The organism is Aquamicrobium soli (genome assembly GCF_042646345.1).
Lineage (GTDB): Bacteria > Pseudomonadota > Alphaproteobacteria > Rhizobiales > Rhizobiaceae > Mesorhizobium > Mesorhizobium soli_A.
Genome location: NZ_JBHRTK010000004.1, coordinates 115,344 through 168,980 on the forward strand (window position 1 = coordinate 115,344; position 53,637 = coordinate 168,980).

The window sequence follows — 53,637 nt, forward strand, 5'->3', positions numbered from 1 at the left end:
TCGTAGCTGCGCACGGCCGGCGGCGGCCTGTGCCCCTCATAGCTTCGCAGGTCGAGTTTCAGCAGGTCGGTGCAGCCAAAAATCTCGACTCCCGAAAGCGGCGCCAGCCGCGCGATCATCCGGCTGCCGATCGTGTTGAGGAAGCTGCCGTCCGCGCGCAGCGTCTCGACACCGAACAGCGCGGCATCGCAGGCTTCCAGCGCCTGGTCGATGGCGGCGTCCGGCACGAAGCGCACCTTCAGCCCGGCCGGCAGGAACTCTTCCAGGTAGCGTGCCCCGCCGGCAATGGCGCGGCTCTCCGGCACAACGATCGCCAGGTTGGGCTTGGCCTTGGCCAGCCCGATGACGATCGCGGACACCGTGCTCGAATAGTCGAACGCCATGACGCCGCGAACGGCGCCGAGATGGCGCACCGCCCTGGCGACCAGCCGCTCCTTCCTTTCGGCGGCGGCGATATCCCATTCGTGTAGCCGGTCGCGCAGCGCCTGCGCCTGTTCGCCTGGTGCAATATCGTCGAGGCCGGCCAGCAACAGCTTGAGGCTGTTGCCGATGACCGGCGTGTCGTGGCCGCGGGTGCGAGCGATGAAGTCGGCGGCCATGCGGGCGCGCTTCAACCCTTCCGCGGAACCGGACGTCGCCTCGATCAGGTGCAGGATCAGTTGATTGCCGAGCGCGACATGGCGGCTGGCGCCGAGCACGCCTTCATCGACGATCTGCCACAGATAATGCAGGGTGGCTTCGTCAGGCCCCGACAGGCCGGCGGCTTCCAGTTCAGCGACATGGTCGAACCTGCGTTCAGGCATAGGTCACTCCAGTAGGATCGTCATATCCGTGGGCAGCCGGCTGCCCGCGTCGTTCCAGAAACTCTTCCACCCGCGAGCGGACGGGCATGGCGGCCTGCGCGCCATAGTCGAGGGTGGCAAGGGCTGCCGCCGCATTGGCGAATTCGAGGCATCGGGAAGGCGCGCCACCGCTGAGCTTGCAGGCGATGTAGGAGCCGGCAAAGCAATCGCCGGCGCCGGTGGTATCGACGGAAGCGACCGCAAAGCCCGGCACGTCGGCACTGCCGTCGGCGGTGATGCGCCGGCAGCCCCTGGCGCCGAGGGTGACGATCATCTCCCCGCCCTTGCGCAGCCTGGTGACGTCGAGCGGCCCGCCCAGCACGCGGGACGCCACGTCCAGCGCCTCGCCGTTGAGGAACAGCGTATCGACCAGCGAAAGCACCTCGGCGAGGCGGGTCGGGTCGCGCACGATATCCGGCGGCTCGAGGTCGAGCGACGTGGAAAGGCCGGAGGCGGCGGCGCGCCGCAGCGCCTGCATCGACAGTTCGGACGAACCGTAGGTCAGGTGGACGTGGCGCACGCCGGCGAAGGCCCCTTCGTGCAGGTCGGCGACGGAGGGGAGGTAGGCGTCGGTCTCCAGCTTGATCAGCGACTTCTCGCCGGAGGGCGAGATCAGCACCACGCACATGAAGGTTTCCATGCCGGCCCGCCGCGACAGGAAGCCGAGGTCGACGCCCTCGCGCCCGATCTCGGCCACCGCGAACGTGCCGGCGGAATCATCGCCCACCGCCGAGATCAACCGGCTCTTCAGGCCGAAGCGCGCGATGGCGACAGCTGCATTCGCGGCCATCCCGCCCGGTTTCTGCCCATGGTTGCGGCCCGCCACCTTCTGGTCGAAGCCGGGGATGGAGGGAACCGAAATGAACATGTCGACATCGAGGTCGCCGATGCAAAGAACGTCGATGTCACTCATCAGGAGCCGGTTCTCCAGCGAAGCTTCATGCCGCCGAGGCTGGAGACGGAGCCGATCAGCAGAACGCCGATCACGCCCAGTTGCCAGGCGGCGGAGATGTTGGCGAGTTGCAGGCCGATCTGCAGCGTCGTGACGATCAATATGGCCACGATGGCGCCGGGAACGCCGCCGGTACCGCCGAAGATGTGGGTGCCGCCAAGCACCGCGATCGTCACCGCCAGCAGTTCCATGCCCTTGCCGGCATCCGGCCGCGCGGCCATGAACCACGACATGGCGATGATGGCGCCGATCGCGGAAAGCACCCCTGAAAGCACGTAGAGCCCGGTGCGGATGCGCGCGACATCGAGCCCCGACAGATGGGCGGCGCGGTCGTCATTGCCGCAGGCGATGATGTGGCGGCCGATCACGGTGCGCGTCAGCATGACGTGCAGGATGACAGCGACCGGCAGGAGCACGAAGAGGAAGGAATTGGGGATGCCGAAGGTCTGCCCGAGGCCGAGCCAGGCGAAGCCCGCCGGGAAGTTGGAGAACGGGCGGCCTTCCGTGGTCGCAAGCGCCAGCCCGCCATAGGCGAACATCGTCGCCAGCGTCGCCATCAGCGAGGGAATGCGCAGATAGTTCACCAGGATCCCGTTGACGAGCCCGAACAGCGCGCCCGCGACCAGCCCGGCCGCGCAGGCCAGCCAGATGTTCAGGCCCACCGCCAGCAGAGCGCCGACGATGACGCTGACCAGCGAGACGATCGCGCCGACCGACAGGTCGATGCCCGGCCCGCCCGCCAGCACCACCAGCGTCTGGCCGAGCCCGAGCAGGCCCAGCACCGGCACATATTGCAGCAGGTAGGGCACGGTGCTCGCCTGCAGGAAATAGGGCGACAGCAGGCTCATCGCTACGATGGAGACGATCCACAGCCCGATGAGGACGAGAAGGCGAGCCCTCAGCGGATCGGAAGTCGAAAAGCGGCTGTTGCGAGCGATCATAGCGACCTCGGATTGTTGCGGCTGGCCAGCGCATCGGCCGTGAGCACGATGACGAGCAGGCCGCCGATGATAACGGTCTCCCACAGCGAGGAGATGCCCACGAGCACCAGCCCGTTCTGCATGATGCGGATGAAGACGACGCCGAGCAGCGTGCCGAGCAGGCTCCCCACACCGCCGCGGATGCTGGTGCCGCCGAGGATCGTCGCGGCGATCGCCTCGAAGGCGATGCTGGTGCCGATGTTAATTTCCACGTTGCGCATCCGCGCCACGTAGAGCAGAGCGGCCAGCCCCGCCAGGAAACCGAGGATGGCGTAGGTCGCGATCTTGGTGCGGTCGACATTGATGCCGACCAGGCGCGCGGACTGCTCGTTGCAGCCAATGGCATAGATGTGGCGGCCGAAGGGAAGCCGGCGCAGCACCACCCAGCAGGCGAGATAGACCGCGAGGATGACGAGTGCCGACGCCGGCACGAAGCCGACCGTGCCGTTGACCAGCGGCGAAAGCGTGCCCGGCAGGCCGGCGATCCAGGCTCCGCCGATGACCAGGAACATGATGGCGGAAAACACATACATCGAGCCCAGCGTGGCGACGATGGGCGGCACCTTGAGCTTGGCCGTCAGCACGCCGTTGAAGGCGCCGAGCACGGTGCCGGCGAAAAGGCCGATAGGCGCGACCGCGAAGGCCGGCAGGCCAGCCTGGTAGGCCTTGCCGATGATGATGGCCGACACCGCGAGGATGCCGCCGACGCTGACGTCGATGCCGCCCATGATGATGACGAGCGTCATGCCGCCCGACACGATCGCCAGTTCCAGCCCTGCCCGCAGGGTTTGGACCAGGTTGGAAACCGTCAGGAAATAAGGCGAGGCCAGCGAAAACGCCGCCCCCACCACGACGATGGTGGCAAGCAGCGCGATCTCGCGCGAGGCGGTCGGCGATACAAGTCTGAACGCTGGACGCGGATCGGTCACGGCTGTCATTTTCCCTGGCTCTCGATTCAAGAGGGCTTTTCGGCAAGCCCTGGCGGCAGGACCGGCTTGCCGGTCATTGCCTTGGGTACCCCGCGCCCGGACGGGCGCAGGGTACTGCGAGTTTTCGACTTAGAAGTCGAACTGCTCGATGTTTTCCTTGGTGAAGATCATCGGATTGCCGAGAAGCAGGATTTTCTGGTCGGCAAGCCACTGCACGTTGGCATCGAGGCCTTCGACCTTGGGCGAAGCGTCGAACGCCTTGCCGTCGGCCAGTTGCTTGCCCGCCCAGACCGTCAGGTAGCCGAGGTCGGACGGGTTCCAGAGCACCGAATAGGTGAGCGCGCCGGAAAGCATGTAGTCCTTGATGGTGTTGGGTGAGCAGAAGCCGGTGGTGACGATCTGGCCTTGCTTGCCGGCGGCTTCCACCGCCTGGCCGATACCGGGGCAGGTCGTGGAGGCGATGCCGATGATGCCGCCGAGGTCGGGGTTGCGCGTCATGGCGTCGGTCGCGAACTGGAAGGCGCGCGAGGCCGTGCCGTCGGTGTGGTCGACCGAGCCGATCTTGAGATCGGGATATTCGCTCGCCGCACGTTCCTTGATCGCCGCGATCCAGGCGTTGAGGCTGGCGATGGTCGGCGCATCGGAGATGATGGCCACCTTGCCGTCCTTGCCGATGCGCTTCACCATCTCGTCGAGGATCGTGTAGCCGAGGTCCTTGTCCATGGCCTGCGCCACATAGAACTCGCGCTCGCTGCCGGCGGCGTCGGCGTCCGAGGTGATGACGTGGATGCCCTGCGCCCGCGCCTTGGCGATGGCCGGCTTCAGCGTTTCCACGTCGTCCGGCGACACGGCAACGACGTTGACGCCCTGATTGACGAAGCTCTCGAAGATGCGGAGCTGGTCGGCGGCGTTGGTGGTGGTCGGCCCCTGCTGGATATAGTCGACGCCAAAGGCCTCGGCCGCCTTCTTGCCGCCGTTCTCCATGGCCACGTAGTAAGGGATGCCCTGGATCTGCGGAACGAAGGCGACGCGCACCTTGTCCTGCGCGATGGCGGCGCTCGAAATCGCGACGGCCGCCAGAAGGCCAGCCGTCAAGGTCTTCATAAGTCTGGTCATTTACTCCTCCGTCTACTCTACTGTTTGCGTTGAACGGGCGCCCATCGCCCACTCGTCCACGCCTTCCAAGGGCCGTCCGGTTCGATTTCCGGCATTGCTCCCTAGGCAGCGGCGGGTACTTCATGGGCCCCGGTGATGAGGCCGATGATCTCCTGTGGGGTCGTCTTCTTTGTCTCGCGCACCGCGATGCAGCGGCCGTGGCGCATGACCGAGATGCGGTCGGAAACCTCGAAGACGTCCTGAATATTGTGCGAGATGAGCACGACCGACTTGCCGCTCGCCCGCAGCCGGACGATGAAGTCGAGCACTTTTCGGACCTCCGCCACGGCAAGGGCCGCGGTCGGCTCGTCCATGATGATCAGCCGCGCATCCATGTTGAGGGCGCGGGCGATGGCCACGCCCTGGCGCTGGCCACCGGACATGGATTCCACCCAGGAATCGATGTTCGGGATATGCACATCGAGCTGGCGCAGCAACTCATGCGTGCGCTTGCGCATGGCCGACGTATCGAGGAAGGGAATGCCGAGCAGCGGCTTCCTGATTTCCCGGCCGAGGAAGACGTTGTCGACGACATTCATCTTCCCGGCCAATGCCAGTTCCTGGTAGATGGTGGCGATGCCGTTGCTCCAGGCATCCTGGGGCGAGCGGAAATTGACCTTCCGGCCCTCCATCTCGATCGTGCCTTCATCGGGAAGATGCGCGCCCGACATCGTCTTGATCAGCGTCGACTTGCCGGCGCCGTTATCGCCGACCAGCGCCATGACCTCGCCCGCCGCGACCTCGAAATCGACATGGTCGAGGGCCGTCAGCCCGCCGAAGCGCTTCACGATCCCCTTCATCTTGAAAACCATTGGCTGGCCTTTCTTTTCCGGTGTCTGTTGCGAAGTTCACGCGAACGAAACGGGCCTCATGCCGCCTGCGTCCCCAGCTCGGCGAGCGCGGCGGTAAGGTCGTCATGCGAGGCGATCAGGGCCTGTGCGCCCTCCACCGTGGTGGTAAGGCTGCCCGAGGCGGCGGCGTGGCGCGCGGCGTATTCCAGTGTGGCGCCGTTCATCCAGTAGGCGAGGAAGGTGCCGGCGAAACTGTCGCCCGCCCCCGTCGCATCGACCTGCTTGACCGGCAGCGCCGGAACCTCGATCGGCGCCGAGCCGTCGGCGGGGAAGACCACCGCCCCGTAGGCGCCGAACGTGATGACGAGGTGACCGCGGCGGACAAGGCCCGAAAGTTGCGTCCTGATTTCGGCGACCAGCGCCTGCATCGGCAGGCGGATATCGAAGATGTCGCGGATCAGCCGATCGCCGGCAAAGGTGAGGTCGATGCGGCCGACAAGGTCGAGAAAGGCATCCGGCGTGTGCGAGGACGCCGGCAGGCCCGCCGAATGGAGGCTGACCTTCCAGCCCGCCTCATGGAACCGGTCGATGGAGCCGCGCATCCGGTCGTAATGGTAGCCCTCGATATGCATGCAGCAGGGCCGCCCTTCCCGCTTCACGTCGAGCTGGCCGGTCAGGTCGACCTCCGACAATTCGAAGGGCTCGTTGACGATAGTGCGGCTGCCGTTCTCCTCAATAAAGACGATGCAGCGTGACAGGCGGTTGTTGTAGGGGCGGCGGATGGGCAGGGCGTGCACGCTCTTTTGCGAAAGCTCGGCCAGCGCCCAGTCGCTGTCCGGATCGTCGCCAAGGGCCGTGGCGAGCTCTACGTCGAGCGCGAACTGGCCCGAGGTGCCGACGCCCGCTGCGGCGACGGCGACGTTCGCGGCCGGGCCGCCGAGCGCCTTTTCGATGTGATGGGCCGTGATGCGGTCGTCGCGGTGCGGAAGCACCTCGACCCGGCACAGATAGTCGACGCTGATATAGCCGGCGACCACGAGGCGCGCACAATGCGACCGGTCCTCGGGCTGCGCTCCATTGGCATGGGAAAGCGCGCGCGCGACAACGCTCGGGCGGTAGGCCAGCCGCCGCACCGCGGCGTCGATGCGATCCGCCGTCTCCTTGCGGACGTTTGCGGTGCCGTTCAGGTAATTGGACACGGTCCCGACCGAAACGGCGGCGGCGGCGGCCACATCCGCGATCGTTGGTCGTTTCCTCGCCATCAACTCCATTCCCTTATTGAAGCGGTTCAATGCTATGGGCTAAAATTGCCGATATCAAGTCGATATCTGGCACGCTGGAAAGAAATTTGCGGGCATGATACGGATTTAATTGAAGAAATTTCAATTTCATGCCGAAAGAAGGGGGTCGGCATCGGAAAATCACATGCGGATCAAACGTTTCGGTCGGTATCCAGCCGGTGGGCCTGTGTGGCCCGATCCGGCGACGGCGATCCCATTCGTTTCCGGCCCCAAGCCGTGATCCAGCAGCGAGGCGCAGGTGGCCCTTGACCTGCCGCCTGCTCCGGCCGATGTCGTCTTCAACCGCCCCCGCCAAAATCGCTGAGGCGGCAACCCATATGAAATACAGGCTGAAGAAAAATCTGGGCTACTCGACGATCCATCGGATCGGCGACTACCTGCGTGCCCACGGCACCGGCAAGCACTGGGTCGAGAAGGACCGCGGAGATATCTTCATCCACGCATCGGAGGAACGCGACGAGGCGATCCTCCAAAACGAGTTCGCGGACGTTCTCGAGGCCATCCACGATACAACGGCGGACAAGCACGGCTGACGCCCTTGGACGCCAGCCGGCATTATCAGCTCAGCGCACGACCAGCACGGGCGTATGGCTGTGCGCCAATACCTCGGCGGTCTGGCTTCCCATCAGCATGCGGCTTATTCCGCGCCGCCCATGGGAGGCCATCACGATCAGGTCGCAGTCATGGCTGGCGGCAGCCTCGAGGATCGCCGTCGCGGGGTGGGCGTTCGCTACGTGAACCGTATTCGCGTCGATCCCCAGCTTGCCCGCCTCGGCCTTGACCGCCGACAGGATTTCACCGGCGAACCGCTTCTGGCCCTCGTCATATCGCTCGTAGTCGACCGGACTTCCGACCCATCCGGAGCTTGTCGTCGCACCCTGTATGGGAAACCGCTCGGTGGCGACGACGACCGTCACCTTGCTGCCGAGGGCCTTTGCCAGCGACAGGCCCTGGTCGACGCCCCGCTGGGCAAGGTCAGATCCGTCGGTGGTGATCAGGATATGGTTGTACAAGGCGCGTCTCCTTCTATGGGTTTCCCTATGGGATGAGGTAGGCACCCGCAGCCCGACCGGCAAGCAGGCCGGGCAAGTTGGAAGGATATCGCGACACTTCGGTGCGTTGGAAGCCGTCGCTATACGGGGCGCGAAGTGGCGGCAGGCTTCTCTGGGTTCGGCCGCGGGTATTCCACCAAACCGGACGGCAGGATTCGAGCGCCTTCGGTCAGGCGGGCCGCCTCGATCCGGTCCTGCCCCATCAGATGAAAGACGTCCTCGCCGCGCGCGATAAGATAGTCGGCGACGATACGCCGGTGGCAGCGCCACCAGACGGCCTCCGAGCACATCATCGCGCATGGCCGCTCGCGGCCCAGGGCGACCAGCCGGCCGAGGCCGAGACGAAAGCTGTCCGACATCGCATAGTCGGCATAATTGTGAAAACTCTGGTTGTCCCAGAACCCGTTCGTGTCGGTCGGCACGGACCGGGACTTGCCGCGCAGCCCGCCCAGTTCGGGAATGCGTTCATAGCCGAGTTGGAAGACGGCCAGGCTGCCGGGAAGCGTATCCTCGTTATATTGCGGATTGGTCCGCGACTTCGGCACCGTCCTTATGTCTACCACCAGCCCGACATCCGCGACCCGCAGCAGGCCGATGAATTCCTCCAGCGAGCGGGTCGAGTGGCCGATCGTGTAGAAGGGCAGCCTCATCAGGACAACGTCAGGGCTCCGCCCTTATGGGCCGCGATATGGTCGGTCTTGTCGCTCTTGATCTCGTATTGCGGATCGGCCTCCGAAGCGTGCCGCCTGTGGCCCTTGTAGTCGAAATCGCTGGTATGGATCGCCTTGATCGTCCCGCTTACCCGGCCGGCCTCCGAATTCCAACTGACATGATCGCCTATCTTGAACTTCTTCGCCATCTCGATCTCCTTGAACCTCCCCGCCCCTCCGGCAACCCGTGCGGGCGGAACAGGTTCCATATAGGGCGCGCCGCGCCGATTGGAGAATTGCCGTCCGGCCTGATCCACCGGATCGCCGGTCCGTCGATGCCTGCCAAGATTCAGAAACAAAATTCAACAAGCGGGAAAAATTCGGGAAAAGAGCCGGTGTCATGGTTCGGACAGGGTCCGGAATGGCCGGGTCTCCAAAAAAAAGGAAACGCCATGAAGATCGTGACACTCGTTGCTTCCGTCGCCGTTGCAGGCTTCCTGTCAACCGGAGCCTTCGCGGCATCCACGACCGCGGCAAAAACCACCACGCCTGCCACGACAACCGCCACGACCACCACCAAGAAGCCAGCGGCAAAGGTATCGCCGGAAAAGACTGCGATCTCCAAACAATGCTCGTCGCTCGCCGACGCCAAGGGCCTGCATGGCAAGGACCGCGAGAAATTCCGCGCCGAATGCAAGAAGAACGGCGGGAAGATGCCGCAGTAGCGCCTCCCCCCGAACCGATCGGCATTCCCCCGCCCCGGCGGGGGAATTTGTTCCGTGGCTACGATTTTCCGGCGAAGTTCGACACCGATGGATCGCTGCGCGGATGGTTCTTTCGCCGCAAAGACATGCCTGCGCCCTATCGCGCGGTCCTCCTTCACGCGATAGGCTGTAGCGGACACGGCAAGACTGCAAGGCGGTGAGTTATGGACGTCGTTTCGTGGAGTGTTGCCGCGCCGGCGATCGGCTCGGCCTTCGCGGCTTCGCTGGTCGAGGTGGTGGAGGCCTTTACCATCGTGCTGGCGGTCGCGACCATGCGCGGCTGGAAGCCCGCCCTGCTCGGCGCCGCCGCTGGGCTGGCGGTGCTGGGACTGTTGATCCTCCTGCTCGGTCCCCTGCTCGACCGGGTTCCCTTCACCTTCTCCAACTGGTCATCGGCATTCTCCTTCTGCTGTTCGGCATGGGGTGGTTGCGCAAGGCGATCCTGCGCGCCGCCGGCGTCATCGCCCTTCATGACGAGGCCGCGATCTTTCGGTCCAGGCAGGCACAACTGAAAACCGGCGGCAAAGCCGCTCTCGGCTGGGTAGCCGGCCTGGGGGCATTCAAGGCAGTGCTGCTCGAAGGCCTGGAAGTGGTGTTCATCGTCATCGCCGTGGGAGCCGGCAGTGGCCTGCTCTGGCCCGCCGCCATGGAGGCGCTGGCCGCCTGCGCCTGCATCGGTGCAATCGGCATTCTGGTTCGCAAACCGCTCGCCAACATGCCCGAAAACACCCTGAAATTCGGCGTCGGCGTCATGCTCTCGAGCTTCGGCGTGTTCTGGACCGGCGAGGGCCTCGGCATCGACTGGCCGGGGCGGGATCTGGCGCTGCTGCTGTTCGCCGCCCTGTTCCTCTCGGTCGGGCTTGCGGCCGCTTCGCTGTTGCGGCAGCCGCGTCGGGAGGCCCTGCATTGAACATCCTTGCGGAAGTTTTCAGGGAACTGGTCGGCATGTTCCTGGCGGAAGCCAGGCTGTCGCTGGCGACACTGGCGCTGGTCGGGCTTGTCGCCGTGCTGTCGCTTGCTGTCCATGTCGCGCCGCTGCTCGCCGGCGCAATCCTGCTGGTCGGCTGCTTCGCCATCCTGGTCGAAGCGACCGTGCGGGAGGCCCGCCGCAGGCGCCGATAACTGGTCCCGATATCCATGGGCTGGCCAATCGCCTGCCGCGCCTCCTATAGTGGCTTGTCGTTGACTTCGCGGACCGGGAGGCGACGGGAGAAGCTATGTCGGCTGAAAACGATGTCGAACGCTGGCCAGCGCTGCCTTATGCGGCGTGGAAGCCTACCTACGAAACGCTGCACCTGTGGACCCAGATCGTCGGCAAAGTCCGGCTGATGCGCGAACCGTGGCTCAACCACTCCTGGCATGTCCCGCTTTATGTGACCGCGCGTGGCCTGACCACTTCGCCGATGCCGGCCGGCGACCGGGCGTTCCAGATCGACTTCGATTTCATCGACCACGTGCTTTGGATAAGGACGAGCGACGACCGCGCCCGCCAGGTCATGCTGGTCGCCAAGCCCGTTGCCGAATTCTACGGCGAGGTGATGGAGGCGCTTGCCGAGCTTGGGCTCGATACGCCGATCACGACGTTTCCCTGCGAGATCGCCGACGGTATCGCCTTCGACGAGGACAACGTCCACGCCTCGTACGATCCCGACTACGCCAATCGGCTGTGGCGCATCCTGCTTGCCACGCACGAGGTTTTTTCGCGCTTCCGCACCGGCTTCCTCGGCAAGGTCAGCCCCGTGCATTTCTTCTGGGGCAGCTTCGACCTTGCGGTGACGCGCTTTTCGGGCCGGCGTGCGCCGCTGCATCCGGGCGGCGTTCCGCGACTGGCCGACACGGTCGCCCAGGAAGCCTATTCGCATGAGGTGAGCAGCGCCGGTTTCTGGCCGGGCGGCGGACTGACCGACTATCCGGCCTTCTATTCCTATGCCTATCCGGCGCCGACCGGCTTCGCCTCGGCCCCCGTCCAGCCGCCGCAAGCGTTCTTCTCGCAGGAACTGGGAGAATTCCTGCTGCCCTACGACGCGATGCGCGCCTTGCCCGACCCGGAGGCCGCGCTGATGGCGTTCCTGCAAAGCACCTACGAGACCGCGGCCAGCCTTGGCCAATGGGACCGCGACGCGCTTGAATGCGCCTATGGCGCACCTTGCCGTCCGCGACCTGTTTGATGGTTCAATTGGAAAATCCGCTGCCTAGGCGATCGACTTGCTGAGGACCGGATGAACGGGAAGCATCCGCCGTCTCTTGCGGTCGTAGAGCTTGTCGTCCGCCAGCTTCATCGCATCCCTGAAGCCGAGGCGGCTTTTGCAGGCCAAGTGTCCGAAGGACATCGAGAGCGTCGCATTATCCAGGCCGCTGCGCAGCCTGAACTCTCTCGCCGCGATCTGGTTGACGTTCCGGGCCGCCGCTTCCATGCCGGCATCGCGCTGGGGAACGAAGGCACAGAACTCGTCACCGCCGACGCGCCCGATCAGGCTCGCTTCCGGCAACGCCTTACGCAGAGCCACGGCGGCGCTGAGGATCGCATCGTCGCCGACGCCGTGCCCGAACGTGTCATTGATGGCCGTCAGATAATCGACGTCGGCAATCAGGAAGCAGCCCCGGACATCGTGCGCCTGCGCCAGTTCGAATTGCTCGGTAAAGCTCCTGCGGTTCAGCAGCCCGGTCAGCGGGTCGGAGTTGGCGGACTTCGCCAGCTTGGCCGCGTCCTTCAGCAGTTCGCGGTAGGAGGTTTCGAGCTTCTCCAGCTTGGTGAACCAGACCACGCCCAGCGGTATCGCGATGACGAACGGCAGGACCAGCCGTACAGCGATGGTGACGGCGTCGGCTTCCGCGCCGATCAGCACGCGCACGCCGGTCGACAGCGAAATCGAGATCGCCGCCGCGACGCATGTCACGATCGCGGTCCGCTTCCAGACGAAGGCGGAAGGCCATCTCACCATATCTACCCATGAAGGACATCCAAGCTCCCTCAGATGGCATGCGTGGGTATAGGCCCGGCTAATTTACTTGCTACTATTTTACTTATCGATACTCCATCGGGGTGGCCCGCAGGCAGCCGCACGGGACGAGAGGAGATCAAGCCCGCGGGCGCTTGTTGCCGAACGGCGTGAGAGGTGATTACTTCCGCCAATGAGAACGGCGCTTTTGACCACGATCGCCATGCTTGCCTTCGCGACGAACTCGATTCTGGCCAGGCACGCACTTTCGGACGACGCAATCGACCCGCTCGCTTTTACCGGCATAAGGCTGGTGTCCGGCGCGGCGGTGCTCGCCCTCATCGTGTTCATCCGGGCAAGAGCGGAAACGCGGCCGATGGGCGCACTAAAAGGAAGCTGGTCCGGTGCCGCCGCCCTGTTGCTCTATGCCGTCGCCTTCTCCGTCGCTTACGTGATGATCGGCGCCGGCCCCGGCGCCCTCATCCTTTTTGCAAGCGTGCAGATCAGCATGATCGCCTGGGCGATCGTCAAAGGCGACAGGCCGGCCTTCCTCGAATGGACAGGCATGGGCATCGCGATCATCGCATTGGCCTACCTGGTTTCCCCCGGCCTGACCGCGCCACCCCTGGCGGGGGCGCTTCTCATGGCCGTCGCGGGTGCTTCCTGGGGCGCCTATTCGCTCATCGGCCGGGGGTCGCACTCGCCGCTGGCGGACACGGCGGGCAATTTCATCCGCTGCGTGCCCATCGGTATCGCCGCTATCCTGGCGGGTGTCGCCTACTCGCGCCCTACCACCGAAGGCCTTGCCTACGCTCTCGCCTCGGGAGCGATAGCCTCCGGCCTGGGCTACATCATCTGGTACGGTGTCTTGCCCCACCTCACACGAACGACCGCGGCGGTCGTCCAACTGACCGTCCCGGCCATCGCAGCGTTGGGCGGCGTCGTCTTTATCGGCGAACCGCTAACCGTCCGGCTCCTGGTCGCCATGGCCGGGATCATCGGCGGCGTGACCATTACGCTATTGGCCACGGATCATCGGCGTCGCCGTCGAGCCGGCCAGATGGGCGTCACCGGCTAGTGGCCGAGAATCTGGTCGAGGAAGCGCCGGCTGCGCTCGTGCACGGGGTTTTCGAAAAAGCGGTCGGGGGTGTTTTCCTCCACGATCTCGCCGCGATCCATGAACACGATCCTGTCCGCCACCTTGCGCGCGAAACCCATTTCATGGGTCACGCACACCATCGTCATGCCCTCGCCGGCAAGGTCGACCATCACGTCGAGCACTTCCGAGATCATCTCAGGGTCGAGGGCGGAGGTGGGTTCGTCGAAAAGCATGATCTTGGGCGACATGCACAGCGCACGCGCGATCGCGACGCGTTGCTGCTGGCCGCCCGACAGCTCGCCCGGGAACTTGTCCGCCTTCTCCGGTATCCGGACTCGTTCCAGGTAGCGCATCGCCATCGCTTCGGCATCGCTGCGCGTCATCTTGCGCACCAGCATCGGCGCCAGGATGCAGTTCTCCAGGACCGTCATGTGCGCGAACAGATGGAAGTGCTGGAAGACCATGCCGACGTCGCGGCGAATCTCCTCGATGTTGCGCAGGTCCTCGTTCAACTCGGTGCCCAGCACGACGATGCGGCCGCCGTGATGTTCCTCGAGCCGGTTGATGCAGCGGATCATGGTCGACTTGCCGGAGCCGGAGGGGCCGCAGACCACAACCTTCTCCCCTTCGAAGATCGTCAGGTCGACATTGTTGAGGGCGTGGTAGACGCCATAATATTTGTTCACCTGGGAGAGCTGGATGGCAGCTTGTCTCGTTTCCATGGCGCCCGTCTCCTTATTGCTGGCCAACGCGCATGACGCGTTCGAGATAGGCGCCATATCGCGACAGCGTGAAGACGAAGGCGAAATAGATCATGGCGATGAATGCGTAGACCTCGACATAGGCGAAGGTCCACTCGCCGGTACCATAGGCGGCGTTGCCCGAAGCCATGATCTCGAAAAACCCGACGATGACCACAAGGGAGGTTTCCTTGAAGGTCGTGACGATCTGGTTGATGGTCGGCGGCAGGGCATAGCGGAACGCCTGCGGCAGGATGATCATGCGTACGCGCTGCCAGTAGCTCAGGCCGAGCGCCTTGGCCGCTTCGTCCTGGCCGACCGGGATGGACTGGATGCCGCCTCTGATGATCTCGGCCTGGTAGACGGCGAAGAACAGCGCGAAACCGGCGATGACGCGATAGAGCTTTTCCCCCTGGAAGCCCGGCGGCAGGACGAAGGGAAAGATCACCGCCGCCGTGAACAGGATCGATACCAGCGGCAGCGAACGCACGGCATCGATGAAGGCGCCCGTCGTGCGCGAGATGACCGGCAGCGTCGAGCGGCGCAGCAAGGCCAGCCCGATCGCGACCGGCATGCCGACGAGCACGCCGCTGGCGAAGATGAAGACCGTCAGGGAAAGGCCGCCCCACTTTTCTTCCGGCACGCTGGCCAGGCCGAGCATGCCTCCCCGCATCAGTATGTAGAAGATGGCGAAGCCGCAGACCCACAGCGTCGCCAGGCGCTTGGCCTGCCAGAACACCGGCAGGCATGACAGAATTGCCGTCAGCACCACCACCACGCAGGCCAGTCCCGAGCGCCAGTGCTCGTCGAACGGGTAGAGCCCGAACAGGATCAGGCGCCAGCGCGCGTTGATGATCGCCCAGCAGGCGCCGGAACTGGCATGGCATGCCTCGGGGCCGCCGGCATCCGTCCAGACGGCGTTCATCACGCCCCAGTCCAGCACATGCCAGAAGACATAGCCGATCAGCAGCAGGCAGGTGACGCTGACAGCCGAATTGACGGGGGAACCGAAGAACACCCTGCCGCCGCCGGGCTTCGGAGGTTGTTGCGCCAATGGCACCCTATCCACAAGGTCGGTCATGGCCATACTCAGCTTGTCGACAGGCCCTTGATCGCGACCGCCTTGTTGACGCGGTTGAGGATCGTGGACAGGGAATAATTGACGATCAGGAAGCCGGCGATCAGCAGCGCGATCAGCTCGATCGTGTGCCCGCTCTGGGTGATGGAGACGGCGACGACCATGAAATAGTCGGTGAAGCCGACGGCGATGCCCAGCGTGGTCGCCTTGAGCAGCCAGACATATTGGTTGATGAGCGTGGGCAGAACCATGCGGATTGCCAGCGGCAGCCGGATACGGCTGAACACTTCCCACGGCCGAAGGCCGAGCGCCGTCGCCGCCTCCACCTGGCCGCGGCTGACGGCCAGGAAGCCGGCCCTCAAAACCTCGGCGATATAAGTGCCGCCATAGATCATGATCGCGGTGGCGAGCGCGGCGAATTCAGGCGGAATGGCGAGGCCGCCGCGGAAATTCAGCCCCTTCAGTGCAGGAACGCTGATCACGGTGCCCTCCTCGCCTCGCCCGACGAACAGGATCAGCAGCGCAACGGCGAAGGACAACGCAAGCACGGCGAGCCAGGCAGCGCGGCGAAGCGACGGCTCCCTGCGGGCAAAACGGCGGGCGTGCGCGATCCACAGCGCGGTGCCCAGCCCGACGATAACGGCAGCGCTGGCACCGACGGCCGCTATCGCGGATACGTCGAGGGCGGGGATGAAGAGGCCGCGAGCCGACAGGAACACCGTATCGAAAACCGAATAGGCCTGTCGGGGCGGCGGCAGCCGCGTGTAGACGGCGTACCAGAAGAAAACCTGCAGCAGGATCGGGACGTTTCTGAAGGTATCGACATAGATCGTGCCGATCGCATTCAGCATTGGGTTGCGCGCCGTGCGGGCCGCCGCGACGACCATGCCGACCATAGTCGCAAGGATCAGCGATATGCTGCCCAGGAACAGCGTGTTGATCATTCCGATCACCAGCACTTTCCAATAGGGGTCGCTCGGCGTGTAGGGCAGCAGCGAGAAGTTGATGTCCCAGCCGGTCGACTGGAAAAGGAAGCCGAAGCCGGCCGTGATTCCCTGGGCGCGCATGTTGGCGCTGGCGGTCAGCGCGAAGAACACGATTACCCCGACGACAGCCGCCAGGAACAGCGCCTGCGCTGCCCAGTTGCGAAACCTGGCGTTTCTAAGAAGCTTGAGCATCGTCGGGGTCACTCGAAAAGAGGCGGGGCCCGCCAGGGTCCGCGCCATGAAGGGCATGCGGGGCCGGAATTACCGGCCCGCGCCGCATCAATCCAGGACGAGAGGATAGAAGACGCCGCCTTCGGTGAACAGCGAATTGACGCCGCGGTCCAGCTTGTAGGGCGAATCGTCGCCGAGGTTGCGCTGCCAGAACTCGGCCGCGTTGCCGTACTTCTTGATCACGTTGTAGGCCCAGTCGTCCGAATCGAGCCCGAGCTGCTTGCCGATGCCCGGGGTAACGCCGAGCAACTTGGCCACTTCGGGGCTGGACGGGTTGGCCTTGGCCTCATCGACGTTCTTGCTGGTGATGCCGTTCATTTCGGCCAGCCACAGGGCGTTGAGCACCCAGTTGCCGATATCGACCCAGTTGTCGTCGCCCTGGCGCATGACCATGGCCACGGGCTCCGCCGCCATCACGTCGGGCAGGATGATGTTTTCGGCCGGATCCTTGTCCTTGAGGCGCACGGTGGACAGCACGACGTCCCACTGCGCATAGGCGTCGCAACGGCCGGAGAGGTAGGCGGCGTCGGTTTCTTCCGACTTCTCGATCGCCACGAACTTCACGTCCAGCTTGAGCTTGTTGGCGTAGTTGGCCATGTAGCGCTCGATGGTGGTGCCGGCGGGAACGCAGATCGTGCCGCCATTGAGGTCAGGGATATGCTCGGCGCCGGTGCTCTTGTGGACCATCACGCGGATCGGAGCCACGAGATAGGGGCGCGTGAATTGCAGATGCAGGTCGGTATCGCGGCCGAACGTCCAGCCCGTGGCCTTGATGACCACGTCGAGATCGCCCGACTGCAGCGACGGGAAACGCTGCGCCCAGCCGACGGGAACGACCTTGAGGTGTCCTTCGTCGGTGCCGAAGACCGCCGTCGCCATGGCCCGGCAAAGGTCGATGTCGTAGCCGCGCCACTGGCCCTTGTCGTCCACTTCGGCAAAGCCGAGATAGGAGCCGTTATGCCCGCTGCACAGCAGCGAGCCGCGCGCCTTGACGGCCTTGAGCGTGTCGCCGGATTCGGCATGAGCCGGGAGATTCCCCAACGAAGCCACGCAGGCGGCCATCATCATCAGACGCGAAATCGTCTTCTTCCACATATTTTGCTGCTCCCCAGTTGACAACGATTCTAGCTTCGACGTCGCTTCTCCCTGACATCGAAAGGTAGATGTTATAATTAATAACAAAATTCCGAAGTTGGCAAGCGCTAATGAAACAGGGAGGACGACGACTTGCCTGAAAAGCATCCAAGGCACGAGGAAACAACGGGAATTCGGGGTGAATGTGGCGGAAACCACGCAATTTTTCCGCTTATTCAGCTGTAAACTGTGTAGACTCCCGATTTCGATCGGGCCATCAGGACCCTGGCCCCGCCCGATGAGGCGCCGCGGCCCACATGCGGGGCACATGGCGGCGACCGGCGGGTCCGCCATCTTTCACCTTGTATAATCCGGCATTTTGTAATTTGTTATAACTCTCATTCTTGGAGGGATCTCATGGATAGGCATAAAGGCAGACGCGTGCTGGTGACGGGAGCCGCCAACGGCATCGGCTGGGCCTGCACGCAATTCTTCGCTGTCGAGGGAGCGGAGCTGTTTCTTATTGACCTGCCCGGGAAGGGGCTTGCGGACCGCGCCGCCTCTCTCGGAAGCAGGGCGCGCTTCGCCGAGGCGTCCGTCACCGACGAGAAGGCCGTCGGCGATGCGGTAGCTGAAATGACCGAGGCCTTCGGCGGCGTCGACGCGGTCGTCAATTCCGCCGGCGTCGTGGTGGTCGAGCCGGCGCTGGAGCATGGCATCGACGTCTTCCGGCAGGTGATCGACACCAACCTGGTCGGCACCTGGATCGTGTGCCAGGCGGCCGCGCGCCAGATGGCACGGCAAGGCGGCGGCGCCATCGTCAACATCAGTTCTGTCTACGGCTTCCAGGGCGCGCCCAACCGCACCGCCTATTGCGCGTCCAAGGGCGGCGTGATCGCACTGACGAACTCGCTCGCGGTCGAGTGGGGCCCGCTCGGCATCCGCGTCAACAGCGTCGCGCCCACCGGCACGCGCACCCCCATGGTTCAGGACCTGATCGACCGTGGCATCTACAAGCTCGAGGCCGTTGGCCGAAAGACGCCGCTCGGCCGCCTTGCCGAGCCGGAAGAGGTGGCCGCCGCCTGCGGCTTCCTTGCCGGGAACGAGGCCGGGATGATCAACGGCCATCACCTTCATGTCGACGGCGGCTGGCTCGCCAACGGCTTTCCGACCTAACCGAGACAACAGGAGAACAACATGGCGAAGAGACAGAACATTTCCTCGGGCTCCAAATTCGAGGAGGCCTACGGCTATTCCCGCGCGGTGAAGGTCGGCGACACGCTCTATATTTCCGGGACCATCGGCATGGACTACGCCGCCGGCGCGATGCCGGAAGACCCGATCGGCCAGTTGCGGCAGATCATCCGCAATTTCGAGCAGCCGCTCTCGGCGGCCGGCGCCTCGCTGCGCGACATCGTGCAGATCACCACCTATGTCTCGGCGCCTGAAATCTTCCAGCAGATCGGGCCGGAGATGGGCAAGATCTTCGGCGACGTACGGCCCACCAACGCGGCCCTCGTCGTCGCCTTTCCCGTGCCCGGCGTGCTCGTCGAGATCGCGGCGACGGCAGTCGTCGGTTGCGGAAGCTGAGGCGCGGGAGCGGACATGAACGATCCATCCACCGTCACGCATGGCGGCGTCACCTACACGATCGTGGCGCTCGACAGTTGCCTCGATCTGGCGATGGGCCTGCACAAACAGGGCAAGCCCTGGCACTCGCATGTGCTTTCCCCCGGCTGCGAGCACAATCCCTATGCCGATGGCTATGCCATCGTCATCGAGGACGACAGCGAGCGCCGCGCCTATATCGCCCGGTCTGAGGGCTTCCCCGAAGTCGACAAGGATCTGGTGAAGATCCTGCACGGCGACGACATCCTCGACGCGTCCAAGACGGCCTCCGCCGGGGGCGCCGGCAAGCCGGTCGTCTCACCGATGCTGGAGCGGCTGCGCGAGATCGATGCGCGCCGGGTCGCCTGGCATCATCACATGAACTTTCCGACCTGCGCGTTCAACCCGCAGCCCGGAAAGTGGGCCATCACCATCGAGAGCGGCGAAGGCAGCTTCTTCGAGGCCTATGACGACGAGCCGATCGACGTCCTGCGGGAGGTCGAGGTCCTCTACTTCAAAAACCTCGAAGGCAAGCGGTAGCCCCGTAACACCGAATTACGCCGGGCAGACACCCGGCGTAATTCAGCGCACACCCTGTTTGGCCAGCGACGCGAGCGTCGCTTCATTCAGCGCATTCCAAGGGATATAGGCGTCGAGCCAGGCAGCGGCCCTGCCCGTATAGAGGATAAGTTCCTCCAGGGCCTGCGGCGCCGTGACGGCGTCCTTCAGCAGAGGCCTGGCATCATCCAGCACGGCGCCGCAGCCATGCAGGGCGCAAAAGCCGTCGATACGGGCGTTGAAGGCGTCGATGAGGAAGCAGGCGACATCGCCGCGACGATCGGCGGAAATCCCTAAGGCATCGCTGCGCAGCCGCCACAGCAATTCATGCAGCTTGCGCAACTCGCCCTCGGCCATGGCCAGCGGTCCATAGGGCAGCATCATGCCGGTGCGGCGCATCAGCCCGTACATCTCCTCCGGCACCGCCGCCCACATCTGCCGGCGCGCCGCGCGTAGCGCCGCCAGCGCCGGCGATGCCAGCTCGTCCTCGGCGATGGCCAGGGCCTCGCACCCCTCCCCGGCCAGCAATTCGGCCCGCAACAGGCCCTGTCCGTGGTTCCGAACGACATGGCGGCCATATGCCTTCAGCCAGTCGATGTCGCCCGTCAGGCGGCCGAGCACGGAAACCTGCGCCTTTTCGGCCTGCAACTCGCCATAGATCAGTTCGAGGAACTGCCGCTCGGGCCAATAGAGAAAGGTTCCCGCCGGCAGGGTCAGGATGTCCTGCGCCTTCTCGATGTCGGCCACGACCGGCGCGTGCCAGAAAATGTGCTGCCCCGCGATCTTCGCACAATGGATGTCCAGTTCGGCCGGCAGCGTAGAGATCAGCTTGCCGATCGTCTGCGGCGCAAGGTCGGGGAAAAGCTCGATTTCGTGCGCCTTGCCGTCAAGTCTGAAGAAAAGCGAAGCCATGCAGTCCTCACGATTTGGAAAAATAGGTGCCGCCCACGACCTGCCGCGTCGGCATCATCTCGATGGTCGAAAGATCCACCGCCGGCGGGCTGTCCAGCACATGCAGGATCGTCTGCGCCACATCCTGCGGCAAAACGCAATCATAGCCGTCATAGAGATCGGCATCGATCCCCAGCTGCTCGTGAATGCCGGTCTTGACGCGGCCGAGGCGAATCTCGCTCACCCGCACCGCCGTATCGCGCAGGCCGTAGCGCAAATTGGCGGCGATGGATTGCAGCGCCGCCTTGGTCGCGCTGTAGACGCCCGGCCCGGTGCCCGCGACGCTGCCGCAAACGGAACCCAGCATTACGACCGTCCCGCGTCCCCGCTCGACCATGCCGGGCACGGTGGCCCGCAGCAGATTGACGGTTCCCGCGATATTGACGGACAGGAGCGAGGTAACCGTCTCCGGCGACGTCAGGTAGACCGGCTCCTGCGGGCCAAGGATACCGGCGGTGTGGACGACCGCGTCAGCCTTTACCGCAGCCAGCGCCCCCATCACCGCCTCGGGATCGGTCATGTCGGCGACCGCTATGTCGCAGCCGGTGCGCCGGGCGAGCGCTTCCAGCGCCGGCTTACGCGTCGCAAGCGCAACGACCTCAAACCCCCTTTTCACGAGCGCTTCCGTGACCGACTGGCCGATACCGCCGGTGGCGCCGGTTACGATCACGGTTTGCGTCATGAAACGGCTCCGTTCACGACGCCGCCCGGATGTTCTGCCTCACCAGCCTGGCGACCGCTTCCACGGCTTCGATCTGCGGCATGTGGCCGACGCCGGACAGGAAGTGCAACGCCGCCTGCCCGCCAGTGCCCAGGGCATGATGCATGGGGATGACCTTGTCCTGTTCGCCCCAGACGATCTTCACCGGCGCCGCGATGCCCTTGACGACATGGCGGAAATCGGCCGCCTGCGTCCCGTCGGGGAAGATCGCCTCGGCGATACGCAGTTGCGCCTCACGCAGCGCGGCATCCGAGCGCGCCTGCATGGTCGCCGCCACAAAGGCAGGCGAGGCGAGCGTGGCGTCGTAAAAGAGCCTGGACAGCCAGGGAGCCAGACTCTCGGTCCGCGTCGCGCGGGCAAGGCCCGAAACGAAGCCGCCGTTGATATCCGGCCCCAGCCCGGCCGGCGCCAGCAGGGTCAGCGACCGGATGGCATGGCGACCGCGCGCCGCCAGGGCCAGGGAAACAGCCCCGCCGAGCGAATGGGCGACCAGATGGAAATCGTCGACGGCCGCATGGTCGAGCGCCTGCGCCACGGCTTCGGCCATCTCGTTGACCGAAGGTACGTTCTGCGGCAGCGGCGAACGGCCATGCCCCGGCAAGTCGACGAGGATGGTGTCGAAGCCGTTGCCCAGCGCGGCGAGCAGCGGCTGCCAGGACGGGCCGTCGCTGCCGAAGCCGTGCAGGAAAACGATCCTGTCGCCCTGGCGACTGCCGCGCCTTTGGATGTTCAGGCCATCCGCTGGTTTCCCGGCCTTGGCCGAAGCGGAAGCGCTCGCCTCTTCGCGCAGCATCGGGGGCGCCACAGCCCCGCCGGCCTTGCCCGCCACATGGGCATCGAGATCGCGCAGCTTGACGCGCCCGGACGGGCTCGAAGGAACGACCGCGGCGAGGTCGATATTCCTTTGCGCGGCGACACGACGGGCCAGTGGCGAAGCCACCACGCGCCGTTCGTCGCTAGCCTGCGGCACCGGCGCTGCGGGCGCCTGCGCCGGGCTTACCGAAGACGCCGGCACCGATACATCCGACGGTACGGCGGAGGCCGCCGTGACGCCATCGCCGATGATGCCCAGCACGCCGCCGACCTCGATTTCCTCGCCGATGTCGGCCCTTATTTCCGCAAGCACGCCGGAAGCCGGCGCCTCGATTTCCGTCGCCGCCTTGGCCGTTTCCACGGTCACGACGGTTTCGCCGGCCTCGACCCGCTCGCCCTGCTTTTTGTGCCATTCGACGACGACGACGGCTTCCATGTACTCGCCGCCTGCGCCTACCACCGTGATTTCGGTCACAACCGGACCCTCCTCACTTGAGTATGTTTCGTGCGGCTTCTGCGATCTTGGTCGCATTCGGCAACACGGCCATTTCCAGCGGCTCGCTATAGGGAACCGGCATGTCCGGCAGCGTCACCCGCGCCACCGGCGCGTCGAGATCGTCGAACGCATGGTCCATGATCGTGGCCGACAATTCGGCAGCGTAGCCGCAGAAGCGCCACCCCTCGTTGACGACGACCGCGTGGTGCGTCTTGGCGATCGAAGCCTTGATCGCGGCAAGGTCCAGCGGCCGCAGGCTGCGCAGGTCGATCACCTCCGCGGAGATGCCGTCCGCCGCCAGCAGTTCGGCCGCCTTCCGGCTCTCGATCACCATGCGCGAGGTGGCGAAGATCGAGACGTCGCGCCCTTCGGTGACGGTCTTTGCCTTGCCGATCTCGACCAGGTGCTCCGGATCGTCCGGCACCTCGTCGCGCTGGTTGTAGAGCAGCTTGTGCTCCAGGAACACGACCGGCTGGCTGTCGCGGATCGCGGACTTGAGCAGCCCCTTCGCATCCGCCGGGGTGACGGGCGCCACCACCTTGATGCCCGGGATATGGGCGACAAGTGCATCGAGGCTCTTGGAATGCTGCGCCCCGGCACCGGCGCCACCGCCGCCCTGCGTGCGCAGGACGAAGGGCATCGTCACGCCATCCCACAGATACTCGTAGATCGACGCCTGGTTGATGAGCGCATCGAGAACGAGCGGCATGAAGTCGGCATACATGATCTCGAGGACCGGCCTGGTGCCGGTCATCGAGGCCGTCACGGCCATGGCGGCCAGGGCCTGTTCCGAGATCGGCGTGTCGCGTATGCGGGATTCGCCGAATTCCTCCATCAGCCCGCGCGTGACCTTGAACACGCCGCCATAGCGGCCGATGTCCTCGCCGAACACGAACACGGTCGGGTCGCGCTGCATTTCCTCGCGCAGGGCCTGGTTGAGGGCCTCGGCATAACGCATCATGCTCATATCAGACGGCCCCGGCGTAAGGAGAGGATTGTTCGAAGACGGCGAAGCTCGGAAGCGGCGCGGCGAGCGCCTGCTCCACCGCCCGGTCCACTTCCGCGACCGCCGCCTTCTCGACCGCGTCGAGGCGCTCCTTGCCGACGGCCTCCACCAGCGAATCGTAGCTGATGCGGATGGGGTCCCGCGCCTTCCAGGCGGCAAGGTCGGCCTCGCTCTGGTAGCCGCCCATGTCGGAGGTCGAAAAGCCCTCCCAGCGATAGGTCTTGGCCTCGATCAGCGAAGGCCCCTCGCCCCGGCGCGCGCGGTCGACGGCGGCCGAAACCGCGCGATAGACCTCGACGGCGTCGTTGCCGTCCACGATCTCGCTCGGCATCGCATAGCCGGCGCCGCGAATGCTCAGGTCGGCGACGGGCGACTGCACGCTCTGGTGCACGGTGAGGCCATATTGATTGTGCTCCAGCAGGAACACCATCGGCAGCTTCCACAGCCCCGCCATGTTCATGGCCTCATGGCAGATGCCCGTCTGGGCAGCACCGTCGCCGAAGAAGCACAGCGCCACGTTGGACGCGCCCCTGACCTGGATGGAAAGAGCCATTCCCGCCGCTGCCGGAATGCTGGCGCCGACGATGGCATTGCCGCCGATCAGGCCCTGGGTGATGTCGCCGATCAGCATGTGTCCGGCCCGGCCCCCGCAATAGCCGGTCTCGCGGCCGAGGATTTCCGCCGCGATGCGGCCGACGTCCAGCCCCTTGCCGATATAGTGGGCATGACCGCGATGCGTGCTGGTCACGAAGTCTTCGGCAGACAGCATGGCGGTGGCGCCGACGCCGACCGCTTCCTGCCCGTCGCAACGATGGATCGGCCCGCGCGTCTTGCCCGCCTTGTGCAATTCGCCCAGCCGCTCCTCGAGCAGGCGGGTCAGAATCATGCGGCGGTGCATTTCCAACCGCTCGTCGATGGAAGGTGAATTCTTCTTCATCCAGATGCTCCTGAGGATGACAGTGCCCGCAGGCCTATTTCGCGGCCCGCTGGTACATCTTCGTGCCGCCGATGACCTGGTGGGTGGGCACGACCTCGATCTGCGCCACGCAGACATGCGGCGGCGTCGCCAGCACGAAGCGGATGACGTCGGCCACGTCCTCGGGGTTCATGCACTCGTACGGATCGTAGAGAAGCTCCGCCGCCTTGGCGTGGTCCCCTTCGAACATCTCGGCGTGCATGCCGGAACGCACCCGCCCCGGCCGCAACTCAGTCACCCTGACGTCGGTACCGAAAAGCTCCAGCCGCAGGTTGGCGCTCATGATGTGGATGGCGGCCTTGGAGGCGCTGTACATCGGCTGGCCGGCAGACGGGTACGGGCCGGCGATCGAGCCGATATTGATGATGTGGCCATGGTTGCGCGAAACCATCCCCGGCACCACGGCGGACAGCGCGTTGTGAACGCCGACGACATTGACGACCATGATGTGCTGGGCCGACTCGTGGGGAACCGAGTAGTAGGTGCCCGTCACCCCCAGCACGCCCGCGGCGTTGACGAGGATGTCGATCTCCCGCGAGCCGAAAAGCGCCTGCATCCGCGCAACATCGGTCACATCGACGAAGCACGTCTCGACATTGGCGACGCCTTCGAGGTCCTTCAGGCGGGCCTCGTCATTCGACGCCGCGATAACCTTGACGCCCTGGCCCGCCAGCATCCTGACGATCGCGGAGCCGATTCCGCCACTACCGCCAGTGACCAGCGCGCTTGCTCCAGCCTTCAACATCCCATTCTCCATCGCCCGAAACGATGGCTAATGTTATTTGTTATATCAAATCGGCGTCAAGTGAAATTATCGCTTGTCGCCTGCGGAAGGGACAATCCTACTGCTGGGCGCAGACGGCCGCGTGCAGCGCCTGACCCGAAAACTCGATGTCGTGCGTGACGGCAGCGGCGACCGCCTCGGGATTGCCTTCGCGCACCGCGCGCAGGATCGCTATGTGATTGAGGATGCCGGTGTCGGTCTTGGCGAAATCGGGATAGATCACGTTGAGGTAGGAACCGGTCCGAAGCCAGCAGCTTTCGATCATCCGGACCAGGAAGGGCATGCCCGACGCCTTGTAGATACTGAAGTGAAAACTCCAGTTTAAGTCGATCAGAAGCTTGTATTCCTTTTTCTGGTTTGCCTCGATCAGCTGGTCGTTCAGCGCACTTATTTCTATGATGTCTTTCGGTTTCAAGTTAGGCGTCGCCTCGCGAGCCGCAAGCCCTTCTAAAGACACGCGAACTTTCATCAGTTCCCGCAGCTTTTCCTCGTCGAGGCGGGGAACGTAGATCGAGCCGTTCGTCTCGCCCAGTTCAAGGACGCCTTCCGCCGCGAGGTTGAACAACGCCTCCCGCGCCGGCGTCAGGCTTACCCCGAGCGACGCCGCCACGGCCCGCAAGGTCAGCTTCTCGCCCGGCTTGAAAAGACCCGCCATGATGGCGTGGCGCAGTTGCTCGCGCACACGCACGCCGAGCGTCTCGGTACGCTCGAAGGGCGCGAAACTTTCCAGGGCCTGCACCATCATTATGTCCTTGCAACTTCCCAATTGTTGTAACGTCTATTGTTTAGCATGTTTTGCCGAACGCGCTAGGCAAACGGTTTTGACCTGTCTGGTCGAGCCGATCGCCGGCAAAGGCCAATTCGCCGCCGAAACAGCACTCCAGAGCCGGAGGAGCCGCCCGACGGGCCTGGTTCGCCGGTAGAATCCAGTTTACATTTTTTTATAACATATTACAGTCTGGCTGCTCAACATGCCGAGGCGCCCCGGTGAAGATTTGCTGGATACACCCCACGACCAGGAATGATGGTCTTTCCCGCCTGTGGGACAAGCTGGATGCGGTGGTGCGCCCCGCCCTGAGGCCTGATACCGAACTGGAATTTCGTTTCCTGGCCAGGAGCGGAAATTTCACGCGTTCGCTTTATGCCGAGCACCTGAACTCGGTGCATATGGTCGAGGCGGCCCTGCAGGCGCGTGACGACGGCTTCGACGGCGTCTATTTCGGCTGCTGGAACGATCCCCTTTGGGAAACGCGCGAGGTGCTGGACATTCCCGTCGCTTCCGTCGGCGAGCAGTCGATGCTGGCGGCGCTCAGCATGGGCAAGCGGTTTGCGGTCGTCACCGTCTCGGAAAAGACCGTGGCCGCGATCGAGAACGACCTGATGGCCTATGGTCTCTCCAGTCGCGCCATCGCCAATCCGGTCCGCAGCATCATGCCGGAATCGGACGGCGGGCTTCTGCTCGGCTCCGTGGACGATCCGCATGCGAATTTCATCCCGCGCCTCGAAGCGGTCGCCGCTGACTGCATCCGCGACGGCGCCGAGGTCATTCTGGTAGGGTGCGCCTATTACGGCCCCCTGCTGCGCGCCGCCGGTTACGGCGAAATTCCGGGCACCGGCGTGCCCGTTCTCGATTCCAGCACGGTCGCCCTGAAATATCTCGAGGCGATGACCGACATTTCCCTCAAGCTGGGCGTCGTCAAGAGCAACCGCCGGCACCTGAAGGCCGCGCCCCGCGAGGCGCTGGACCGCGCCCGCGCCAGTCTCGGCCTTATCTGAATCACCAAGCAACCCTACAGCAAGGCAACCGCACCATGTCCCTGGCGAGCCCTATCGACAGCAGTCTCTCCGGTGTCGTCTGGACGAGGACGCTGAAAGAACCCGTACGCCGCTATCCTGCCCTTACAGGCGAGGAGACGGCCGACCTGGTCGTCATCGGCGCCGGCTATTGCGGCCTGAACGCGGCCATTCATGCCGCCATGGGTGGGGTGAGCGTCATTCTCCTGGAAGCCGGCGCCGTCGGCAACGGTGCGTCGGGCCGCAATGGCGGCTATAACGTGCCGCACTTCCCCGGCACGGTGTCCCCCTCCCAGGTCGTCTCGATGCTCGGCAAGCGCAAGGGCCAGGCCCTCGTCGAGCTGGTGCTGAACGGGGCGGATGCCGCCTTCCGCCAGGCGGAAGCCTTCCAGATCAATTGCTCGGCCGTGCAGAACGGCTGGATGCAGCCCGCCCATTCGGACACCGCTTTGCAAAAGGTGCGCAAGGTCTATGAGGACTGGAAGGCGTTCGGCGCCAATGTCGAGTGGCGCTCGGCCGCCGACGTCCGCGATCTCCTCGGGGCGCAGGGCTATCTCGGCGGCTGGTGGAACGCTACGGGCGGCACCGTCAACCCCTACGGGCTGGCGGTTGGCCTCGGCCGCGCGGCCGACCAGTCCGGCGTGAAAATCTTCGAGCACAGCCCGGCCACGAAAATCGAGGAGGACGCCGGCGGCGTGGTCGTGCACAGCGGCCAGAACCGCATCCGCGCGAAAACGGTGCTCGTCACCACCAATGCCTATACGGGCGATTTCCTGCCGCAGGTGCAGCGCTCGGTCATCCCGGTCTATCTCTACCACGCCACGACGCGGCCGCTGCGTCCCGAGTTGCGCCGCGAAATCCTGAAGACCGGCCTTTGCTTTACCGATACGCGCAAGTCGGGCGGCTTCGGCCGGCTCGATCCGGAAGGCCGGCTGATCCCGGGCGGAGCGGTCTTCGCTTTCGGCGACAAGAGGGCCTATGGCGAAAGGCACGCCCGCTCCCGCCTGAAGCTGCTGTTTCCGCAGCTTACCGATGAAGACACCGTCCTCGACAGCTACTGGGAAGGCTATTGCGCCGTCACCGACAGCTATCTTCCCCACATGCAACGCCTCGGCCGGAGCGTGTTTTCGGTCGTCGGCTTCTCGACGCGCGGGGTCAACCTTGCCCAGAACCTCGGCCGGGTCGTCGGCGAATTCGCCGCCGGCAAGCGCCGGATGGAAGACGTTCCGGTGGAACTGCTCGAGCAGCGCAAGGACGTTGCCCACTGGTCGATAAAGGCGCGCGCCGCCCGCCTCGTCTTCCCCTTCTACAAGGCCAAGGACCGGCTGGGCCTGATCTGATATCGCGACGCATTCATTGACGGAGCCAGACGCTCATGGGCGCCTACGACCCGCTTTTTGAACCACTCCAGATCAGGAACATCACGCTCAGGAACCGCTTCCTGAGCACGAGCCATGAACCGGGCTACGTGCTGGCCGGCAATATCACGGACCGCTACATCGCCTATCAGGAAGAAAAGGCGAAGGGCGGCGTCGGGCTCAGCCAGTTCGGTGGAGCGACGGCCGTTTCCGCCGAAAACTCTTTCTATTACGGCCAGATAAACGGCTCCGTGGATGCCGTCATACCGCAGTTCCGGCGCATGGCGGCGGCGATCCACAAGGATGGGGCCCACTGCACGGTGCAGCTTACGCATGGCGGCCGCCGCGAACGCTGGGACCTGACGAACTGGCTTCCGACCTTCTCCCCCTCGCCGCTGCGGGAGATCATCCATGGAACGTTCCCGGCCACCATGGAGGACCACGACATCCGCCGCACGATCGAGAACTATGTCGCGGCGGCCGCCCGAGTTCGCGAAGGCGACGTCGACGGCATTGAGATCTCCTGCCAGGCGGGTACCCTGATCGAGCAGTTCTGGTCGCCGGCCATGAACCACCGCACCGACGGCTACGGCGGCTCGCTCGCCAACAGGATGCGCTTCGGCCTCGAAATCCTCGAAGCCGTCCGAAGGCGCCTGGGGGACGACTACGTGATCGGCATGCGCATGCCGGGCGACGAAATGCTCAAGGGCGGGCTTTCGCAGGACGATTGCATCGCCATTGCATCGACCTACGCCAGAAGCGGCCTGATCGACTTCATCAGCGTCGTCGGTGGGCAGGCCACCGACTACCAGTCGGAAGCCCGCATCTGGCCGACGATGTGGGTTCCTTCCGCGGCCTACCTGCCCATGGCAAAGGCCATCCGCGACGAGGTTTCCGACAAGGTCAGGATCTTCCACGCCACCCGCATCACCGACGCGGCCACCGCGCTGCACGCGCTGGCGGGCGGTTATGTCGACATGGTCGGGATGACCCGCGCTTTCATCGCCGACCCCCACCACATCAACAAGCTGCGCTCCGGCCAGGAGCACGACATCAGGCCCTGCGTCGGCGTGGGCTACTGCGTCGACCGCGCCATTCGCGGCATCGACGCGCTGTGCGCGCATAATGTCGCCACCTCGCGGGAAGCCACCATCCCCCAGGTCGTGAAGCCGGCACAAGCCCGGAAAACGGTGGTCGTCGTGGGCGGCGGTCCGGCAGGCATGGAGGCCGCCCGCATTTCCGCGCGGCGCGGCCACAAGGTCGTGCTCTTCGAAGCCGCAAGCGAACTCGGAGGGCAGCTTCTGCTTGCGTCGCGCGCCACGTGGAGACGCGACCTGTCCGGTGTCAGCGCCTGGCTCGCGCAGCAGATGCACCATCTGAAGGTCGATCTGCGCATGAACAGCTATGCCGACGAACAAGCCGTCCTCGCCGAGGAACCCGATGCCGTCATCGTCGCGACCGGCGGACTGCCGAATGTCGGCCGTTTCGCCGGCAGCGAACTGGCCACGTCGGTCTGGGACCTTCTCTCCGGGCAAGCCGGCGTGAAGGACGAAAGCGTGCTGATCGACGAGAATGGCACGGCTTCCGCCGCCTCGGCCGCCGAGTTCGCCGCAGCCAGGGGCGCGAAGGTGACGATCGTAACCCCCGACCGCGAGTTCGGGCGGGAGATCGGCGGCACCAATCTCGGCGCCCATATGAGCGAGCTCTACAAGCACGACGTGCGCATCGAGACCGACACGAGGGCGCAGTCGATAAGCCGGCAGGGCAATCGCCTTCTCGTCGTCCTGCAGAACACCTACAGCGGAAAGACCCGACAAATGGTGGTCGACCAGGCGATAGGCGACAACGGAACCCTGCCGAATGACGACCTCTATTTTGCGCTGAAGCCACGTTCCCGCAACCTTGGCGAGGTCGACCTGCGCGCCCTGGCCGACGCCCGCGAGCAGGCGACCGTCAACTATCCCGAAGGCCGGTTCTCGCTGTACAAGGTCGGCGATGCCTGGGCATGCCGGAACCTTCACGCCGCCATGCTGGATGCGGCTAGGATCTGTCATCCGCTCTGACCTCGGATCAAATCTCCAGCGGCAAGGAATGGAAGCATGTTCCTGGAACCAACCGACCGGCGATACCAGGACCTGGTCGCGCATCTCGGCGAGCGCCATGCCGGCAAGTCCGATCTCAACGGCAGGCCGTGGCAGGAGCATTACCGCCGGGTCGCTGTCCGCGTGGCGATGCTCAATCCGCGCGCCAGCCGCGACCAGATGGAAGCGGCCTTGTTCCACGACGCCTTGTTCCACGATGGAGGCGGCTACGAATTCATGGAAAGGATGGGCCTGAGCGCCGAAACGATCAGGATCGTTCGCGCCTCGACCCCGCCTCCCGACAAGGACTATTTTCGCGACCTGCGCGACATGACGCCTAAGCAGAACGCGCTGTATCAGGCCTATATCCGCGCGCTCGCCGCGACCGGTGACATCCCGACCATCGAATTCAAGCTGGCCGATATCTGCGACACCATCGAACAACTGACGTTCTGCCACATCCAGGAAGTGCGCAAGCAGCTATACGACCAGTATCTTCCCGCCAGAAGCCTGCTCGAGGACGCGTTGCAGAGATCGGCCGAAGAGCGCGGCTAGCGCGCTCCGGCGGGCGTCATGCGATGAACAGGCCGCCGTTCACATGGAGCGACTGGCCGGTGATATAGCCGGCATCCGCCGAGAGCAGAAAGTGCACGGCGGCCGCCACATCGTCGGGCGCACCGGGCCGGCCGAGGGGAATGCGCGTGCGGTAGCTTTCCAGTTCGGCTTCCGGAACGCTGTCCTCGGTTCCCCTCTCCTTCTCGATGAAGCCCGGAACCACGCAGTTCACCGTCACGCCCTGTCCGGCAAGGTGGATCGCCAGGCTCCGCACGGCGGTCTCGAGCGCGCCCTTCGAGGACGCCGACATGGGAAACTGGCGTATATCCGTGCGGAACGTATGGGAGGTGAAACTGCCGATGGCGACGAGCCTGCCGCAGGCGGAGCGGGCAAGGTGTGGGGCCGCCGCCCGCGCGATCGCGAAAAAGCTGAAGACATTTCCGCGGAATGCATATTCCAGATCGGCCGAAGAACCCTCGTCGAACGACTTCAGGATCGGAAAGCCGGCATTGGCGACGACATGGTCCAGGCGGCCGAAGCTGGCCTGCGCCGCGTTCACCAACCCGTCGCCGGGCGCCTCGTCCGTCAAGTCGCCCAGGAAGGTCGTGGCCTCGCATCCTTCGGCGCGCACCAGGCCGGCAACGCGCTCCAGCGATTCGGCGGATTTCCGGGCATGGAGCACCAGGCCGCGATGGCTGCGCGCGAGCCTCAACGCGGTCGCCGCCCCGATGCCCGAGGATGCGCCGGTAATGATCGCTACGGGTTTTTCCATGTCAAAAGCCAGCTCGTCGTGGTGGTCTGAATGCCGATACCGGCTCACGCATAGATGTAGCCGCCGGAAACGATGATGTTCTCGCCCGTCATGTACGTGTTCTTCGGGCCGCCGGCCATCAGCACCCATTCGGCCATCTCGCGCGGCTCTCCCCCGCGCCCGAGCGGGCTCGCGGCGGCGAGTTCGGCAAGAAAGCCGGCCTGGCGGGCCTTCTCGGTGGCCATGCCGGCCGGCGCGACGGAGTTCACCAGGATATTGTCGCGGGCGACCTCCTGCGCGAAACTCCGCGTCAGGCTGACCACCGCTGCCTTGGCCGCATAATGCGCATTTTGCGGGTGCGCCTTGAAGGCGTCCACCGACGTGATGTTGACGATGCGCCCCTTGACGACGGCGTCTGATTTCTGTGCCCGGAACTGCTCGATGGCGGCGACGCACATGTGATAGGTGCCTTTGACGTTCACCGAAAGCGATGCGTCCCATTCCGCGTCGGTGATTTCCAGCATCGGCTTGCGCGGGTAGATCGCCGCCGAATTGACGAGCGTATCGATATGGCCGAGTTCGGCCGCGACCCGCGAAAACGCCTCGTGCGCCGGAGCGGACGTCCGGATATCGCAGCCGGCATACGCGCTCTTCAAGCCGGCGGCGCGGGCCGTGGCGAGCGCGGCCTTCTCGTCGATATCGATGATGCCGATGGCCGTAGCCCCCTGCTCGACCGCCATTTCAGCCAGCAGCCGCCCCAAGCCGGAACCGCCACCGACGATGACCACAGACAACCCGTTCACGTTCAGGATTCCTTTCTGGCGAAACCGCCGCCGCCGACATATTGGGCCGTCGGCAGGATGTCGAAGCGCGAGACATTGACCGCCGGCGGCATCTCCAGTACCGAGACGAGCATGCGCGCGACATCCTCGGGCTGGACGGCATCGAACGCCGCATACATTTCGGAACGTGTCCGGGGGTCGAGAACGTCTCGGTAAAGCTCGGTCTGGACCCGGCCCGCGACCAACTCGGTGATGCGCACGCCCGAACCGGCGACCTCGCAGCGAAGCGACGCGGCAAGGCTGGCGATGGCGGCCTTGGTGGCGCCATAGACGGCCATTTTCGGGAACGGCGCATGGCCGGCCGTCGACCCCATGAAGAAGATATGGCCCTTCCTGCGTGCCATCATGCCCGGCAGGGTGAGGCGCGTCACCGTGATCGCGGCGGCGACATTGACGGCAAAGGCGCGGTCGATGTCCGCCTGGGTCATTTCGGCCAGCGTCACCTGCGCCGGCATGATACCCGCATTGTTGACGAGCACGTCCAGTTCCAGCGGCGCCAGCAGGGCCGTCATTTTCTCAATGTCGGTGACATCCTGGACGACCGGCCGGATGCCCGGCGTCGTCGCCAGTTCCGCAAGCGCGCCTTCGCTGCGGGCAAGCGCCAGGACCTGATAGCCGGCCGCAGCCAGGGCGATGCTTGTCGCACGGCCAATGCCGCTGCTGGCGCCGGTAACGAGAGCAAGTCCAGGCCGTGCGGTCATCTGCGCGTCTTTCCAATATCGATGGTCCAGACGCCCGCCCCACCGAGGCAGGGCGGGCGGCCGGCTGGCAGTTACTTGATCAGGCGTGGTTCGCCGACTTCCGCGGCACTTTTGGGCAGCCCGAACTGCTCGAGGATTTCGACCAGCTTTCCGGAAGAACGGATTTCGGCCAGGTCGGCGTTCACCGCCGCCAGCAGGTCGGCATTGTCCTTCGACAAGGGCAAGCCCGCCTGCGCCGCATTGACCGATGCCTGGACGCGCTCGTCCTTGTCGGCCACCTTGATCTGGACGCCCTTCAGCGCGCTGCCGCTCTGCTGGGCCGACGTGCCGACGGCGACGCCGTCGATGCCGATCTGGATGCGGCCGGTATCGAGGTCCTGATAAAGCGCGACGTAGTTGTTATAGAGCTTCAGGTCGTCGCCGAGGAGTTTCTTCAACTCTTCCACCCACAGGTAGCCCTGCACGGTGCCGACCGAATGGCCCTTGAGGTCGTCGATCTTGTCGATGCCGTCCTTGGAGTAGATGCCCATCTCGTCGAGATAGAGCGGATCGGAGAGTGCGACGACCTCGGCGCGGGCAGCCGTGCGATAGTAGTCGCCGATCGCGACATCGGTGCGGCCCGAGGCCACGTAAGGCACCGCCGTCGCGTACTCGACCTTGGCGACCTTGATCTTCAGGCACTCCATCTTGGCGATGGCGGTGACGATCTCGCCGTCGATGCCGCTGACCTCGTTTTCGCCCTTGGGGATCGAGAACGGCGGGAAGGTGGGCGCCGAAACCGTCAGGTAGCCTTCCTCGACCGTCTTGATCGCGTGCTTGGGCGTGCATTCCTGCGCACCGGCGCTCGCCGCAAACCCCACGCATGCGACGGCGGCAAGCAGGCCGAGTGCCGAGCGATGAATGATCTTCTCCATGAATTTCCCCTTTTCCCTGGTGTGATTAACCGTTCAGTGTGTGGCTCGGGCCTCGACCCAGCTTACGAGCATCGTCGCTGGTATGCAGACCATCAGGTAGAGAAGGCCTGCTAGGGTGAGGGCGGGCAGGTATCGGAACGTGTTCGTTCCGATTTCGTAGGCGCGGCTGGTGAGTTCCGGCAGCGCGATCGCAAAGCACAGGGACGTCGTCTGGAAGATCAGGATCGCGAAGCCGAGCAGCGCCGGGATCGCGATCCTGAGCCCCTGCGGCATGACGACGAAGCGCATCGTGTCGAGCCGCGTCATGCCGGTGGCAAGCGCCGCCTCGCGCTGCCCCGCCGGCACCGACTGCAGCCCGGCGCGGATGATCTCGCTGGTATAGGCGGCCGTCGACAGGCTGAGCGCCACGATGCTGGCGCCGAAGGACGAAAGGACAAGCCCGGTGGAAGGCAGGCCGAAATAGGCGAACTGCAGCAGCACCAGCGAGGGCGCGCCGCGCCCGATCTCGACGACCGCAAGGGCCGCGTAGCGCAGCGCCCTCTCCCGCGCCATCACGCCGAGCGACAGGAAGAAGCCGAGCGGCAGCCCGATCAGCAGGCTAGCCGCCGTCACGCCGAGGCTGAGCATCAGCCCGCCCCACAGTTGCGGAAGCCAGCTGCCGGCCTGTTCGAAAAAGACGCTCATCGCGACACCTTGGCGCGCATGCGGCTGTCGAGGTCGCGTGACAGCCAGGCCACCGGCAGGCTGATCACGATGTAGACGGCGGCGACGAAGCTGAAGACCTCCATGCCGCGATAGGTCGCCATCGACTGCGCATTGGCCTGAAAGGTGAGTTCCGGCACGCCGATGGTGGAGGCGATGGCGCTGTCCTTGAGCAGCCCGATGGCGAAAGTGGCCATCGCCGGCAGCGCCACCCTGAACAGTTGCGGCATGATGACGTCGATCCAGACCCGGACCGGGTGCAGCCCGAGCGCGGCGGCGCCCTCCGCCTGGCCCGAATGGATGGAGAGCAGCGCGCCGCGATAGATTTCCGCCATATAGGCCGACGATATCAGGCCGAGCCCGATCACGGCGGCGGTGAAGGGCGAAATGCGGAAATAGCCGCTGCCGATGCCGAAGAAGATCACGAAAAGCCAGACGATCGGCGGAATGCTGCGCACCAAAGTGATGATGCTGCCGCTGAGCAGTTTCAGCCACAGCCAGCGGCTGCTGCGCGCCAGCATCAGCGGCATGCCGAGGGCAACGCCAATCAGCAGGGCGAGCGCCGTGACGGCCAGCGTCCAGGGAAGGCCCAGCAGGACCTGCGTGGCGATCTCGCCCATCACCGGTCCCTCACCGCGTTCAGGAAGCGCTGGGCGCGCGCCGACTGGGGGTTGCGCATGATCTCGGCGCTCGGCCCGTATTCGATGATGCGGCCGTCGGCCATGATCATCACGTGATCCGAGACGCTTTCAGCGAAATGCATCTCATGCGTCACGACGATCATCGTCATGCCGTCCTGCGCCAGTTCGCGCATGACCGAGAGGACCTCCAGCCCGAGTTCCGGGTCGAGCGCGGATGTCGGCTCGTCGAACAGCATGACCTTGGGGTTGAGCGCCAGCGCGCGGGCGATCGCGATGCGCTGCTGCTGACCGCCCGAACAGCGGTGCGGATATTCCTTCGCCTTGGCGGCGAGGCCGACCCGCTCCAGAAGCTCCATCGATCGGCCGTCGGCCTCGGACTGCGAACGCGTCAACACGCGCTTTTGCGCCAGGCTGATGTTTTCGAGAACGGTCATGTGGGGAAACAGGTTGAACGACTGGAAGACCATCCCGGCCAAGCGCCGAAGCTCAAGAATCTGCCTCTGGCCCGGATGCCGCCCCGCGTCGATCTCCACACCGGCCAGGCGAATGCGGCCTTCGTCCGGCGTCTCCAGGAAATTGATGCAGCGCAGCAGCGTGCTCTTGCCCGAGCCGCTCGGACCGATGATCGCCAGCACCTCGCCCTGCGCGACATCGAGATCGATCCCGTCGAGCACGGTCAGCGTGCCGAAGCTTTTCTTCAGTTTCTCGACATGAACCAAAGAGGACTTCGGCGTGCTGTCGTTCAAAGTGCCCAAAGCTTCTTCCCATCATCGCACCGGGCTGGCCAGCCAGCCACCGGCCAGCGCGGGCATGCCCCTTCACGAGCGCTGGATCTGCTCCCCATCGGCCGCCTTCGGCTCGCGCCGCAAACGACGACCGCTCCATTTCCTTCCGCTGCCACTGTGCCGAAAGCTGTTGCCCCGCCAAATCAAGAAAATCGGCAGATCGGCAAGTTTTTCTTGTCTGCGGTGTTTAGGGCAAACCTTCCCCCGCCGATTACGACGCTCGTCGAGAGTTAACCCCAGCCGAAAAGTACCGGAAAACAAGGCCCGAAACCTCTTTGGGCCGGCAGGCAGCCGGGAATGGTGCGCATGCTTCCTGGCGGCTTGGGCGCCGCGCAAGGGCCCATCGAAACAAGCGACAAGAAAAACTTGTCGGCGAACCGGAAATCTTGATTTTTTCGACGGCTGCGGACGGGCAGGATTGCGCCGAGGTCGGTATCGGCCCGATCGTTCCCGCCAAGCCAAAGGACACTCTGATGCGCAACGGTGGCAAGCTCCTCGTCGACAGCTTGGTCGCCCTCGGCGCCAGGCGCGGTTTCGGCGTGCCCGGCGAAAGCTATCTCGCGGTGCTCGATGCGCTCTACGATACGCGCGGGACGCTGGAGTTCGTCCTTTGCCGCAACGAAGGCGGTGCTGCCTTCATGGCGGCGGCCTGGGGCAAGCTGACCGGAGAGCCGGGGCTGTGCTTCGTCACGCGCGGGCCGGGCGCGACCAATGCCTCGATCGGCATCCACACGGCCATGCAGGATTCGGCCCCGATGATCGTCTTCGTCGGCCAGGTCGGAACCGACATGAAGGGACGCGAGGCGTTCCAGGAAATCGACTATCGCGCCGTCTTCGGCACGATGGCGAAGTGGGTCACCGAAGTCGATCACGTCTCGCGCATCCCCGAAATCCTGGCCCGGGCCTGGACGACCGCGACCACCGGCCGCCCCGGCCCGGTGGTGATCGCGCTGCCGGAGGACGTCCTTACCGACCTCACCGACGCCGCCCCCCTGAGCGGTGCCGCCCCTGTCGCCGAAGCCGCGCCCGGCGCCGAAACGCTGGCGCGGGTCGAGGCGCTGCTTTCCGCGGCCGAGCGCCCGCTGGTTCTGGTCGGCTGCTGCAACTGGAACGAGGACGGCCGCAACGCGCTGCGGTCCTTCGCGGAAGCCTCGGACCTGCCGGTCGTCGTCGCCTTCCGCTACCAGGACCAGTTCGACAATTTCTCGCCCTGCTATGCCGGCGAGGCCGGCGTCGGCATGCCGTTCCACGTGCGCAAGCTGATGCGCGAGGCCGACGTGATCCTCGCCATCAACATCCGCTTCGGGGAAATGACGACGGATGGCTACACGCTTCTCGACGTCCCCGTACCGACGCAGAAGCTCATCCACGTGCACGGTTCGGACCGGGAAATCGGCAAGATTTATCAGCCGACCCTGGGCATCCATGCCGGCCCCAACGCCTTCGCGGCGACGCTGCGGCCGGTGAAAGGCGGCTGGGGCGCATGGCGGCAGGCGGCACGCACCGCCTGGGAAGCCGGCTTCGACGCCCCTGCGCAGCCGTCGCCGGTCGACATGGTGCCGGTCATGGAGCACCTTCGCGACGTGCTGCCCGAAGACGCGATCCTGACCAACGGCGCCGGCAACTTCACCGTCTGGCCGAACAAGTTCTTCAAGTTCGGGCAGAAGGCCAGGCTGCTTGCCCCGCAATCGGGAGCGATGGGCTACGGCCTGCCGGCGGCGATAGCCGCCCGGATCGCCTACCCTGAGCGCACCGTGGTCTGCTTTGCCGGCGACGGCGACTTCCAGATGAATTGCCAGGAACTGGCGACCGCCCGGCAGGCGGGCGCGCAGCCGATCGTGCTCATCCTGAACAACGGCATCTACGGCACCATCCGCGCCCATCAGGAAAAACGCTATCCGGGGCGGGTTTCCGGCACGACCATGGAAAGCCCCGATTTCGTGGCGCTGGCCAGGGCCTATGGCTATCACGGCGAACGCGTGAACAAGACCGAGGAATTTCCGGCCGCCTTCGCGCGGGCCCTCGCCTCGCGAACCGGCGCCGTGCTCGACCTCAATATCTCGCCCGAAGCGCTGACCCCGCGCCAGACCCTGACCCAGATGCGCGAGGCCGCGCTTGCCGCAAAGGAACCCGCATGAGCGACCGGCAGAGCATCCGCCTCGGCGCCGATATCGGCGGAACCTTCACCGACATTGCGCTTGATTGCCGGGGCAAGCTGTATTCGGCCAAGCTGCTGACCACCTACAGCGCGCCGGAACAGGCGATCCTCGACGGCATCCGAACGGTGATGGCCGAGGCCGGCATCACGCCGGCCGACCTCGACCTCGTCATCCACGGCACGACGCTTGCCACCAATGCGCTGATCGAGCGGCGCGGCGCGCGCACGGCCCTCGTGACGACAAAAGGCTTTCGCGACGTCATCGAGATGCGCACCGAAAACCGCTTCGAGCAATACGACCTCAACATAAGACTGCCGAGCCCTCTCATTCCCCGCGAGGATCGCTTCACCGTGGCCGGCCGCATCAGCGCGCAAGGCGAGGAACTGGTGCCGCTCGACGAGGCCGCGCTGGAAGAGCTGGCCGACCATATCGCGGCCGCCGGTTTCGAGGCGATCGCGGTCGGTTTCATCCACGCCTACCTCAACCCTGCCCATGAGCGCCGGGCGCGCGAAATCATCGCCCGCAAGACCAGCGCGCCGATCTCGATCTCGTCGGAAGTGTCGCCGCAGATGCGGGAGTTCGAGCGCTTCAACACGGTATGCGCCAACGCCTATGTTCGTCCGCAGATGGCGAACTATCTTTCCCGCCTGCAGACGAGGCTGAAGGAGATGGGCGCTTCCTGCCCGGTCTTCATGATTCATTCCGGCGGCGGCCTGATTTCGGTGGAGACGGCCTCGGAATTTCCCGTGCGGCTGGTCGAGTCCGGCCCGGCCGGCGGCGCGATCTTCGCGGCCGACATCGCCCAGCGTTTCGGCGTCGAAAGGGCGGTGAGCTACGACATGGGCGGCACGACCGCGAAAATCTGCCTGATCGAGGATTTTCAGCCCAAGACCGCCCGCACCTTCGAGGTGGCGCGTACCTACCGCTTCTGCAAGGGCTCGGGCATGCCGATCTCCATTCCGGTGATCGAGATGATCGAGATCGGCGCCGGCGGCGGCTCCATCGCCTGGGTGGATGCCATGGGCCGCATCCAGACCGGGCCGGAATCGGCGGCCTCGGAACCCGGCCCCGCCTGCTACCAGCGCGGCGGCGAGCGGCCGGCGATCACCGACGCCGACCTTCTCCTGGGCAAGCTCGACCCGGACAATTTCGCCGGCGGGGCGATCCGGCTTTCCGTGGCGAATGCCGCGCAGGCGGTGGAGCGCGACGTCGCCGGCAAGCTCGGCCTTTCCGCCGAGGCGGCGGCCTTCGGCATCTGCGAGGTGGTGGACGAGAACATGGCCAACGCCGCTCGCGTGCACGCGGTGGAGAACGGCAAGAACATTTCCGACAACGTCATGATCGCCTTCGGCGGCGCGGCCCCCCTCCATGCGGCGCGGCTGTGCGAGAAGCTCGGCATCGGCCGATGCCTCATCCCCGCCGGCGCGGGGGTGGGATCGGCCATCGGCTTCCTCAAGGCGCCGTTCGGCTACGAGGCGCTGGCGTCGCGGGTCATGCGGCTGTCGGATTTCGGCGCGTCGGAGGTGAATGCCCTGCTCGACGGCCTGAAGGCCACGGCGGAAGGGTTCGTGCGCAGCGGCACGGATGGAAGGATCGTGCGCGAGGTCACCGCCTTCATGCGCTATGTCGGCCAGGGGTGGGAAATTCCCGTCACCCTGCCCGATCGTGCCTTCGCGGCGGCGGATGCCGAACTCATCCGCGACAGCTTCCGGCAGAACTACGCGCGCTTCTTCGGCCGCGCCATCGACGGCCTCGGCGGTCTCGAAATGGAGATCGTCACCTGGTCGGTGAAGGCGCAGGACCAGCGCCCGGCGCCGGGACGCCTCACCCTCATCGAGGGCCGCTCGGCGGCCGAGCCTTCGGTCAGCCGCGGCGTCTTCGACCCGGTGCGCGGCGAAAGCCTCGCCACCGCCATCGTCGAGCGCCACACGCTGTCCCCCGGTGCGCGCGTCAGCGGACCGGCGGTGATCGTAGAGCGCGAGACCTCGACCGTCGTCACCTCGTCCTTCGACGTGGTCATGCAGGACGACGGCGCGCTTCTCCTCCTGCGCAAGGAACCGGCAGCATGAGCGACGCCACCCAGGAAATCCGCATGCAGGTGATGTGGAACCGGCTGATCTCCGTCGTCGAGGAGCAGGCGCTCACCCTGCTGCGCACGGCCTTCTCGACCTCGGTGCGCGAGGCGGGCGACCTTTCCGCCGGCGTGTTCGACCCGACGGGCCGCATGCTGGCACAGGCCGTCACCGGGACGCCCGGCCATGTCAACACCATGGCGGAAGCGGTGCTGAACTTCATGGCGGAAATCCCGCGCGAGGAAATGTACCCCGGCGACACCTATGTCACCAACGACCCGTGGAAGGGTACCGGTCACCTGCACGACATCACCATGGTCTCGCCGTCCTTCCTCGGCGACGACCTGGTCGGCTTCTTCGCCTGCACGGCGCATGTGGTCGATGTCGGCGGGCGCGGCTTCGGCGCGGACGGCAAGTCCGTCTACGAGGAAGGCATCCAGATCCCGATCATGAAGTTCGCCGAGCGGGGCAAGGTCAACCGCGATCTGGTCAACATCCTGCGCGCCAATGTGCGCGAGCCCAACCAGGTGGTCGGCGACTTCTACTCGCTCGCCGCCTGCAACGATGTCGGCCACCGCCGCCTCATCGACATGATGCAGGAAACCGGGCTGTCGTCGCTCGACACGCTTGGGGAGTTCATCTTCACCCGCACGCGTACGGCGACGCTGGAGCGCATCCGCGCCCTGCCGAAAGGCGAATGGTCCAACGACATGACCATCGACGGCTACGACCAGCCGGTGCGGCTTGCCGCCTGCGTGCACATCGCCGACGACGTGGTCAATGTCGACTTCACCGGTACGGACCCCATGAGCCGCTGGGGCATCAACGTCCCGATCATCTATTCCAAGGCCTACGCCTCCTATGCGCTGAAATGCGTAATGGCGCCGGACATTCCCAACAACTGGGCGTCGCTGGAACTCTTCACCGTTTCGTCGCCGCCCAACATCCTCAACGCCAGGCGGCCCGCCCCGGTGAGCCTGCGTCACGTCATCGGCCACATGGTGCCGGACCTCGTGCTCGGCGCGCTGGCAAAGGCCTTGCCCGGGCAGATCCAGGCGGAAGGCGCGGCGGCGCTGTGGAACATCCACATTTCGGCGCGCCCCGCCGCAGGCCGGGAAGGCCGCAGCGCCGAAATCCTGATGTTCAACTCCGGCGGCATGGGCGCGCGGCCCAACCTGGACGGACTTTCGGCGACCGCCTTCCCGTCCGGCGTAATGACCATGCCGGTCGAGGCGACCGAGCATACCGGCCCGATCATCGTCTGGCAGAAGGAACTGCGGCCGGATTCGGGCGGCGCCGGCAAGTATCGCGGCGGGCTCGGCCAGTCGATCGAGATCGGCGCCGCCCCCGGCCATGAATTCGACTTTTCCGCCATGTTCGACCGGGTCGACCACCCGGCGCGCGGGCGCGACGGCGGCGCCGACGGCCTGCCGGGATCAGTGACGCTGGACGACGGCACCAAACTCAGGCCAAAAGGCTGGCAGCACGTGCCGGCGGGACGGCGACTTGTCCTGCAACTGCCGGGTGGCGGCGGCTACGGCCGGGCCGAAGAGCGGGAGGCGCAGGCGAGGGTCAGCGACATCTCCAGGGGCTACATTACGGAGAAGGCACGATGAACCACATCGCGGAGCGGCTGTCGGCGGTGAAGCCGTCCGCCTCCATGGCCGCTTCACAGGCCGCCAGGGCGCTGCGCGCCAAGGGCATCGACGTGATCGACCTCGGCCTCGGGGAACCAGATTTTCCGACACCGCGCCACATCGTGGAAGCCTGCCATGCCGCCATGCTGGCCGGCGAAACGCACTATACGGCGGCGGGCGGCACGCCGGCGCTGCGCGAGGCCGTAGCCGAAAAGTTCCGCCGCGAAAACGGCCTCGACGTAACGGCCGACGACATCGTCGTCGCCAATGGAGCCAAGCAGATCATCTTCAACGCGCTGATGGCGACCTTGGAGCCCGGCGACGAAGCCATCATCCCGGCGCCCTATTTCGTCTCCTATCCGGAAATGGTGAAACTGCTCGGCGGCCAGCCCGTCATCGTCGACTGCCCGGCCGAAGCGGGTTTCCGGCTGCGGCCGGAAGACCTCGAGGCGGCGATCACGCCGCGCACGAAATGGCTGTTCCTGAACACGCCCGGCAACCCTTCCGGCGCCGTCTACAGTGCGGAGGAACTGCGGGCGCTGGGCGCGGTTCTCAAGCGCCATCCGCGCGTGCTCGTGCTGTCCGACGAGATTTACGAGCATATCATCTTCGACGGCCGCTCCTTCGCCTCCTTCGGCGCCGCCTGCCCGGACCTGAAGGAACAGACGCTGATCGTCAGCGGCGTCGCCAAGGCCTACGCCATGACCGGCTGGCGCGTCGGCTATGCGGCCGGCCCGGCACCACTGGTCAAGGCCATGAACACCGTCCAGAGCCAGAGCTGCACGTCGGTCGCCGCCCCCATGCAGGCTGCCGCGCTGGCGGCGCTGACCGGGCCGCAGGACTGTGTGGCCGGGTTCCGCTCCGCGTTCCAGCGGCGGCGCGACCTCGTCGTCGCCGGCATCGCCGCAATCCTGAAGCTGTCGCTGGCGCCGCCCGAGGGCGCCTTCTACGCCTATATCGGCTGCCGCGGGCTGATCGGGCGGCGGACTCCCGCCGGGCGCGTCCTCGATACGGATGCCGCCGTGTCCGACTACCTGCTCAATGAAGCGCATGTCGGGTCGGTGCCCGGAGCCGCCTACGGCCTATCGCCCTTCTTCCGCATCTCCACCGCAACGTCCGACGCCGTGCTGACGGACGCGATCACGCGCATCGCGCGGTCGATTGCAAAGCTTGAACCTGCAAAGGCCGACGCATGACAACTCCCGTTTTCGACACGCTCCTGCTCACCGGCGCCGCCGGCCGGCTCGGCACGGAACTCCGGCGCGGGCTTGCGCCGCTCGCCCGCACGCTGCGCCTTTCCGACCACAAGGAGATCGCCGACCTGCAACCCAACGAGCAGGCCGTCATCTGCGAACTGTCGGACAAGGAACGCGTGCTGGAAATGACCCGGGGCGTCGACGCCATCCTTCATTTCGGCGGCGCGCCGCTGGAAACGGCGTGGGAAACCATCCTCGATTCCAATATACGCGGCAGCTACAATATCTACGAAGGCGCACGCCAGAACGGCGTCAAGCGCGTCGTCTATGCCTCCTCCGTGCATGCCATCGGCTATCACCGCCTCGAGGACAATATCGACGCCCGTTCCCCGCATCGCCCGGACAGCCTCTACGGCCTGTCCAAATGCTTCGTGGAGGACCTCGGCCAGCTCTATTGGGACAAGTTCGGCATCGAAAGCGTGAACCTGCGCATCTTCTCCTCGTTCCCTGAGCCCGCCGACCGGCGCATGCTGTGGTCCTGGCTTAGCTTCGACGACTGCATAAGGCTGGTCGAAGCGGCGCTTACCGCGCCGAGCACCGGGCACACCGTCGCCTTCGGCATTTCCGACAACCGCGTTCGTCCGGTCGACGACCGGCTGAGCGCGCATCTCGGCTTCCATCCGCAGGACAATTCCGAACGCTACCGCGCGGCAGTGGAAGCAAGGACGCCGCCGCCCGATCCGCACGCGCCGGCGGTACAGCGGCTGGGCGGCTGGTTCGTCGACCTCGGCCACCCGGACGACGAGGCCAAGTGATGAACGAGCGCTACGACGTCGTCATCGTCGGCGGCGCGGTGATCGGCTCGGCCATCGCCTATTTCCTTGCGGCCAATCCCGATTTCGACGGCAGCGTCCTCGTGGTCGAGCGCGACCCGACCTACCTTAAGGCGGCCACGTCGCTGTCGTCCTCGTCCATCCGCACGCAGTTCTCCAACCCGATCAATGTCAGGATCAGCCAGTTCGGCAGCGAATTCATCCGTGCCTTCGCGGACCGGATGCAGGTGGCCGGCGAGGCAAAACCGGATCTGGGTTTTCATCCGGGCGGCTACCTGTTTCTCGCCGGTTCCACGGAACAGGAGACAGTGCTGCGCGAGAACCACGCGGTGCAGAAGGCCTGCGGCGCCGATGTCGTCCTGTGGAACCGCGACGAACTCGCCAACGCCTTCCCGCACCTCAACGTCGAGGACATCCTGCTGGCCTCCTACGGCCGCTCCGGGGAAGGCTGGTTCAACAACACCGGCCTCCTGCACGGCTTCAAGGCCAAGGCGCGGGAACTCGGCGCCGACTATGTGACCGACGAGGTCGTCGGCATCGACCGGGAGGGCGGCCGCGTCACCGCCGTCCGGCTGAGGTCGGGCGCGCGTGTCGAGGCCGGCACCGTCGTCAACGCCTCCGGTCCACGGGCGGCCCTTACCGCCAGGATGGCAGGACTCGACATTCCGGTCGAGCCGCGCAAGCGCACGATCTTTGTCTTCGACTGCGCCCGGGCGCCGGAAGGCAGCGCCACGGTGAATGGCGGCCGGCTGCCCTTGATGATCGATCCATCGGGCGTGTTCTGCCGGCCGGAAGGCCGGTTCTTCCTGGCCGGCTGTCCGCCGGTCGAGGACCCGGCGGCAGATTTCGACGACTTCGAGCCGTGCTACGAGGAATTCGAGGACATCATCTGGCCGGCGCTCGCCGGGCGTTCGCCGGCCTTCGAGGCGATCAAGGTCGTCAATCAATGGGCCGGGCACTATGATTTCAACGTGCTCGATCACAATCTCGTTGTCGGCCGCCATCCGGATGTGCAGAACTTCATTTTCGCGAACGGATTTTCCGGGCATGGTCTGCAACAGAGCCCGGCCACCGGGCGCGGCGTTTCGGAACTGATCGTCTACGGCCAATACCGCACGCTGGACCTGTCGGAAGTAGGCTATGAGCGTATTGTCGAAAACCGGCCGTTCCTGGAGAAAGCGGTGATCTGAGAGGATATGCGGGACGAAGCAACCGAAGGACTGGAACGGGCGCATCGCCTCGGCATTCTCAAAAAGGGTGCCGCAGCGAGCGAGCGGCCATTCCGCCTTCCCCCGCTCAACGCCCTGCGCGTATTCCACACCGTGGTGCGCCACCAAAGTTTCCGCAGCGCGGCCGACGAACTGCTGGTGTCGCCGCAGGCGGTCAGCCAGCAGATAAAGCTGCTCGAGGACATCCTCGCCGTTGAGCTGTTCGACCGCAAGGGGCGGGCGATCGAGCCGACGGAGCACGCGATCCTGCTCGCCCACTTCGTCCAGTCCGCCTTCGACGAACTGACCGAGGGCGTGCTGCGCGTCACCAAGGGTTCGCACCGCAAGCGCATCAATCTCAATGTCAGTCCCTATTTCGCCACGCGCTACCTTCTCGGCCGATTGGCCAGATTCCGGGAGCTGATGCCGGACGCCGATATCCGCCTGACGACGATGGTGGAACTGCCCGATTTCATCCGCGACGACGTCGATGTCGCCATCCAGTGGGGCTACAGCGAATGGGCGCCCTATGAGAGCACGCTGCTGCTGCGCGACCAGAAGGTGGTGTGCTGCACACCGGCGCTGGCCCGCCAGATCCGTTCGCCGCAGGACCTGCTCGACCTGCCCCTGCTGCACCCGGTGCTGTCGGACCGGCTCTGGATGGATGTGCTGCGCCATCTCGGCGTTTCCAGCGAGGAAGCGCCTGGCGGCATCCGGTTCCAGGACGCCGCGACCATGCGGCGCGCGACGGTGGAAGGGCTGGGCGTCGGGCTGATCTCCACCATCGACGCGCTCGAGGACCTGAAGCTCGGCAAGATCGTGGCGCCCTTCGGCCGCAACGTCATGCAGGACATGTCGCCGGCGCAGGTTCCCGGCTTTCACCTGGTTCTTCCCAAGACCCACCGACGCCTGCCGGCGATTTCCGCCTTCTGCCGCTGGATCGAGGAACAGGACTGGTCGATGCCGGACGACGCCCCGCTCTGAGCCTCAGCCTCGCAAGGGGCATCTCAATTCTCCAACCCCACACGTTCCTCAAGCAGCGCGATGAACGCTCGCGCGGGGCCCGAAACCGTGCGCCGCGCCGGCTCAAGCAAGTAGAGGGTGCGCCACAGGTCGAGGTCGGCGATCTCGACGAAGGCGATCGCTGGATCGCGGAACAGCGCCACCGCGTTGCGGGGCAGCAGCGCCATCCCGAGGCCGGCGCGGATCATGCACAGTTGCGCGATGGTGGAGTGGGCGCTGAGCCTGCCGCCGTGAAACGCCTCGGGAATTTCCGAGCAGCGCATCAACAGTTGCTGCGTTCCCGTGCTGGAATCGAGCCCGATCAGGTCATCGACCCTGATGTCCGCAAGGTTCACCGCGCCTTGCGTGGCGATCGGATGCATCGCCAGGCAGGCAAGCCCGAAGGGATCGCGCATGATTTCGCGCTGGTGCAGGTCGGGCGAGCGCAGCGCGCGGCCGGCAACGGCGAGGTCCAGCCGGCCCGTGGAAACGAGTTCCGCCAGGCTTTCGGCGATATCGTCGTGAAGCACGCAGCGCGTGCCTGGATTGCCTTCAAGGAACGTCGCCAGCACCGGCGCGATCAACTCCGAGATCGCCGACGGTGAGGCGCCGATGAAGAGCGTGCCCTGCTCAAGCCCGGCGTTCTGGCGCAGACGGGTGATCGCTCGGTCCATGCCCTCCAGAAGCGGTTCGCTCTCCTCCAGGAAAGCCTTGCCCAGCGGCGTGATCGCCGGCGGGCGCATGGCGCGGTCGAACAGCGGCGCACCGATCGAAGCTTCGAGTTGGCGCACGACCTCCGTCAGCGCCGAGGGCACGATGCCCAGCACTGAAGCCGCCGCCGCAAACGTGCCCTCGCGCGAAATGGCCTGCAGCGCCCGGATATGGCGCAGGTTTATATTCATATTTTCCGAATTTACCTTCATATAATACTGATTTTATGAAGTCTGGCTTCGTGTCAAGTAGGGTTGGCACATCGGCCCCAACCCGCTGCGAACGACACCGCCTTGATGACCACGCCAATTGACAACGACAGGTTCGGCCGCTTGCCGGATGCGCTCCGCCGCGCGGGGTTTTCGGGCGACATTGAAAACGACAGCGCCATGCTCGCGGCGATGTCCACCGACAGTTCGGTGTACCAGATCCGGCCGGATCTCGTCGTCGCGCCGCGCATCGCGCACGACATGGTGACGCTGCTCAGCGTAATGGAAACGCCGGAATTCCGTGGCGTGGCCATCACCGGGCGCGGCGGCGGCACCGGCACGAACGGGCAAAGCCTGAACCACGGCGTCATCGTCGATCTGCGCCGGCACATGAGCCGGCTCATCGAGTTGAACGCCGGGGAAGGCTGGGCCGATGTCGAGCCCGGCATGGTGCTGGACGACCTCAACGAACGCATCCGTTCGTCGGGCTGGTTCTTCGCCCCGGAAACCTCGACCTCGACGCGCTGCACCATAGGCGGCATGGTCAGCACCGACGCTTCGGGCAAGGGCTCGCGTGTCTACGGCAAGACCTCCGACAACATTCTTGGCCTCGATATCGCCCGCCCCCAGGGGCTCCTGTCCAGCATGGCGCCGCCGCCACAATGGGCACGCGGCATGCTGGCGGAGGCCGAGGCGGCGGCTCGCGCCGGACGGCAAGTCTTCATCGAGCGCACGCCGAAGCTGAACCGCCGCTTCACCGGATACGACCTCGAGCGGTCCTGCCCCGAGGGCGGCGGCTTCGAATGGTGGCGCCTGTTCCTGGGTGCGGAAGGGACGCTCGGCCTCATCGCGCGCATCCGGGTCAGGCTGCGCCGCATCGAGCCGGAAAAGCGCCTGATCGTCGCCGGCTTCGATGGCCTTTCCAACGCGCTCGCCGCGGCGCCGACGCTCGTGGCAGCGGACCCCACAGCCGTCGAAGTGATGGACGAGACGGTGCAGGCGATCGCGGACCGGGCAGGCATCCTCGCCCGGCTGCCGGCCGGCTTGCGCGCGGCGGCCGGAGAGCGCGTCGCCTATATCTTTATCGAGATCAACGGCGCGGATGCCGCGCAGGTCGACGCGCGGATGCGCCAGTGCCGCGGCATCCTCGCCACCCTGCCCGGCGCAGGCGCCATCCATGTCGCGCGCGATTTATCGGAAATCAGGGAACTGTGGGCGATCCGCTCCGCCGGCGTCGGGCTGCTCGGCAAGGTCGACGGGCCGACCCGCCCGATCGCCTTCGTCGAGGACACCGTGGTGCCCCCGGAAAACCTGCCCGCCTTCGTCGACGAATTCCTCGCGCTGCTGTCCCGCAACGGCCTGGGCTTCGGCCTTTACGGCCACATCGATGTCGGCTGCCTGCATATCCGCCCGGCGCTGAACATCGACCGGGACGACGATCGCGTGCGGCTGGCCGAAATCTCCGACGCCGTCTTCGCGCTGACGCGCAAATATGGCGGCATCTTCTGGGGCGAGCATGGCAAGGGGGTGCGCGGCGCCTATCTGCGCGACTGGATCGGGTCCGAAGCCTACTGCGCCCTGCAGGGCGTCAAGGCGGCCTTCGACCCGACCGGAAGGTTCAATCCCGGCAAGCTGGTTTCCAACGACCAGCCGATCATGGGGATCGCCTCCACCCCGTTCCGCGCCTTCAACGCGCCGGAGGGCGACCCGCTCACCAAGGCGTTCCGCTGCAATGGCAACGCGCAATGCCTGAGCTACGCCGCCGCGACGCCGATGTGTCCGAGTTTCAAGGCCAGCGCCGATGTGCGCCACAGCCCCAAGGGCCGGGCCGACGCGCTGCGCGACTGGCACGGCGCACGCAGCGCCAACGCTCCCGACCTCGCCGAACGCGAGGAAAGCCTGCTCAGCGTGCTCGACACCTGCCTGGGTTGCAAGGCCTGTGCGTCGAGTTGCCCGGTGCAGGTCGACATCCCTTCCATGCGCACCGCCTTCTATGCCGATTATTTCGCGCGCCACCCCCGTTCGTTGGCCGACCGGCTGGCGCTGGCGGCCGAGCGCATCAGCCCGTTGACCTTGCGCCTGGCGCCCGTGCTTGCGCCGGTATGGCCGCTGATGGCGAAGTTCGGCGCCAGGCTTATCGGCAGCGTCGACCTGCCCGACGGCCTCACCACCGGCTTGCCAGCCGCCCTCAGGCTGACGGAATCCGACCTCGGGCAGCCCCCGCCGGACGGCACCGTCATCCTGGTGCAGGACTGGTTCACAGCGCTGTTCGACCGCCAGGCGCAGCAGGATGCGATCGCTGGCTTCGCGGCGCTCGGCTACCGGCCGCGCCTGCTTGAGATGTGCCCCGCCGGCAAGGCCGCGCACAATGCCGGCGACATGCAGGGCTTTTATCGCATGGCGAAACGTCTCGCCGCCCTGCTTGACAAGGCCGCGGCCACCGGCGCGCCGCTCGTCGCGTTCGAGCCGGCCTTCGGCATGATGCTGCGACAGGAATACGCCAGGGCCGGGATAGAGCTTCCGAAGGTGTGGGCGCCGCAGGAATTCCTCGCCGCGGAAGCCAAAATCCGGAAGTTCCCGCAGGCGCAGCCGGGCGCGGCAGCCAAAATACTCCAGCATTGCACCGAGGCGACGGCAATGCCGCAAGCGGCCGGCCAATGGCGCGAGGTTTTTGCCGCGCTGGGCGTGGAGGCGGAGACGCCACCCACCGGATGCTGCGGCATGGCGGGCTTTTTCGGCCATCAAAAGCGGCATCAGGAGGTCTCGACCAGGCTGTTCGACCTGTCCTGGCGACGGGAGGTCGACAGCGATGCGGTCACGGTCACCGGCTTTTCCTGCCGCTGCCAGAGCAAGCGCCTTGCCGGACGGCCGCTTCGACATCCGTTGGGTATGATCGGCCGGATGCTGGGCCAAACGGAGTGAGTCCCGGGGCGGTCAGGACGTGTCGCGCCCGAACTCCCGGCGCAATTCGACCTTGGCCTTCTCCAGCACTTTCTTTCGCTCCGCCGGAAGGTTCTTGCCGGCGCGGTTGATGTAGAAGGTCAGCATCGACATCGCCGAGCGGAACGGCTCCGACTTGCGCCTGTCGCTGTTCTCGGCCGATCGCTTCAGCGAACACGCGATACGGGCGGGATCGCCGGATTCGAAGATGTGCTCCTCGAGCGAGAGGGCATCGCTTTTCTCGGTGACCTCGGCCGACCATTTCTTCGGCATGGTGACCTCCTTGCTGCTACCCTCCCCTACTGGCGACGCTTTCGTGGTCCGTAGCCATGAAACCGAACGCGCCATGGGCCGCCGTGTTCCCCATCGTTCCGTAAGCATGCGCTGAAAATCCGGAACCTGCACCGTCCGAACGGGTTTTGCCTGCACAACATGAAAGGCGAAGCCATGCGTATTCTCACGCTCGTTGCCGCCCTTTCCGTTATCGTCGGCACGCCGGCGACAGCACAGGCGCCAACGGATCAACATCCCGCCCCGCCGTCCATGCAGCAGATGCTAGGCCCCGCGCCGGAGCAGAGCGTAACCGCAATCGACATCGTCCGGCTCGAAGACCTGCCACCCGAGGTGAAGGGCGTCATCGAGGCGAAGCTGCGCGACACCAGCGTGGACGACCTGCGCGCACTGCATTCGTCCGTCCAGTCCTCGCCCGTGGCCATGACGATGCTTGCCCAGAACGGGCTCGACATCTCGCAGGTGGTGGCGGCCGCCGTCGATCCGACAGGCACGCTGACCCTGGTCATCCAGGACACCGCCTGAAAGCGCGGCACAACCCTCCGGGTCCCGTTCGCTTTACGGCAGCGCACCGCAAAGCGAAGGGTGTCCATGGAGTTAATTTGGCGAAACGGTTATGAAGGGCATCGGCAATGCGCCTAGGCTGTAACCCCGCCGCTGCGGCCCGAGTTGTAGATCATCCACGGTATCGGCGCGCTGAGGTCTTCGAGAATATTGGCCGATTTGGCAAAGCCGGCAAACGCCTGTTTCGCGCAGGACAGCGGATAATCGCTGTCGAAGGCCCGCTGGCACGCGCGAAGCGCGGTATGGTAGATCGGGCCGCGCCGTTTCTTCGGCCATTCGTAGAGAAATTCGAGTGCGTCTTCGAGACACCCTATTTCCTGGACCATGCCTGTTCCCTGCTTCACGAAAACAGGACCGTCGAATATCCGATCGTTCATCAGATCCTCCAAGTCGAACGAGTTTCGAGTTTCGATTCAGGTACCTGGGCCGATAATGGCCGGCACCCGATATCGATATGTGGTCAGTGAACTGCAGCGTCAAGGAGGCCCCAAATGCCAAAACCCGTCGCATGGTTCGGTGTGTACACGGCGTCCGGCAAACTGGTCGACGTAACCCCCGGCCGGTTCCACGCCGATGAGATCGCCGCCGACCTGGCCAGGGAAAAGCGCATCAGGCACGTGGTGGTGCCGGTGATCATCACGGCGGCGGATCCTGCGTCGCGGGACGCAACTTGATGAGGACGCCATCCTCGGCGGCAAGCTTTCGGAACGCTTCGAGCGCCGTCGTGGGGTTGCAGTGGCCGGACAGCGCATCGTCGACTATCCGGGCGGTCTCCCGATACCGGGCGCTATCCTTTTTCGGCCAGTTCACGCTTGCGAGGGCGCGGGCGGCGTCAGCGACGCAATCGACGCTTCGTCGAGGACCAAGAGAGGTCCGGATGGTCATTCGAGTTGGCACGACATGCCTCTTTCACCGATAAAGCGGGAGTGAAATGCGCCAGCCGCCGGTAGGTTGCATGTTTTTTCCGCGACCGGCGATCCCGCATAAAGCGAGGGATCAGAGGGCGATCCTGCCTTCGGCCAGGACCCCTGCCTCGTCGCAGAAATCCATGAAACGCGCCCTGGCCTCGTCGGCGGCAATCGACTTGCTCACCGCCGATTCCAGCGAGTTCGAGGCGACGAAATAGAGCGGGCCGCGTTTGTCGACCGGCCATTCCTTGATAAACGCCAAGGCTTCCTCGACGGTAGATATCGGACTGACTCCGATCTCGCCGTCCCTGACCCATACGCTGACGCTGAACTGCACCGCAGCCTCCCCGGCCACTTGCCGTCCTTTCTGGAACGCGCAAACGCGCTGGAGGTTGCATCGCCGGCGCCGAGATCGGGGATGGGGAACGTCAGGTCAGGCCGGAGGCGCCGGAACGATCCCGCCGAAGGGGTGTTGTTCCGGGAATGAAGATGCGCAACGAGAAACTCGCCATGGGCATTGGCGCCGGGATCGCGGTCGGGTCGGTCGTGGGCGTCGTGGCGGAAAATGTCGCGATGGGCGTGGGCGTCGGTATCGCGATCGGCATTGCGATGGGCTTGGCCGCCGACAACTGGCCCGATCGCAGATAACGGACCTGAAACGAGACCCCGGCCGGAACCGAGGTCGGGCAGTACGTTCAGCGTGGAAAAGACTTCCTACCAGTAGCGCCATACACGCTCCCGCCAGCATCGCCGGTGCCACCTGCCATGCCGACGCACGCGCCGGCAGACCGTGCGCCAGACACGCCGCCTGCGCGGCCGCCGGTGGTGATGCCTGCGATAATACCAATCGCGCCGACGGCGGTCCTCGTCCCGGCGGTACTGGACGTCTTCCACGGTGTCGGCATCCAGCGGCGCGTCGAGTTCGCTGAGAATGCCGCCGGAGTTGGACGGAATCCCTGCTATGGCGGCTCCCGGCTTCACCACGGTGGCAAGCGCCGCCGCTCCGGCAAGGCCGAACATTCCGGTGAGGAACAGTCTTCGATCCATGATTTCCTCCAGTCTATTGACCGGTATTCAACGCGAGCGGGGGCGAACAGTTCCTGCCTGTACAGTGACGGGAAGTACTGGTTCCGTTTCCGGCGCCTTCGCTGAAGAAGAGCGGTTTCGTCGCACGGACCGGCGCCGCTGGCGGACAGGGCGGGAGGTCATCCGTGGGTCATCGACTTGGGCGCGCTCTTGCCGGGATGGGCAAGGTCGTGGATTTCGGCGCCATATCCCGGACCTTCGTCGTCCTGGGCCTGGCCGCG

The 53,637-nt window shown here is 65.3% G+C and carries 59 protein-coding genes and 1 pseudogene (2 of these 60 running past the window's edge); 24 read left to right on the forward strand and 36 right to left on the reverse strand.

Features of this window, described 5'->3' with window-relative positions; genetic code table 11:
- The 7 genes from ACFOHJ_RS04365 to ACFOHJ_RS04395 form a co-directional block, all read right to left on the reverse strand.
- On the reverse strand, nt 1-803 hold the 5' portion of the coding sequence (locus ACFOHJ_RS04365; RefSeq protein ID WP_378218899.1) for a hypothetical protein. It extends 184 nt beyond the left edge of the window; 803 of the gene's 987 nt are visible here — the first part of the coding sequence; its start codon is at nt 801-803; the stop codon falls past the left edge of the window.
- Nucleotides 796-1,755: a carbohydrate kinase family protein gene (locus ACFOHJ_RS04370; RefSeq protein WP_378218901.1), complete on the reverse strand. Its 960-nt coding sequence runs from the start codon at nt 1,753-1,755 to the stop codon at nt 796-798. The genes ACFOHJ_RS04365 and ACFOHJ_RS04370 overlap by 8 nt, the downstream gene beginning before the upstream one ends.
- Complete coding sequence (locus ACFOHJ_RS04375; protein ID WP_378218903.1) at nt 1,755-2,735, reverse strand: ABC transporter permease; 981 nt, start codon at nt 2,733-2,735, stop codon at nt 1,755-1,757. Before ACFOHJ_RS04375 ends, ACFOHJ_RS04370 begins: the two co-directional genes overlap by 1 nt.
- Nucleotides 2,732-3,703, reverse strand: a complete 972-nt coding sequence (locus ACFOHJ_RS04380) for an ABC transporter permease (protein ID WP_378218905.1) — start codon at nt 3,701-3,703, stop codon at nt 2,732-2,734. Before ACFOHJ_RS04380 ends, ACFOHJ_RS04375 begins: the two co-directional genes overlap by 4 nt.
- Before the next feature lie 129 nt (nt 3,704-3,832).
- A complete protein-coding gene (locus tag ACFOHJ_RS04385) occupies nt 3,833-4,819 on the reverse strand; it encodes an autoinducer 2 ABC transporter substrate-binding protein (protein WP_378218907.1) in 987 nt (328 codons plus the stop codon).
- Nucleotides 4,820-4,920: 101 nt separating this feature from the next.
- Entirely contained in the window at nt 4,921-5,670 is a 750-nt protein-coding gene (locus ACFOHJ_RS04390) for an ATP-binding cassette domain-containing protein (RefSeq protein ID WP_378218909.1), read from the reverse strand.
- Nucleotides 5,671-5,726: 56 nt separating this feature from the next.
- Entirely contained in the window at nt 5,727-6,911 is a 1,185-nt protein-coding gene (locus tag ACFOHJ_RS04395) for a PfkB family carbohydrate kinase (protein WP_378218911.1), read from the reverse strand.
- A 356-nt stretch (nt 6,912-7,267) separates the two neighbouring features.
- On the opposite strand from ACFOHJ_RS04395, the gene ACFOHJ_RS04400 reads away from it, so the two are divergent.
- Nucleotides 7,268-7,483, forward strand: coding sequence for a hypothetical protein (locus ACFOHJ_RS04400; RefSeq protein WP_378218913.1), 216 nt, complete (start codon nt 7,268-7,270; stop codon nt 7,481-7,483).
- 30 nt (nt 7,484-7,513) lie between these two features.
- Here ACFOHJ_RS04400 and ACFOHJ_RS04405 read toward each other — a convergent pair whose 3' ends face one another.
- From ACFOHJ_RS04405 to ACFOHJ_RS04415, 3 genes are all read right to left on the reverse strand, one after another.
- Nucleotides 7,514-7,963 (reverse strand): universal stress protein, encoded by a 450-nt coding sequence (locus ACFOHJ_RS04405; RefSeq protein WP_378218915.1) that lies wholly within the window; start codon nt 7,961-7,963, stop codon nt 7,514-7,516.
- A gap of 119 nt (nt 7,964-8,082) precedes the next feature.
- The gene (locus ACFOHJ_RS04410) at nt 8,083-8,652 is read right to left on the reverse strand and encodes a DUF488 domain-containing protein (RefSeq protein ID WP_378218917.1); all 570 of its coding nucleotides are present in this window, start codon (nt 8,650-8,652) and stop codon (nt 8,083-8,085) included.
- Nucleotides 8,652-8,861 carry a hypervirulence associated TUDOR domain-containing protein gene (locus ACFOHJ_RS04415; RefSeq protein ID WP_378218919.1) on the reverse strand — a complete coding sequence of 70 codons (210 nt, stop codon included), beginning with the start codon at nt 8,859-8,861 and terminating at the stop codon, nt 8,652-8,654. The genes ACFOHJ_RS04410 and ACFOHJ_RS04415 overlap by 1 nt, the downstream gene beginning before the upstream one ends.
- On the opposite strand from ACFOHJ_RS04415, the gene ACFOHJ_RS04420 reads away from it, so the two are divergent.
- The 4 genes and pseudogenes from ACFOHJ_RS04420 (at nt 8,832) to ACFOHJ_RS04435 (ending at nt 11,584) form a co-directional block, all read left to right on the forward strand.
- Entirely contained in the window at nt 8,832-9,377 is a 546-nt protein-coding gene (locus tag ACFOHJ_RS04420; protein WP_378218921.1) for a hypothetical protein, read from the forward strand. The two genes, ACFOHJ_RS04415 and ACFOHJ_RS04420, sit on opposite strands and share 30 nt — an antisense overlap.
- Nucleotides 9,378-9,580: 203 nt before the next feature.
- Nucleotides 9,581-10,326: pseudogene (locus ACFOHJ_RS04425) on the forward strand (COG4280 domain-containing protein).
- A complete protein-coding gene (locus ACFOHJ_RS04430; RefSeq protein ID WP_378218922.1) occupies nt 10,323-10,538 on the forward strand; it encodes a hypothetical protein in 216 nt (71 codons plus the stop codon). Before ACFOHJ_RS04425 ends, ACFOHJ_RS04430 begins: the two are co-directional and overlap by 4 nt.
- A 95-nt stretch (nt 10,539-10,633) precedes the next feature.
- The gene (locus ACFOHJ_RS04435; RefSeq protein ID WP_378218923.1) at nt 10,634-11,584 is read left to right on the forward strand and encodes a DUF5996 family protein; all 951 of its coding nucleotides are present in this window, start codon (nt 10,634-10,636) and stop codon (nt 11,582-11,584) included.
- Between the two features lie 24 nt (nt 11,585-11,608).
- Here ACFOHJ_RS04435 and ACFOHJ_RS04440 read toward each other — a convergent pair whose 3' ends face one another.
- A complete protein-coding gene (locus ACFOHJ_RS04440) occupies nt 11,609-12,358 on the reverse strand; it encodes a GGDEF domain-containing protein (RefSeq protein ID WP_378218924.1) in 750 nt (249 codons plus the stop codon).
- Between the two features lie 190 nt (nt 12,359-12,548).
- On the opposite strand from ACFOHJ_RS04440, the gene ACFOHJ_RS04445 reads away from it, so the two are divergent.
- Nucleotides 12,549-13,433 (forward strand): DMT family transporter, encoded by an 885-nt coding sequence (locus tag ACFOHJ_RS04445; protein WP_378218925.1) that lies wholly within the window; start codon nt 12,549-12,551, stop codon nt 13,431-13,433.
- Here ACFOHJ_RS04445 and ACFOHJ_RS04450 read toward each other — a convergent pair.
- From ACFOHJ_RS04450 to ACFOHJ_RS04465, 4 genes are all read right to left on the reverse strand, one after another.
- The gene (locus ACFOHJ_RS04450; RefSeq protein WP_378218927.1) at nt 13,430-14,176 is read right to left on the reverse strand and encodes an amino acid ABC transporter ATP-binding protein; all 747 of its coding nucleotides are present in this window, start codon (nt 14,174-14,176) and stop codon (nt 13,430-13,432) included. The two genes, ACFOHJ_RS04445 and ACFOHJ_RS04450, sit on opposite strands and share 4 nt — an antisense overlap.
- Before the next feature lie 13 nt (nt 14,177-14,189).
- Entirely contained in the window at nt 14,190-15,248 is a 1,059-nt protein-coding gene (locus ACFOHJ_RS04455) for an amino acid ABC transporter permease (RefSeq protein WP_378218929.1), read from the reverse strand.
- A gap of 35 nt (nt 15,249-15,283) precedes the next feature.
- Nucleotides 15,284-16,450, reverse strand: coding sequence for an amino acid ABC transporter permease (locus tag ACFOHJ_RS04460; protein ID WP_378218931.1), 1,167 nt, complete (start codon nt 16,448-16,450; stop codon nt 15,284-15,286).
- An 87-nt stretch (nt 16,451-16,537) separates the two neighbouring features.
- Nucleotides 16,538-17,584 carry an amino acid ABC transporter substrate-binding protein gene (locus tag ACFOHJ_RS04465; RefSeq protein ID WP_378218933.1) on the reverse strand — a complete coding sequence of 349 codons (1,047 nt, stop codon included), beginning with the start codon at nt 17,582-17,584 and terminating at the stop codon, nt 16,538-16,540.
- A gap of 396 nt (nt 17,585-17,980) precedes the next feature.
- Between ACFOHJ_RS04465 and ACFOHJ_RS04470 the strand changes: the two genes are divergently transcribed.
- From ACFOHJ_RS04470 to ACFOHJ_RS04480, 3 genes are read left to right on the forward strand one after another with little or no spacing between them, the layout of a single operon-like run.
- Complete coding sequence (locus ACFOHJ_RS04470) at nt 17,981-18,739, forward strand: SDR family NAD(P)-dependent oxidoreductase (RefSeq protein WP_378218935.1); 759 nt, start codon at nt 17,981-17,983, stop codon at nt 18,737-18,739.
- A gap of 21 nt (nt 18,740-18,760) precedes the next feature.
- The gene (locus ACFOHJ_RS04475; protein WP_378218937.1) at nt 18,761-19,153 is read left to right on the forward strand and encodes a Rid family hydrolase; all 393 of its coding nucleotides are present in this window, start codon (nt 18,761-18,763) and stop codon (nt 19,151-19,153) included.
- 15 nt (nt 19,154-19,168) lie between these two features.
- Nucleotides 19,169-19,711: a hypothetical protein gene (locus ACFOHJ_RS04480; RefSeq protein ID WP_378218939.1), complete on the forward strand. Its 543-nt coding sequence runs from the start codon at nt 19,169-19,171 to the stop codon at nt 19,709-19,711.
- 42 nt (nt 19,712-19,753) lie between these two features.
- On the opposite strand, the gene ACFOHJ_RS04485 is transcribed toward ACFOHJ_RS04480, so the two are convergent.
- The 7 genes from ACFOHJ_RS04485 to ACFOHJ_RS04515 form a co-directional block, all read right to left on the reverse strand.
- Nucleotides 19,754-20,641: a hypothetical protein gene (locus tag ACFOHJ_RS04485; protein WP_378218941.1), complete on the reverse strand. Its 888-nt coding sequence runs from the start codon at nt 20,639-20,641 to the stop codon at nt 19,754-19,756.
- Between the two features lie 7 nt (nt 20,642-20,648).
- A complete protein-coding gene (locus ACFOHJ_RS04490; RefSeq protein WP_378218943.1) occupies nt 20,649-21,362 on the reverse strand; it encodes an SDR family oxidoreductase in 714 nt (237 codons plus the stop codon).
- Between the two features lie 13 nt (nt 21,363-21,375).
- Nucleotides 21,376-22,689, reverse strand: a complete 1,314-nt coding sequence (locus tag ACFOHJ_RS04495; RefSeq protein ID WP_378218945.1) for an acetoin dehydrogenase dihydrolipoyllysine-residue acetyltransferase subunit — start codon at nt 22,687-22,689, stop codon at nt 21,376-21,378.
- Nucleotides 22,690-22,702: 13 nt separating this feature from the next.
- Nucleotides 22,703-23,677, reverse strand: coding sequence for an alpha-ketoacid dehydrogenase subunit beta (locus ACFOHJ_RS04500; protein WP_378218947.1), 975 nt, complete (start codon nt 23,675-23,677; stop codon nt 22,703-22,705).
- 1 nt (nt 23,678) lies between these two features.
- Complete coding sequence (locus tag ACFOHJ_RS04505; RefSeq protein WP_378218949.1) at nt 23,679-24,653, reverse strand: thiamine pyrophosphate-dependent dehydrogenase E1 component subunit alpha; 975 nt, start codon at nt 24,651-24,653, stop codon at nt 23,679-23,681.
- A 34-nt stretch (nt 24,654-24,687) separates the two neighbouring features.
- Entirely contained in the window at nt 24,688-25,437 is a 750-nt protein-coding gene (locus ACFOHJ_RS04510) for an SDR family oxidoreductase (RefSeq protein ID WP_378218950.1), read from the reverse strand.
- Nucleotides 25,438-25,534: 97 nt separating this feature from the next.
- Complete coding sequence (locus ACFOHJ_RS04515) at nt 25,535-26,221, reverse strand: GntR family transcriptional regulator (RefSeq protein WP_378218952.1); 687 nt, start codon at nt 26,219-26,221, stop codon at nt 25,535-25,537.
- Nucleotides 26,222-26,463: 242 nt separating this feature from the next.
- Here ACFOHJ_RS04515 and ACFOHJ_RS04520 point away from each other — a divergent pair, with 242 nt between their 5' ends.
- The 4 genes from ACFOHJ_RS04520 to ACFOHJ_RS04535 are packed head-to-tail and all read left to right on the forward strand — an operon-like array spanning nt 26,464 to nt 31,264.
- Nucleotides 26,464-27,252, forward strand: coding sequence for an aspartate/glutamate racemase family protein (locus ACFOHJ_RS04520; RefSeq protein ID WP_378218954.1), 789 nt, complete (start codon nt 26,464-26,466; stop codon nt 27,250-27,252).
- A 35-nt stretch (nt 27,253-27,287) separates the two neighbouring features.
- Nucleotides 27,288-28,610: an NAD(P)/FAD-dependent oxidoreductase gene (locus ACFOHJ_RS04525; protein ID WP_378218956.1), complete on the forward strand. Its 1,323-nt coding sequence runs from the start codon at nt 27,288-27,290 to the stop codon at nt 28,608-28,610.
- Nucleotides 28,611-28,645: 35 nt separating this feature from the next.
- Entirely contained in the window at nt 28,646-30,691 is a 2,046-nt protein-coding gene (locus ACFOHJ_RS04530; protein ID WP_378218958.1) for an oxidoreductase, read from the forward strand.
- A 36-nt stretch (nt 30,692-30,727) separates the two neighbouring features.
- The gene (locus ACFOHJ_RS04535; protein ID WP_378218959.1) at nt 30,728-31,264 is read left to right on the forward strand and encodes a hypothetical protein; all 537 of its coding nucleotides are present in this window, start codon (nt 30,728-30,730) and stop codon (nt 31,262-31,264) included.
- Nucleotides 31,265-31,280: 16 nt separating this feature from the next.
- On the opposite strand, the gene ACFOHJ_RS04540 is transcribed toward ACFOHJ_RS04535, so the two are convergent.
- The 7 genes from ACFOHJ_RS04540 to ACFOHJ_RS04570 form a co-directional block, all read right to left on the reverse strand.
- Entirely contained in the window at nt 31,281-32,036 is a 756-nt protein-coding gene (locus ACFOHJ_RS04540) for an SDR family NAD(P)-dependent oxidoreductase (protein ID WP_378218961.1), read from the reverse strand.
- Between the two features lie 44 nt (nt 32,037-32,080).
- Entirely contained in the window at nt 32,081-32,818 is a 738-nt protein-coding gene (locus ACFOHJ_RS04545) for an SDR family NAD(P)-dependent oxidoreductase (RefSeq protein WP_378218963.1), read from the reverse strand.
- A gap of 2 nt (nt 32,819-32,820) precedes the next feature.
- Entirely contained in the window at nt 32,821-33,558 is a 738-nt protein-coding gene (locus ACFOHJ_RS04550) for an SDR family oxidoreductase (RefSeq protein ID WP_378218965.1), read from the reverse strand.
- A gap of 71 nt (nt 33,559-33,629) precedes the next feature.
- Nucleotides 33,630-34,472, reverse strand: a complete 843-nt coding sequence (locus ACFOHJ_RS04555) for a substrate-binding periplasmic protein (RefSeq protein WP_378218966.1) — start codon at nt 34,470-34,472, stop codon at nt 33,630-33,632.
- Between the two features lie 33 nt (nt 34,473-34,505).
- Nucleotides 34,506-35,156 (reverse strand): amino acid ABC transporter permease, encoded by a 651-nt coding sequence (locus ACFOHJ_RS04560; protein ID WP_378218968.1) that lies wholly within the window; start codon nt 35,154-35,156, stop codon nt 34,506-34,508.
- Nucleotides 35,153-35,794 carry an amino acid ABC transporter permease gene (locus ACFOHJ_RS04565; RefSeq protein WP_378218970.1) on the reverse strand — a complete coding sequence of 214 codons (642 nt, stop codon included), beginning with the start codon at nt 35,792-35,794 and terminating at the stop codon, nt 35,153-35,155. Before ACFOHJ_RS04565 ends, ACFOHJ_RS04560 begins: the two co-directional genes overlap by 4 nt.
- On the reverse strand, nt 35,794-36,561 hold the full coding sequence (locus ACFOHJ_RS04570) for an amino acid ABC transporter ATP-binding protein (RefSeq protein WP_378219202.1): 768 nt from the start codon (nt 36,559-36,561) through the stop codon (nt 35,794-35,796). The genes ACFOHJ_RS04565 and ACFOHJ_RS04570 overlap by 1 nt, the downstream gene beginning before the upstream one ends.
- Before the next feature lie 512 nt (nt 36,562-37,073).
- Between ACFOHJ_RS04570 and ACFOHJ_RS04575 the strand changes: the two genes are divergently transcribed.
- From ACFOHJ_RS04575 to ACFOHJ_RS04605, 7 genes are read left to right on the forward strand one after another with little or no spacing between them, the layout of a single operon-like run.
- The gene (locus ACFOHJ_RS04575) at nt 37,074-38,738 is read left to right on the forward strand and encodes a thiamine pyrophosphate-binding protein (protein WP_378219204.1); all 1,665 of its coding nucleotides are present in this window, start codon (nt 37,074-37,076) and stop codon (nt 38,736-38,738) included.
- Nucleotides 38,735-40,828, forward strand: coding sequence for a hydantoinase/oxoprolinase family protein (locus tag ACFOHJ_RS04580; protein WP_378218972.1), 2,094 nt, complete (start codon nt 38,735-38,737; stop codon nt 40,826-40,828). The genes ACFOHJ_RS04575 and ACFOHJ_RS04580 overlap by 4 nt, the downstream gene beginning before the upstream one ends.
- Nucleotides 40,825-42,447 carry a hydantoinase B/oxoprolinase family protein gene (locus tag ACFOHJ_RS04585; RefSeq protein ID WP_378218974.1) on the forward strand — a complete coding sequence of 541 codons (1,623 nt, stop codon included), beginning with the start codon at nt 40,825-40,827 and terminating at the stop codon, nt 42,445-42,447. The genes ACFOHJ_RS04580 and ACFOHJ_RS04585 overlap by 4 nt, the downstream gene beginning before the upstream one ends.
- Nucleotides 42,444-43,664: a pyridoxal phosphate-dependent aminotransferase gene (locus ACFOHJ_RS04590; RefSeq protein WP_378218976.1), complete on the forward strand. Its 1,221-nt coding sequence runs from the start codon at nt 42,444-42,446 to the stop codon at nt 43,662-43,664. The genes ACFOHJ_RS04585 and ACFOHJ_RS04590 overlap by 4 nt, the downstream gene beginning before the upstream one ends.
- Nucleotides 43,661-44,479 (forward strand): NAD-dependent epimerase/dehydratase family protein, encoded by an 819-nt coding sequence (locus ACFOHJ_RS04595; protein WP_378218978.1) that lies wholly within the window; start codon nt 43,661-43,663, stop codon nt 44,477-44,479. Before ACFOHJ_RS04590 ends, ACFOHJ_RS04595 begins: the two co-directional genes overlap by 4 nt.
- Nucleotides 44,479-45,687 (forward strand): NAD(P)/FAD-dependent oxidoreductase, encoded by a 1,209-nt coding sequence (locus ACFOHJ_RS04600; protein ID WP_378218980.1) that lies wholly within the window; start codon nt 44,479-44,481, stop codon nt 45,685-45,687. Before ACFOHJ_RS04595 ends, ACFOHJ_RS04600 begins: the two co-directional genes overlap by 1 nt.
- A 6-nt stretch (nt 45,688-45,693) precedes the next feature.
- A complete protein-coding gene (locus ACFOHJ_RS04605; RefSeq protein WP_378218982.1) occupies nt 45,694-46,689 on the forward strand; it encodes a LysR substrate-binding domain-containing protein in 996 nt (331 codons plus the stop codon).
- A 23-nt stretch (nt 46,690-46,712) separates the two neighbouring features.
- On the opposite strand, the gene ACFOHJ_RS04610 is transcribed toward ACFOHJ_RS04605, so the two are convergent.
- Complete coding sequence (locus ACFOHJ_RS04610; RefSeq protein WP_378218984.1) at nt 46,713-47,609, reverse strand: LysR family transcriptional regulator; 897 nt, start codon at nt 47,607-47,609, stop codon at nt 46,713-46,715.
- Between the two features lie 105 nt (nt 47,610-47,714).
- On the opposite strand from ACFOHJ_RS04610, the gene ACFOHJ_RS04615 reads away from it, so the two are divergent.
- Nucleotides 47,715-50,549: an FAD-binding and (Fe-S)-binding domain-containing protein gene (locus ACFOHJ_RS04615; protein WP_378218986.1), complete on the forward strand. Its 2,835-nt coding sequence runs from the start codon at nt 47,715-47,717 to the stop codon at nt 50,547-50,549.
- 12 nt (nt 50,550-50,561) lie between these two features.
- Here ACFOHJ_RS04615 and ACFOHJ_RS04620 read toward each other — a convergent pair whose 3' ends face one another.
- Entirely contained in the window at nt 50,562-50,840 is a 279-nt protein-coding gene (locus tag ACFOHJ_RS04620; protein WP_378218988.1) for a DUF3175 domain-containing protein, read from the reverse strand.
- Between the two features lie 174 nt (nt 50,841-51,014).
- Between ACFOHJ_RS04620 and ACFOHJ_RS04625 the strand changes: the two genes are divergently transcribed.
- Entirely contained in the window at nt 51,015-51,383 is a 369-nt protein-coding gene (locus ACFOHJ_RS04625; protein WP_378218990.1) for a hypothetical protein, read from the forward strand.
- Nucleotides 51,384-51,496: 113 nt separating this feature from the next.
- Here the strand turns inward: ACFOHJ_RS04625 and ACFOHJ_RS04630 are convergent, their stop codons facing one another.
- Nucleotides 51,497-51,811 carry a DUF982 domain-containing protein gene (locus tag ACFOHJ_RS04630; RefSeq protein ID WP_378218992.1) on the reverse strand — a complete coding sequence of 105 codons (315 nt, stop codon included), beginning with the start codon at nt 51,809-51,811 and terminating at the stop codon, nt 51,497-51,499.
- A 102-nt stretch (nt 51,812-51,913) separates the two neighbouring features.
- Here ACFOHJ_RS04630 and ACFOHJ_RS04635 point away from each other — a divergent pair, with 102 nt between their 5' ends.
- Nucleotides 51,914-52,096, forward strand: coding sequence for a hypothetical protein (locus ACFOHJ_RS04635; protein ID WP_378218994.1), 183 nt, complete (start codon nt 51,914-51,916; stop codon nt 52,094-52,096).
- Here ACFOHJ_RS04635 and ACFOHJ_RS04640 read toward each other — a convergent pair.
- Both ACFOHJ_RS04640 and ACFOHJ_RS04645 read right to left on the reverse strand, forming a co-directional pair.
- Nucleotides 52,059-52,307 (reverse strand): DUF982 domain-containing protein, encoded by a 249-nt coding sequence (locus ACFOHJ_RS04640; RefSeq protein WP_378218996.1) that lies wholly within the window; start codon nt 52,305-52,307, stop codon nt 52,059-52,061. The genes ACFOHJ_RS04635 and ACFOHJ_RS04640 overlap by 38 nt on opposite strands.
- Nucleotides 52,308-52,418: 111 nt before the next feature.
- Complete coding sequence (locus ACFOHJ_RS04645) at nt 52,419-52,685, reverse strand: DUF982 domain-containing protein (protein ID WP_378218998.1); 267 nt, start codon at nt 52,683-52,685, stop codon at nt 52,419-52,421.
- Nucleotides 52,686-52,819: 134 nt separating this feature from the next.
- Here ACFOHJ_RS04645 and ACFOHJ_RS04650 point away from each other — a divergent pair, with 134 nt between their 5' ends.
- Nucleotides 52,820-52,978 carry a hypothetical protein gene (locus ACFOHJ_RS04650; RefSeq protein ID WP_378219000.1) on the forward strand — a complete coding sequence of 53 codons (159 nt, stop codon included), beginning with the start codon at nt 52,820-52,822 and terminating at the stop codon, nt 52,976-52,978.
- 66 nt (nt 52,979-53,044) lie between these two features.
- Here ACFOHJ_RS04650 and ACFOHJ_RS04655 read toward each other — a convergent pair whose 3' ends face one another.
- Nucleotides 53,045-53,377 carry a protamine-2 (modular protein) gene (locus ACFOHJ_RS04655; protein WP_378219002.1) on the reverse strand — a complete coding sequence of 111 codons (333 nt, stop codon included), beginning with the start codon at nt 53,375-53,377 and terminating at the stop codon, nt 53,045-53,047.
- A 158-nt stretch (nt 53,378-53,535) separates the two neighbouring features.
- Nucleotides 53,536-53,637 carry the final stretch of a hypothetical protein gene (locus tag ACFOHJ_RS04660; protein WP_378219004.1) on the reverse strand. The gene runs 174 nt beyond the window's last position, so the window shows 102 of its 276 coding nt (coding positions 175-276); its start codon lies off the right edge, out of view — the gene reads right to left on this strand; it ends in the stop codon at nt 53,536-53,538.

Excerpts from the sequence above, each read along its gene's own strand:
- ACFOHJ_RS04370 (WP_378218901.1), bottom strand. The coding sequence starts at position 1,755 with ATGAGTGACATCGACGTTCTTTGCATCGGCGACCTCGATGTCGACATG.
- ACFOHJ_RS04375 (WP_378218903.1), bottom strand. The coding sequence starts at position 2,735 with ATGATCGCTCGCAACAGCCGCTTTTCGACTTCCGATCCGCTGAGGGCT.
- ACFOHJ_RS04385 (WP_378218907.1), bottom strand. The coding sequence starts at position 4,819 with ATGACCAGACTTATGAAGACCTTGACGGCTGGCCTTCTGGCGGCCGTC.
- ACFOHJ_RS04390 (WP_378218909.1), bottom strand. The coding sequence starts at position 5,670 with ATGGTTTTCAAGATGAAGGGGATCGTGAAGCGCTTCGGCGGGCTGACG.
- ACFOHJ_RS04395 (WP_378218911.1), bottom strand. The coding sequence starts at position 6,911 with ATGGCGAGGAAACGACCAACGATCGCGGATGTGGCCGCCGCCGCCGCC.
- ACFOHJ_RS04400 (WP_378218913.1), top strand. The coding sequence starts at position 7,268 with ATGAAATACAGGCTGAAGAAAAATCTGGGCTACTCGACGATCCATCGG.
- ACFOHJ_RS04410 (WP_378218917.1), bottom strand. The coding sequence starts at position 8,652 with ATGAGGCTGCCCTTCTACACGATCGGCCACTCGACCCGCTCGCTGGAG.
- ACFOHJ_RS04420 (WP_378218921.1), top strand. The coding sequence starts at position 8,832 with ATGATCGCCTATCTTGAACTTCTTCGCCATCTCGATCTCCTTGAACCT.
- ACFOHJ_RS04415 (WP_378218919.1), bottom strand. The coding sequence starts at position 8,861 with ATGGCGAAGAAGTTCAAGATAGGCGATCATGTCAGTTGGAATTCGGAG.
- ACFOHJ_RS04435 (WP_378218923.1), top strand. The coding sequence starts at position 10,634 with ATGTCGGCTGAAAACGATGTCGAACGCTGGCCAGCGCTGCCTTATGCG.
- ACFOHJ_RS04440 (WP_378218924.1), bottom strand. The coding sequence starts at position 12,358 with ATGGTGAGATGGCCTTCCGCCTTCGTCTGGAAGCGGACCGCGATCGTG.
- ACFOHJ_RS04445 (WP_378218925.1), top strand. The coding sequence starts at position 12,549 with ATGAGAACGGCGCTTTTGACCACGATCGCCATGCTTGCCTTCGCGACG.
- ACFOHJ_RS04450 (WP_378218927.1), bottom strand. The coding sequence starts at position 14,176 with ATGGAAACGAGACAAGCTGCCATCCAGCTCTCCCAGGTGAACAAATAT.
- ACFOHJ_RS04460 (WP_378218931.1), bottom strand. The coding sequence starts at position 16,450 with ATGCTCAAGCTTCTTAGAAACGCCAGGTTTCGCAACTGGGCAGCGCAG.
- ACFOHJ_RS04465 (WP_378218933.1), bottom strand. The coding sequence starts at position 17,584 with ATGTGGAAGAAGACGATTTCGCGTCTGATGATGATGGCCGCCTGCGTG.
- ACFOHJ_RS04470 (WP_378218935.1), top strand. The coding sequence starts at position 17,981 with ATGGATAGGCATAAAGGCAGACGCGTGCTGGTGACGGGAGCCGCCAAC.
- ACFOHJ_RS04475 (WP_378218937.1), top strand. The coding sequence starts at position 18,761 with ATGGCGAAGAGACAGAACATTTCCTCGGGCTCCAAATTCGAGGAGGCC.
- ACFOHJ_RS04480 (WP_378218939.1), top strand. The coding sequence starts at position 19,169 with ATGAACGATCCATCCACCGTCACGCATGGCGGCGTCACCTACACGATC.
- ACFOHJ_RS04485 (WP_378218941.1), bottom strand. The coding sequence starts at position 20,641 with ATGGCTTCGCTTTTCTTCAGACTTGACGGCAAGGCGCACGAAATCGAG.
- ACFOHJ_RS04490 (WP_378218943.1), bottom strand. The coding sequence starts at position 21,362 with ATGACGCAAACCGTGATCGTAACCGGCGCCACCGGCGGTATCGGCCAG.
- ACFOHJ_RS04500 (WP_378218947.1), bottom strand. The coding sequence starts at position 23,677 with ATGAGCATGATGCGTTATGCCGAGGCCCTCAACCAGGCCCTGCGCGAG.
- ACFOHJ_RS04505 (WP_378218949.1), bottom strand. The coding sequence starts at position 24,653 with ATGAAGAAGAATTCACCTTCCATCGACGAGCGGTTGGAAATGCACCGC.
- ACFOHJ_RS04510 (WP_378218950.1), bottom strand. The coding sequence starts at position 25,437 with ATGTTGAAGGCTGGAGCAAGCGCGCTGGTCACTGGCGGTAGTGGCGGA.
- ACFOHJ_RS04515 (WP_378218952.1), bottom strand. The coding sequence starts at position 26,221 with ATGATGGTGCAGGCCCTGGAAAGTTTCGCGCCCTTCGAGCGTACCGAG.
- ACFOHJ_RS04525 (WP_378218956.1), top strand. The coding sequence starts at position 27,288 with ATGTCCCTGGCGAGCCCTATCGACAGCAGTCTCTCCGGTGTCGTCTGG.
- ACFOHJ_RS04530 (WP_378218958.1), top strand. The coding sequence starts at position 28,646 with ATGGGCGCCTACGACCCGCTTTTTGAACCACTCCAGATCAGGAACATC.
- ACFOHJ_RS04535 (WP_378218959.1), top strand. The coding sequence starts at position 30,728 with ATGTTCCTGGAACCAACCGACCGGCGATACCAGGACCTGGTCGCGCAT.
- ACFOHJ_RS04540 (WP_378218961.1), bottom strand. The coding sequence starts at position 32,036 with ATGGAAAAACCCGTAGCGATCATTACCGGCGCATCCTCGGGCATCGGG.
- ACFOHJ_RS04550 (WP_378218965.1), bottom strand. The coding sequence starts at position 33,558 with ATGACCGCACGGCCTGGACTTGCTCTCGTTACCGGCGCCAGCAGCGGC.
- ACFOHJ_RS04555 (WP_378218966.1), bottom strand. The coding sequence starts at position 34,472 with ATGGAGAAGATCATTCATCGCTCGGCACTCGGCCTGCTTGCCGCCGTC.
- ACFOHJ_RS04560 (WP_378218968.1), bottom strand. The coding sequence starts at position 35,156 with ATGAGCGTCTTTTTCGAACAGGCCGGCAGCTGGCTTCCGCAACTGTGG.
- ACFOHJ_RS04565 (WP_378218970.1), bottom strand. The coding sequence starts at position 35,794 with ATGGGCGAGATCGCCACGCAGGTCCTGCTGGGCCTTCCCTGGACGCTG.
- ACFOHJ_RS04575 (WP_378219204.1), top strand. The coding sequence starts at position 37,074 with ATGCGCAACGGTGGCAAGCTCCTCGTCGACAGCTTGGTCGCCCTCGGC.
- ACFOHJ_RS04580 (WP_378218972.1), top strand. The coding sequence starts at position 38,735 with ATGAGCGACCGGCAGAGCATCCGCCTCGGCGCCGATATCGGCGGAACC.
- ACFOHJ_RS04585 (WP_378218974.1), top strand. The coding sequence starts at position 40,825 with ATGAGCGACGCCACCCAGGAAATCCGCATGCAGGTGATGTGGAACCGG.
- ACFOHJ_RS04590 (WP_378218976.1), top strand. The coding sequence starts at position 42,444 with ATGAACCACATCGCGGAGCGGCTGTCGGCGGTGAAGCCGTCCGCCTCC.
- ACFOHJ_RS04595 (WP_378218978.1), top strand. The coding sequence starts at position 43,661 with ATGACAACTCCCGTTTTCGACACGCTCCTGCTCACCGGCGCCGCCGGC.
- ACFOHJ_RS04600 (WP_378218980.1), top strand. The coding sequence starts at position 44,479 with ATGAACGAGCGCTACGACGTCGTCATCGTCGGCGGCGCGGTGATCGGC.
- ACFOHJ_RS04605 (WP_378218982.1), top strand. The coding sequence starts at position 45,694 with ATGCGGGACGAAGCAACCGAAGGACTGGAACGGGCGCATCGCCTCGGC.
- ACFOHJ_RS04610 (WP_378218984.1), bottom strand. The coding sequence starts at position 47,609 with ATGAATATAAACCTGCGCCATATCCGGGCGCTGCAGGCCATTTCGCGC.
- ACFOHJ_RS04615 (WP_378218986.1), top strand. The coding sequence starts at position 47,715 with ATGACCACGCCAATTGACAACGACAGGTTCGGCCGCTTGCCGGATGCG.
- ACFOHJ_RS04620 (WP_378218988.1), bottom strand. The coding sequence starts at position 50,840 with ATGCCGAAGAAATGGTCGGCCGAGGTCACCGAGAAAAGCGATGCCCTC.
- ACFOHJ_RS04625 (WP_378218990.1), top strand. The coding sequence starts at position 51,015 with ATGCGTATTCTCACGCTCGTTGCCGCCCTTTCCGTTATCGTCGGCACG.
- ACFOHJ_RS04635 (WP_378218994.1), top strand. The coding sequence starts at position 51,914 with ATGCCAAAACCCGTCGCATGGTTCGGTGTGTACACGGCGTCCGGCAAA.
- ACFOHJ_RS04640 (WP_378218996.1), bottom strand. The coding sequence starts at position 52,307 with ATGACCATCCGGACCTCTCTTGGTCCTCGACGAAGCGTCGATTGCGTC.
- ACFOHJ_RS04650 (WP_378219000.1), top strand. The coding sequence starts at position 52,820 with ATGCGCAACGAGAAACTCGCCATGGGCATTGGCGCCGGGATCGCGGTC.
- ACFOHJ_RS04655 (WP_378219002.1), bottom strand. The coding sequence starts at position 53,377 with ATGGATCGAAGACTGTTCCTCACCGGAATGTTCGGCCTTGCCGGAGCG.